Origin of the sequence: Ligilactobacillus murinus, assembly GCF_003288115.1 — a bacterium.
Lineage (GTDB): Bacteria > Bacillota > Bacilli > Lactobacillales > Lactobacillaceae > Ligilactobacillus > Ligilactobacillus murinus.
In genome coordinates this window covers 291,350-349,020 of sequence record NZ_CP023565.1, presented here as the reverse complement: position 1 = coordinate 349,020, position 57,671 = coordinate 291,350, and the positions used below count along the sequence as shown (strand labels likewise).

Here is a 57,671-nt window from a genome sequence, read left to right as displayed (position 1 = left end):
CGTAAATTGTGATCGTCCCATTTCCGTCGGTGTTCCGCCTCCCCAATACCACGAGTCATTATAACGATCTACCCTTAAATACTCATCATCAAAGTTCAGTTTGATATAATACTTTCTCTCTTTGACCACATAATTACCTAAGACGTAAGCCCGCATAATTCTTTTTGTAAAAGCCCATCGGTCAATCTCTGGATATTTTGTAGCCTGTTCAGCCAACCTGCTAAAAAACTCTAGGTTAATATTGTGGTCCAGAGACGGTAATCTTCTATTTTTATCAAACCATTCAGCTTCTTCGGGAGTTAGCACCACCCGTTTAATGATCTCTTCATTGCTGGCCAGCTTGTACCAGCCTCTTTTGTTCATCATCTCTTGCTTCACTTTATATGCCGTTCCTTCAGCATTACTTAAGGCATATACTTCAGCTTTGTTGATCCAAAAATCTTTTTCTTCTGTCATTTTGTTAACTCTCCAAATTTGTATTATTCAAAAAAGCGCTTTTTTTGATTATTCGGTGCTAAAACCTACCGCCTATTGTTAAAAATAGCCACTTTTTTCATTTTTCATCATTCGCAAATGCGATAACGCTCATAAATAGCATGAACGCTATCAGCATCAGCCACTTAATCACGAGCATTGGCCTGCACGCTCCATTCTTCTAACTCGTGTTTATGCCATTCCCGTTTAAAAGTCTGTGCTAAATCTTCCCATGATCCATCAAGCATATACGACTCACGTAAAGCTTTTAAAAACGATCGTTCTCTCTCATTCCACCGCTTCTGGTTTTGAATATCAGTTGTAGACTGCTCTTCGATACCTTGCAGATAACCGACCGATACACCGAAATAATCAGCTAGCTTTATCCATGTTTCAAGTTTAGGATCCCTATCACCTTTTTCAAATAATGAAATAGCTTGTCTAGTAACGCCAATTTCATCAGCTAATTTTTGCTGACTGATACCTTTTTCAAGTCTTATCTCTCTAATTCTGTTTCTCAACTTGTGCACGCTCCTTCGCTCGTTCTAATTTCTTCTGACGTCGTTTGCGCTTGTCACGCTTGCGACTGCGTTTCTTTCCTGTCATTTGTCACCCTCCGTTGCATTCATAAAATACAAGTACGTTTCAACTGCAGTTACAGCCTGTATCATTGCCATTGTTGCTCCTTCGATATTATCGCCAAAAATCTTGTGTGCAATTTTTCTGTCGTGCAACTTACAACCATATTTAAGAACGATTTCACTTATCGTTTCTTCGTTCCATCGCTCCTCAACACCGTTAAGGCCAGCGTTAACATACGTATAGCCATCATCGGACAACATTTTGTCATCAATCACCACAAATGTTATATTATCCCACAGTACATCTGATGCGCCTGTGATTATCTCGTCGCCTTCTCGTTCATATATCATCAGTCATCATCTCCTGTCCAATATTTGACTATCACACCAAAGAAATCTCAAATGTCTTAAGCATGCACTCATTTGCTTTTTTACACATATCTCGCTCAACTTCAAAACCATAAGCACTTCGATTGAGTTCCGCTGCAGCTCTTAGTGTGCTTCCACTTCCAGCAGTTGGATCGATAACAACATCGCCCGGATCAGTAAAGATCTCTATCAAACGTTTCAACACCGGAATAGGCTTTTGCGTTGGGTGGATTTTTGGATAACCATTGTCAATTTCCCAATTGAACCAATTCATGATCATTCGTCCATCATTGTTAAATTTAGGTAACTTATCACGATACAGAACTATCGCATATTCTGTAGCTCCCACTATCTTCATGTTTGCTTTTAATGCTTGCGAACTCGACTTTTTAATGAAAATCAATGGATAAGCATGAGTCAACTACCCCTCACTAAAGTGAGGGGCTTGTGAGGCTAAGCCTTACGGCTTTTAATCACAATTTGCGTAGATACAGCCCTGCTTATAATCCATCTGAGATAAATCATAAGTCTGACACGCTAATTACCAACGCCATTAGAGTCCGCAAGTTGCCAAACGGACTATTTTAATGAGTTATTTAGCCAACTTAGCTAAGCCTTTGTCTAAGATATTTAGACTAGCATTGTGGTCACGAATGTGGAAAGCTCCACATTGAGGGCATATCCACTGACGGTCCTTTAGGGTTAGTTTTTGAGTATCATCAGTTCCCATTACAAATTTGCACGTATGACACATTTGCGTTGTGTTCTTTGGGTTAACGGTAATAAAGATTCGTCCGTATAAATTAGCTTTGTATTCTAATTTTTGTAAAAAGCTTCGCCAACCGACATCAGAAATTGACATAGCTAAAGCGTGATTTTTCAACAAATTACTACTTCTTAGATTCTCTGCCACAATCAAATCGTGGTTATTGATAAGTACCATGGAGAGATAATTTAAGAAGTTTTTTCGTTGATTGCGAATTTTATCATGCAACTTAGCTACTAAGTGTCTTTGTTTTTGATAATTCTTACTATCACGTAAGGAACGGTTTTCTTTCTTAGCTCGCAATTCACGCCGTGATAAGGTTCGTTGAGCCTTAGCTAATTTATGCTTAATAGTTCGATAATAACGTGGGTTATCAACAATTACGCCGTCACTAGTCGTTAAGAAGTTCTCGGTATTAAGGTCAATGCCGATTTGAGAATTGGTTTTAGGTAAGATTTTAACGAATGGGGTATCAGACCCTAATTGCATGGAAACAAAATACCTATCAGCACTATCTTTTGAGATAGTTACTGTTCCGATTCTAATATCGCTTTTCTTATCTAAAATACGACGGTATGAGCCACTGACTCTCAATTTACCTAATTTGGGCATTTGGATATGCTTCTTATCAATAAATCTAACTGACCCACTAAACATATCCATGGATTTATTTTTACCGTACTGGCAATTGGTTTGATAACTTTGTCGATAACTTTTCTTATGATAGTTAGGTGTGCCAGCTTTATGAACCTTCCGATACAATTTCCAAGCCTTTTGATAGTTTTGGATTGCATTAGCTTTAGTCAAACTATCAATTCGTTTATCTTGCATATATTGGTAGTGATTAGACATGTTTCTAGCGTTTTTACGACTCTCCAAGTCAACAATCCGTGCTTGGATAGTATCAATTGGCAATTTAACTTGCTTTAAGTGGTATAATTCTTGGTCAATCGCCACCATCTTATTATACACCGTGCGACTAATATCAGAGTTGACTTGAATAATTTGCTTTTGCTTAGTCGAAGGATAAATTCGCATTTTTAACCCAAAGTGATAAGCTAGTTTACTCATTGATTTCATTTTACTTCACCACCTTTCAACTATTAATATATCATATTAATAGCTTACTGACGTAAGCTAGGGCTATCCAGCCCCTCACTAAAGTAAGGGGATTTCCGCCCAACTATTATTAAAGCCTTCTTTTTTCCCAGTTTCGACTAACATCGGAATTTGTTCCCAAGCACAAAACACGATCATAGCTGGCGCTTTTCCACGCTCTTTAGGCTCTTTAATAAGCATCTTCCTAGCAAACTTCATGAAGTTAACAACGTTAAAACGTTCATCACGGTTGAAAAAGTTTTGCTTGGCTTTTTCGCTTTCGCCTTTTTTGTTGTCACCATCTTTATACCAAGCTGGGTTACTTGCATAGGCATTATTCCCGATATTGTAAGGAATATCTGCAATCATCAGTTGCGCTTTTGGTATCTGATAGCGTTTAAAGTTTTCAAAATTATCGTTATACAATTCAATTTTCGTTTTTTTCTCTGTATCTAGTGGTATTAGGCTCTTGTTATTCAATATTTATTTACCTTCTTTCAACATTCTGTGATCTTTGATACCTGCAAAACTGATAAAGTTTCCACGAGCATGCTTTCTCAGCCGTGACATAGAACGATCACCGTAACGCTTGATCAGGTCCTCGCCCTCAAGATTCGTCGTGATGATGAGATGCTGATCTTCTCTGATCTCCATCAACTCATCGAAAGTTTGAAAATACCAGTCACTGTTGCCTTCTTTTCCCAAATCATCAACGATCGCAATATCTGCAGTCTGTAGCGCTGTGTTAATCAACGTGAATTGTCTAGATTTTTCATCATCTCTGATAGACTCTTGTTTTAACGTCATGAACCTACTCCAGTTAACGAACGTCACAGCAAGCGGCACTTGCACGATCTGATATTCTTCACCAACCTTTTTTCTGATATTTTTGACATATTTGGTTTGGTTCAACACTTCATACATCATCGCCATCGCAATATGTGTCTTGCCTCGACCGGTCCCACCTTGTAAGAAAATGTGCATCGGATCATCTTTTATTCCTTTGGCTAATCGTTCGGACATGCTCAGTGCTTTATTTCTGACATTTGCTTCTTTTTCATCGATCGGACGATAATTGCCAAAGTTGTAATTGAACACTTTACTTGATCCAAAGCATGACGTATTTCTCAGATAATTAAAGACCTCATCTTTCCGGTTTTGGATCTGTATATCTTTCAACCGTTCCTCTTGCGTTTTTGTAGCAATCGAACTATAGCCACACTCCATGCACGCCTGTACATTTGGATGTTCTTTTGGCGAAAACAGTGACGCACCACATTGCGGACATGTTCCACTTTGTACAAAGCTAAAACGTGTTACTAATCCACTCACATCCATTCATCACGCCTCCCCAAAGAACTCTGCTTCTAATTCTTCATCTGTGCCATAGTGTTTATTTGATAGATCGCGCTCGATTGCCGGCTTAGAATTTGTATAGCTGTTGTTTTGCCGTCGTCGCTGTTTCTTAGCTTTAAATTGTTTTTCTTCACCTTCGATAGCATTGATGGATAAAATATTGTTGTTAAACCAGTTATGCAAAATTCCTAGCGTGTATTTTCTCTTATCGTTAGCACCATAACTTATCGCTCCAGACAAAGCTTTTATAAAGATTTCAATAACTTCATCATGATCAACGCCTCTATCTATCCAATCCCAGTACTCATACGCGAAATCTTCTAGTATAAACGGTGCAACCATCCCCAAATTCTTTTCCCAAAATTCTTTAAACTTTGTGATCTTTGAGATGCCAGCTATCTGTCTATCTATCTTATTCTTACTTGTATTATTAACACTTGTATTATTCTCTTTGCGTTTTCTGAGGGGAGGGGTATTGGCGCCACTGCCTACACCCTCTTGTTCTTTCTGAGGGGGGGTATTGCGTTTTCTGCCTATAGGGGTACTTATTGGATATAGTCGACGTTCCTTGACTTGCTTAGTACCTTCGTGGTAAATGATTTCACGCTCCAAGTAGCCACACTCCTCTAACGTACTGATCCAGCGTGAAATAGTTCCGTTATCAACCTCATATAGTTTGGCAAAATAACCGTTGCTAGCATGACAGTAGCCATCTTTGTTGCTTAATGCCGTGATCTCACTGTATAACTCTCTTGCATTAGGTTTGCCCAATCTTCGATCATATCTAACATCCGCTGTTAAAATTGAGAAATAACTTGGCTTTTCCATACTTACGGCCTCCTTAAATTTATCGGGCCTCTCACCCGTTTGGCATTAACGTTTACTGACGCTCGTTGTTAGATCTTGCTCTTGATCATCAAGTGATAGTGCTGTTCTTCGATCTCTTTCAAGATCGCTTTTAGCTCTTCGTGACTCAAGCCAGACTCAACTGCAGCACCTAAAACAAAGTCGATCAATACATCTTTTACTGTTGGTTTCATCTGATCTCCTTAGTAAATTTCAATATCACTTGCATGGATCGGTAATTCGATCTTTTTAGTAAGTCTGCAATATTCGCAATGCTCACACCTTGTTGGCTCTTCTTCGCCACTCATCACTCTTTGAATATGCTCTTGGTTTTCTTCGATCATTCGCATCGCATCTTCCATGTAGATCGCATCTTGATCGCCATTGAAGTCGATCGCTTCTTTATCTGGCGGTGTCTGCTTGCTGACTGCAAAGATAAATGGTTGACAGCCTACTCCAAAAGTCTGTTTGATCAGTTCGATGTATACAGCCATCTGCATGTAATAACCACGATCAGCGATAAAGTTGTCGTACTTGTTATAAGTGCTTGACCAATGCTTTTTATGAATATCATCTACTGTCTTAAGATCACAGAAATACAATTGATCCAAGTTCAAACTATCGATCTTGCCTTTCCATTTGTAACCGTAAATATCACCTGTGACGATCACTTCTTTTTGTCCTGGTTCATATAGTGCCTTAAATACTGTTTCATCTTTCAAAGCATTTATCATCGCATCAGCTGTCTTAAAGTCTGATTTAAGATGTCCGTATGGTTCTTTTTTATTAGGCTTGGTCATTAATGCACTACCTTTGTCAGCAATAAATTTCTGATGTGCTTCTTTACTTTCAAAATAGCTATGCACATAATTACCCACTGAAAGCGCTGTAGTCTCTTCTCGTTGCCACTCGCCTTTCATAGTAGCTAGCGCAGCCGCTTCACACTGCATAAAGTCTTTAAACAGTGATACACTCATATAATGCTGGCTTGCTTCTGAACTGTAGTAGTTTTCTTCTGTTAGTTCAAACTTATTCATTTACCGGCTCACCCCAATGGTTAAGTAACTCCGTTTGTTCTTCGCCTGAAGTCTCATTTGCCACTGCCTTGATGATCTCTTTTACATCTTCTGGCTTTTCATCTGTAGTCGGCTGTTCTTTATCTTTTTCTACCGCTTTAATTGGTGTTGGCTTTTTTGCCTTTTTAGAGGCTGTTTTAGCCGTTGTTTTCTTTTCCTGGGTATTTTCCTTAGTAACTTCTTCAACAGGCTCCTGTGGCGATTCCAGTGCTTGATTAAACAAATCTTCAGCCTGTTTGCTTTTAGTAGTTTCTTCAGCTTCAATATTTACAGGTTCTGGATCGATTTCATCTTTTGCAGCCGCTTCTGCTAACTGCGTTGACATTGGCCCCCACTTCGTAAGTAGGTCTTTAAGCACCGTTTTCTTAGCCATAGCGTCAAAATCAGTAGCCCAAGGTGAATTACCTCCAGCTTTTGAAAAACGCTGTCTATGAGCTTCTATTTGCTCTCTAGTCCAGTACACTGTTTTCTCAAATCCATTTAACAGTTTGAAATACCCAATATATCCAATGACCGTATCAGATACTCGTTTTGTCGGATCAAATCCTACTTCTTCAGTAAGCGGGTTCCAACTCGTGAGCTCACCTTCGTGGACTGTAACAGCATTCATCGCTCTGTATTGACCACTTCGTTGCGCTAACTGGATATAACCCTTATATCCGATCTGGGCTTGCGCTTTGCCCTTGTATGGTACAAGCCACACATAGCCCAAGTTTTGATCAATAGGCAGGTCTAATGTCGCAGCTACCATCGCTGATTGAATAACTGACATTTGATCTACATTTGCTAGTGATCGATTGCTGTTTACAATACTTACGATCGATGTTGCAAATTGTGGGGCACGTTCGTGTAATACGTTTGCGATCATACCTTTTACTTTGTCGTTTTGTACCAGCTGCTTAACTGGTACCTTAGCTAATTGGTTATTCATCTATTCTTCCTCCTGTAATGCTGAAAAATGGCCTAAATATTCTTTGGCTACTTCAAACGCTTCTTCGTCATCATCTTCCATCTGCGCTTTATTAATCTTAAATAGCACAGTTGTAAGCTCATCACGTACATAGCCGATAACATCAGCTTTTGTCTGACGCGACAGTTCTGTACCGTCCCATTCTGTGATCATGTATAACTGTTCATCATCTGGACGATAGCAACTGTTTGGATCTTTTTGCGTATTGATTGCGTCGATTTTATCTGTTCTCATTGCTTGCCACCCACTTTGCCAAAGTGTAAAAAGACATGTTCCAGCGTTCCTAGTGGCGCACGTTCTAAAGCAGCTAGGATCAAATGGGCTGCTACAATATGATTTTCTGGCATTGAAAGTCCGAAACCTTCGTCGTCTTCTGCAACTATCAATGTATTTTTAAAGCCGTAATACTCTAATGCACCATCAGCAAGTTGCAATGTAAGTTCACGATCTTTAGCCTTTGTGGGTTTATCTTCGGTAAGTTTTTCTTGTAGTGTCTCTGCATCTAACCCAAAAAGCCCTTGTGCTAATTCTTCAAAATCTTTGTCATTCATGTTGTTTTCTCCTTCGATATGTTAAAATGTAACCGTAAATATTTTTTGTTTGGGTCGCACTGCCATGCGATCCTTTTTTCATGGCTTGAAAAACCAATCAAGCCCTTTGGTCCACGCTTCATCTCGCATACCAGCGACCACTAACGTGATCAGCGCTAGCAAACCAGCCCAGCCAGTGATCCACTCTTCATGTGGTAAGAACCCCGCTAGCATGATGCCTGCTAATACTGCTAAGATGTAGCTACTGTTGATCTTCATATTTCATCGCTTCCTTTTCATCAATTACTCCACATTCGTACAACGATAATACAAGGCAGTCTTTACAACAAAATGCGCCATGATCAAACTCAATCATATATTCATCAAAAAATTCACAATTGATTTGCAAGTAACCCCCTTTGATTTCTTCACCACAATGTTCACAATGTTTCATTCCTATGACCTCCATTTCTTTTTAACTAATTCGCAGCACCCATCAACAATGATCAGAATCACAATTAACACTAATAACTTAATTTTCATCACTTCCTTATGTTGGCAATTTAGCATCCCAATCAATTCGATTACGATTTTCTTGCATCCATTTCTTAGCTTCAACTGCATAAATACCATAAGCACTGCCACGCCCTTTAGATGGTTTCAGCCAACCACCTTTGTTACCGATCAAGATCTCTTTCTTGAACTGCGCAAAGATAAATAACTTTATCCATTCGCGATCCTTGCCAAAGCAACATTTCTTGCGAAACTCGTCTAACGTCCAAGTTTCTCCAAGATCTTGATCAACATCACTCTGCAAATTTTTAGACACTTCATCTTTCACGAGCTTCTTGATATAGCTATCCAAGAAGTTTTGTGCACTCGTTTCATCCATCGCTTGCATAACGATCCCCTCCTAAAATAGCCTTTCTTGTCCTTTAGCTTCATTGTCCAATTGTTCGATGATCATCAACGTCGCTGCACTAGGTGTCCAATTCATCAAGTAGCGATCAACGACATCAAAATCTTTCTTGCGCAATTGTGATCTTGTCTTGACACCAGTCACTTCTTTAACGCCACGATTAACATCTTTATAAAGTTGTGATCGTTGCTTTTGATTCAAGATCATGTGATGTGACACAACATAGTTCTGAACTTCTGAGCTGATCCGCTTGCTCAAATAGTTGTATTCGCCAGGATCAATTGGAGCGTTTTGTTCAAATTCATCCATTCGAATGTTTAGTGCTTCTACTTTATCCGCTGTCTCTAAATTTGACTCAATAGCCAAACGCAACATCTCTGTTGGGGATGTCGGAAGCTGATTTTGCTGTTTGATGTATTCTTCCATCTTATTGAATGCTTGGATGTACTTAAGCTTGAACTCGTCAGCCTTACGACCTGTAAATCCCATTGCAATAAATGTGAAACCATCTCGATTCATGTAGTACATTTTGTTTTGCTTACCGCTAGCATCTTGATAAAAACTTGGCGTAAACATATTTTTGTACTGGGCGCAATTTTGCGCTGAGCCCAATTTATTACTAATTGCCCGCATGACATCTTTATGATTTTTCTTAAATGCTTCTGCAACTACTAAGCTAGTAGTCACAGCTTGTTGATTCTTCATTACTACTAATTCATTCATTTTCTACACCTCTATATTTCCAAAATCGAAATGTTTTATTTAAAAATTTTTGTCATTGGGATTTCAAGTACTCTGCATAACACAGGAATTTCAACAGCCTTAAAATTATATTCACCTTTTTCACGTCTAAAATACTTTTCAGGAGCGCTTAAACTCAACATTTTAGCCATATCAGCATTTGAAAAACCTTTTTCCCTTCTAATTTCACTAATTAACTCAAGATTAATTTGTGGCATTTATATTCTCCTCTCTTATTGCTGTTATCGCAACCCTATGCTTATATAATACATTGCGATTTTATCAATGTCAACAAAAAATATATCTTTTTTAGAAATATACCTTTCTTTTTTAGAAATTAATGTTATTATTATTGCGTAAAGCGCAACAGAAAGGAGAATGATAATTATGATTACTGCGGAAGAAATACTAAGAAAAAATATTATTACGCTTAGAGAGAATAGAAACTGGTCTCAGGCGGAATTAGCACGCCGTCTGAAAATGAATAATACTATTCTTAATAAGATAGAAACTGGCAATAGAAAAGTTTCCAGTTTTGAATTAGATCAAATTGCAGAAATTTTTGGAGTGTCTACGGATTTTTTGTTAGGGCGAAAGGAAAAAAAGAAAGATGAAATAGATTCAATATTAGATACAGCAATGGCCAAAGATGGTAAACCATTATCTGAAAATGATCGCGAAGTTATTCGTAGCATGGTAGAAGCGTATCTAAAAAATAAGGAGTAAAAGGTGGAGAGTTAATGTATAGACGCGTTCAAGATTTGATAGATAATTTACATGTGATCATCAAATATTCAAGCGAACTTGAAGCAGATGGCGCTTATCTTCCAAAATTAAATTGGATCATCATTAATAGCAAACTAGATGAGCATGCTCAGTTTGAAACTTTGTTGCATGAATTGGGACATGCTTGCCAACATCATGATTGTATTGAGCTATATAACGCCACTATTGCTTCGCATTCAAAATTTGAATACGAAGCTGATAAATTTATGATATCTGAATTAGTAGAAGCCTACATATCAGCGAATGATATAGATATTACACAGATAAATTATGTTAATTTCATCTTGGATAACGATCTAGATAGCTCGTACATCCCTGTTTTACAAAAAGTGTTATACACCAAATCAAGAAATATGAATTATTGATTGTTTGTCCAAATACTGACGACATTAAAAGCTGAATTTAAAATTGGGAGTGATGTATATGGACTACTATACTGCTAATGTTTTTAAAATTATTTCGATAGTTGCACTGATTTTTTTCGTGTTATGTCTAGTAATTTTAGTTGCAAAGAAATGCAATAAAAAATTCATCGGTCTTGCCACCCTACTTTCAGTTGCTAGTGCTGCCAGTGTCTTTTATTTTCAACATGTGGAAAATAATCCAAAGCTAAGTACCGCTACAGACCACAAAGAAAGATACGATTTCCCTGAATCATCTTCAAGTGAAAAATCCGTCTCTGAAACTTCCTCAGAAATTTCAAGCTCAGCTAGTTCTGATAATGCTTCAAACGCTAAAACTGAAACATCATCATCTGAAACTTCAAATAGCACTAAAGTCAAAAGTTCACAAGAAGAACTTGCAGATAAACTTCCGAAAAACGTGGAGTATGGCTACATAGATAAAAGTGACTTCACAAAAGAGACTATGTATCATAGCAAAGAATTTGATTATGCCTATGTAAGCACAGGAGAACACAACATCATTAAAACCGTTAAACTTGATTTTAGAGATTTACCATTAGCATCCCTAGATGATGCTTTAGAATACATTCAAGATTGGACAAGTCGTGATACGCAATTACAGAGTAAAGTGGACGATCGGACATATATCTACCACTCGGCTAGTCTCAATTTAAATTATGAAATCAAATTGGTAATTAACAGTCAAGGGAAAATCACCAGAGTTTCAATCTTTCCAGACGATTCATTAATCTAGCCTAGATCAGGCCCTCTATAGTTGACAGGTTAACAAAATTATATCTTGTCCAAACACTGATGACGTTAAAAGCTGATATAGCAACATTCCCCGTCTTAATGGCGGGTTTTATAAGACGAATAAAAGAACATACATTCGAAAGGAGCGATAATATGGCAAGTTATCGTAAATTAAAGACGGGCTGGAAAGTTACTATTTCCAAACGAGATAGTAACGGAAAATTGAAACAAGTATCTAAAAATGGTTTCGCCACAAAAAACGAGGCTAAAATGTATGCAGCTAAAATTGAAGCTCAACAATTTGGTGTTATACAACAAAAAAAGAGCGTCCCTTTCGCTAATTATTTTTATGATTGGTTTTTGCTATACAAAAAAAGTAAGCTGGCTAAAATAAGCCAACAACGCTACCTAATCATTCACCGTGCCATACAAATTTTTTTTGGCGCAGTTCACATTAAAAATATCACTCGCCAAGAATATCAAAAATTTATTAACTGGTACGGATCTGACCATGCTAAAGATACAGTTCTAAAGACACATCGAATTATTCGATCCTGCGTTAAATCTGCTATCTTTGATGATATTATCTCCAAAGACTTTACCTATAACGTAGAAGTTACGTTTGATAAATCAAGAAATGTGACAGTAGAATATCTATCAGTCAGTGAAATACGTCTGTTAGCCAAGAATCTCAAACAAAAATTGAATCCGAGATATCCATCGAGATACATGATATTATTCGCTCTCTACACGGGTGCTCGACTTGGTGAGATTCAAGCTCTGACTTGGGATGATATTGATTTTGAGCATAACACTGTAATCATCAACAAGTCGTGGAATTACCACGAGGGTGGCGGCTTCAAAGATACAAAAACAGAATCATCTAATCGTGTTATTCGACTTAGTGATAATCTACTAGACCTACTATCTCAACTTAAGCAAAATGATCCTAAAATGGTTTTTATGTCTGATTTTGGTTCTATTCCGACATCTAATGCGGTTAATAAAACACTACGCTCTGTCATGAAAGATTGTTCTATCTCCAAAAATAATTTTCACTTTCACAGTCTTAGACATAGTCATGTAGCATATCTACTTTATCAAGGGATAGATTTATACGCTATCAGCAAAAGATTAGGTCATTCAGATATGACAACAACTGCAAAAAAATACGCTTATCTAATAGATGAGCATAGAGCACAATCAGATGATCTTATAGAGTCTGCTATCAATAACATTTAAAACTTGTTGTCCTAATGTTGTCCAATGCAAGCTAAACCCCTTTAAAATCAATATGGTTACATGCCCAGGTGATGCATATTTAAACAGTAAACACTGTTAAATCAACGTTTTAGCACTAAAAAAGGGCAAAAAAACGATAGTTACTGCAAGGTTGTTGTCCTTAATCTTTAGTATGCTGAACTATTTTGCCTCCTGTTTTTTGTCAGAAGGTATTTTTTTACGACAAAAAATAACCCCAACCAGCGAACCGATTGAGGCACGTTCATCTAGTGACGGTCTTTCAACCAGTCATAGATGATACTTGATACAAGATTGACTAAGATAGCCAAGATCAAGCTTAGAATTGAAACGAGCATGAAGTTTCACCTCCTGCTGTACTAATTGAAATTGGTTAGATTTCACGCACTAGTCAAGTATACAAAATTTCTTGACAAAAATAAATAACTAGCATAGTATAATAGTGAAGCGAGCATGGAGACATCTCCTGCTTAGCGAGCTGGTAACTCGCGACCGTCTTACCTTCCAATCAAAAGTTGGAGGGTAATTTTTTTGCACTAAAAAAGCCCCACGTACGGTTCCTGTACAATGTAACAGGTCCAATGTGGGGCGATTAATCTTCTACCAGTATAACACAAAAAAAGCCCCACACCCGATATTTTTCGGCTCTTTGTCAACCACTGTGTAAAGATTAAATATTTTTAGAGAAGCTCTGTGAGAATAGCTTAGGCTGTTTTCACAGAGCTTCTTGTGTCTTTACCAAGATATGTTTGGAGATAGATACGAGCTTTGAGATGTTCAAAATTACGATAACTATAGGCTGTTCTTTGGATCTGTTTTATTTTACGATTTATCCCCTCTAAAGGCCCATTAGTATAGTGACAATATTGGGGGTTCTAAAGCTGTAATGACGGGAATCAAATTATCATAAAGTGTTAAAAGTGCTTTGTCAGCCTTAGATGCTTTAGAACGGGAGCCAGAGTATTTTTGATTTACTTCAGTAAGGCACTGTTTGAATATTTTTATTTTAGAAGGTGTTGGGTCATCAATAACCTCTAAGAGCCGTTGATAGTCCCAATATGCTTTGCGGAAGTCTTGATCAGCTAATTGAAGTCCTTGATCGACTAACTGTTCCGCAGTGACCCATTCACGTTGAGATCTTTCATAAAACTGATCGTAGACATGATTAAATGCGATCCGATCTGCAGTATAACGTTTTAGCTCGGTTTCCATTTTTCCTCCCCCATTTAGTACGATTCCGTACTAAATAGCAACAGATATTTTTAGCAAATGCAAGTTTATTTGATTTGACCATTTTTGACCAATAGGTTACAATAGCAATACACAGTCAGTCACTGACTTTAAATTTATTAATATTGCGGAGGTTCCCACTATGAATTTAGTTCCTACAGTTATTGAACAATCATCTCAGGGAGAACGTGCCTATGATATCTATTCTCGTCTCTTAAAAGACCGGATCATCATGGTCTCAGGTGAAGTTAACGATGATATGGCAAATGCGATCATCGCCCAATTACTTTTCTTAGATGCCCAAGATCCTGAAAAAGATATCTATATGTATATCAACTCTCCCGGTGGTTCCGTATCAGCTGGATTAGCAATTTATGATACTATGAATTTTGTTAATGCAGACGTGCAAACGATCGTTATGGGAATGGCAGCTTCAATGGCGTCTGTTTTAGCTACAGCTGGTGCTAAAGGCAAGCGCTTTGCATTACCTAACTCAGAGATCATGATCCACCAACCACTAGGCGGGGCACAAGGTCAATCGACTGAGATCCAGATCGCAGCCGAACATATCTTGAAGACACGCAAGTTGATCAACGAGATCTTAGCTGAACATTCTGGACAAGATATCGAAACGATCGATCGTGACACTGAACGGGATAACTTCATGACCGCACAACAAGCAGTTGACTACGGTTTGATCGATGGGATCATGAAAAATAAAAAGAAAAAATAAATATTAAAAAATAAGAGTGTGAGACGTGCGGTCAATGCCGGATATCTCACACTCTTATTTTTTAATCTGTTTTCAATAATAGATCTGTCGCCGAAATGAGCTTTCTCTTATCAATAAAAATGTATTTCATTAAATAACCTAAGAGGACAGGTAGCACTACAAACAAACAACTCAAACTTAAAATACTCAACCAACCTGGTGCCATAAAACCATATGCTGTCAGCGGTCCGACCAAGCCACTAAAGCCAAAGCCGGCACTCATCGGTGTTCCTTGAATATTGAACACTGCACCTAAACCACCCATGATCGCCGAACTAATGACTACTGGTAGATAAAGAATAGGTTTTTCCAACATATTGCCCATTTGGATCTTAGGCGTACCAAAAAAGTGTGCAATCACGGTCCCCAAGCTATTGACTGAACTTCCCATGATCGCCAAAGTAAATGCCCCAGCGGTAATGCCTAAATTAGCAGATCCCGAGGCGATCCCTGTGATCCCAATCGCAGCTGCGATCCCGACTGAACTGATCGGCGAACAGATCAACACAGCAAACGCGTTCCCCATTAAGACCCCCATCAAAATAGGTTGTAAGAGCGTAAATGTTTTGATCCCAGCTCCGATCAAACCGGTCATTGCTTTAACATATGGCAAGACCAATAAACCTAAACTACCACCGATAACGATCACAATGATCGGTAGCAATAAGATCGTATAGTTTTTAAACTTATTACCGACCAACCAAGCTAAGAGAACAGAAAAGACGATCGTTACCCCAACGTTGATCACATCGCCAGTCCCAGCTAGACCAAAACCTTGTTGCGTCTTTACGATCACACCAGAACCGACCATTGCCGCCCCAGCGATCGAACTCATTTGGACCATGTTCATCTTAAAAAGATAGCCAACACTAAAACCTGCCATCGCTGGCAGTAAGCTCATATTAAATGTAGTGATATCCAAAACAGCATGCGCAAATGTCGGCCAGATCTTTGCTAAAGCTTGCATCAATTGTCCCAATAAAGCCCCTGGGATCAGCGAGACCACCACTCCCATGCTGATACCATTCAATACATTTAAGGTAAATTCACGTCCCGTTATTTTCTTTACACTCATAAAAATTCCCCCTCTGATCTTTTGGCTCGGTTTGATAATTGTTAATCTACCTGAAAATAATTATAAAGTCAATCCAAAAATTATAATTAACTCATCAAAAACTTACCTTACATATAAATAAAGCCGATAATTCAGCAAAAAGCTAAATTATCAACTTTATCCATTTGAAATATTCTCATTTTCTTCCGCGCGCAATTGTTGTACATACTCATTTAATTTACGCAAGCGATGATTGATCCCTGATTTTGAGATCGGTCCTCCCGCAACTAATTCACCGAGTTCTTTTAAACTGACCTCTGGATGAGCGATCCGCGCTTGAGCTACTTCTTGTAACTTTTGCGGTAAACTCTTAAGACCGACCCGTTGATCTAAATATTCGATATTTTCGATCTGCCGTTTAGCAGCATCAGCGACCTTGTTCATGTTGGCATTCTCACAATTGACGATCCGGTTGACTGAATTTCGCATATCGCGAACGATCCGGATATCTTCAAACTTCAACATTGAAGCTGTAGCCCCGATCAAAGATAGAAAATCAGCGATCTTTTCGGCTTCTTTCAGATAGGTGATATAACCACTTCGCCGCTCAGTTGTGCGCGCATTTAAACCATAACGATTGATCATCTTACAGATCGTTTCATTGTGATCTTCATACAACGAATAGATCTCTAAATGATACCGACTCGTTTCTGGATTATTGACCGAACCAGTTGCTAAAAAAGCCCCTCGTAAGTAAGATCTTACTTTAGCATCATCATCTAGAAAGTCTAACGGAACTGTTTCTTTGATCTGGAAACCATCTAAAATATCTAGATCTTTTAAAACATGATCGCTTCCCGTTTTTAAGCGCACGATATATAAGTTATTCTTCTTTAACTTCATCTTGCGACGCACCAACAATTCACTTTCAACATCGTAGAATTGTTTTAATAAAACATAGATGCGCCGAGCGATCGCAGGATTTTCAGTTTGAACACTCAAAACAAATTGATGATCAACAATGCTAAGCGAACCATTCATCCGGATCAAAGCCATCAATTCCGCCTTTGCATTGCCAAAATGTACCTCAAGTGTTGTCAATTCTTTTTTTACGTCACTGGCGTATGACATTTAGCCACCCCTCTAATTTAATTCATTGGCATACCATGACTTAGGGCGTCCGAGCAATCGCATCAATTCTTTCACGACCTGTTCTCCATCATGAAAAACGCCACGGTCGCGTAATTTCAAAAAGTTGTCTGAGATCACACGACACCCTTGTTCTCTCAAACCATTAAAGTCATAAGCCACTTGATATAAATATTCATCATATTTTTGACGATCCATATAATCTTTTGGCACTGGCTCAGTATTTACCAGTACAGTATCAATAAAGCGTTGCCCTAAATGCCGATTCAAGACCCGAACATGTTCAGCATCGGTAAAGTGTTCAGTCTCACCCTTTTGAGTCATAATATTACAGATATAAACGACTTCGGCTTTAGTCTCACAAACAGCCCGCCCAACATTATCGATCATCAGGTTAGGCAAAATACTGGTAAATAAACTACCCGGTCCTAAAACGATCTGATCAGCTTCCATGATCGCCTGAACGACCTCGGCTTTAGCCTCAGGTTTTTCATCATCGATCGAAGTCACCCAAACTTTTTCGATCGTTTTGCCAGCCGCCGAAATATGTGATTCTCCCGCCAAAGTCGTTCCATCAGTAAAACGAGCATTTAACGTCAAAGGTATATCAGATGCAGGATAAACGTGTCCCTGGATCTTCATCAATTCAGAAAGTTCTTGGACCGCATCAAAGATCCCACGGTCATCCATTTCAGACAAAGCCGCGATCACTAAATTGCCGATCGCATGCCCTGAAAAAAATTGATCGTTGGACTTAAAACGGTATTGAAAGATCTGTTTGTAGATCTCTGGCATATCTGACAGTGCTACTAACACATTACGGATGTCACCCGGGGGAACGACATTGATATAGTCCCGAATGACCCCAGAGGAACCGCCATCATCAGCAACCGTCACGACAGCAGTGATATCGACATTATGTTGGCGCAGGCCATTTAAAATAACGGGTAAGCCCGTCCCCCCGCCGATCACCACGATCTTCGGACGATGCCGATTTACTTTTGACTTCATCATGAACGATTCACAGTCTCCTTTCGTTTCGCCATATCACGGTGGGTGATGTTCACCGGATACTTCTCTTGTAGAGCTTTTCCAATACGATTAGCCAGTGCCACTGAACGATGTTGCCCACCAGTACACCCGATCGCGATCGTAACACTTGACTTACCTTCTTTTTGATAGCCAGGCATTACAAAACGCAACATCTTGATAAATTGTTGATAAAATTCTTCAGTCATCTCGGAATTCATGACATAATCATAGACTGCCTGATCATTGCCTGTTTTTTCACGTAAGTCTTTAACATAATACGGATTAGGTAAGAAACGAACATCCATCACGATGTCAGCATCGATCGGGACCCCATATTTAAACCCAAACGACATTACATTAACATGAAATGCCGTACTTTGATCGCTTTCAAAGTTCAAAAAGAGCTCTTCCCGTAACTGACGTGGTGAGATCTTGCTAGTATCGATCACAAGTTGGGCTTTAGATTTGATCTCGGATAATAATTCACGTTCACGTTGGATACCATCTAAAACACGCCCATCCATTGCTAAAGGATGCGCTCTTCTTGTCTCCTTATAGCGAGCTACTAATTCTTCATCCGATGCATCTAAAAACAAGATCTTCGGCCGTAAATTATCGTTGCCATCATCTAACTCTTGGAGCATTCCAAAGATCTCATCGTAAAAAGCCCGCGAACGCAGATCGATCACTAAAGCGACCTTACTGATCTTGCCAGATTCCTTGACTAACTCCCAGAATTTCCCTAATAAAGCTGGTGGCATATTATCCACACAAAAATACCCAAGATCTTCAAAACTTTGCATCGCAACGGTCTTTCCGGCACCACTCATTCCGGTCACTACGACTAATTGTATTGTTTCTGCCATTATTAACGCCCCCAATTAAAATCCATCGACTAATTATAACACATCCGGGTGTATCATTCATTAAACAGCGATCTTGACCTATTAAAAAAGCAGCTCGTCTGAACTGCTTTTAGTCTAGATCTAGTTCTTGCCCAAAGATCTTCAATTTCATCTTGATCCCTGTTGGTGTCGCCGCCAAGCCCCCTAGCCCGGTTTCACGTAATTGGGCTGGTAGCCGCTTACCGATCCGTTTCATTGCTAAAATCACTTCATCCGCGGGGATCTTATTTTCCAAACCTGCTAAAGCCATGTCGGCTGCAGCCAGTGCATTGACCGAACCAACAACATTCCGTTTAACACAGGGGATCTCAACTAAACCAGCGACTGGATCACAGACCAGCCCCAACAGATTGCTCAATGCCATTGCAAAAGCTTCAGCTGCTTGCGTTGGACTACCACCACAGATCTCAACTGCCGCAGCTGCAGCCATGCCTGAAGCACTACCGACTTCGGCTTGGCAACCACCAGTAGCACCTGCGATCATCGCATTGTTGGCTGTCACCATTCCAAATGCACTGGCACAAAAAAGAAAGGCTACCATCTGGTCAGTCGTCAATCCTCGCTTTTTTTGCAATGCAAACAATACACCTGGGATCGTTCCTGAAGAGCCTGCTGTTGGGGTTGCACAGATCAACCCCATGGCCGCATTGACTTCATTTGTGGCTATTGAATTTTCGATCGCATAAAGGACCGTTTCATCCGTCAAACCTTGCCCTGATTCACGATATTTTCGCATCTTAGCCGCCTCGCCCCCAGTCAGCCCAGTTGGTGAGTGGACACCATCACCTGTAGTCCCACGTTTAGCTGCTGCTAACATCACTTCCAATTGACGTTGCATCTTAGCCCAAACTTCAGCTCGACTAACGCGTGAATAAGCTATCTCTTGTTCTAACATCAATTCCCAGATAGGTTTATCTTGCTTGATTGCTGTCTTTACTATTTCTGCTACACTGTTATACATATAAGTTCCTCGATCATAGACAGACCAAACTGCGACTTTGTGCTTTGATCTGCTCTAAAATATTTTTTGGTGGCAAGCGGTCAAGATCAAACTCATGGATCAAGTTACCTTCTCCAAAAATATTAGTCATCTCATGTCTGATCTTGATATTATCTTGATTTAAACTCTCTTTGATGCGAGCTGTAAAATCCGTCTCGGCCCAGCAAAGCATGATCGGCAAGGGCCCTAGAGGTGCAAAACGACAGCCATCTAATTCAAGTTCTCGGATCTCGATCGTACCGCCACCGATCGAACAACCACCAACTTTGATCATTTTATCGGCATTTTTTAACGTAATGATCGCTGTATTTGGATGCCCGATCGGACTTTTTTCTTCATGTTCATTAAAAACGACCTCGATCCCTTGAGCCCGTGCGATATCGACTGCTTCAGGGACGCACAGATCGTCGGCTTGCATTCCTAACACACCTGCGATCACAGCATAGTCAGTTCCATGCCCTTGATGTGTTTTAGCAAAGGATTCATAGTAATCGACTATCACTTGTTCGATCGGTTCGCCAAATATTTTATGGGCTGCTTGACCGATCGCCACCGCTCCAGCAGTATGTGAACTTGAAGGACCTACCATAACAGGTCCGATAATATCAAAAACACTCTTGTAATTCCCGCTCACCATTTTCACCTCAACTTAAGTCATTTTTTATTAATGTATCACTAAAGTTCGCCTTTTGACACTACATGTGAAAAATTTAATTTATTTTTTTTCAATCTAGCACAGCTTACTAACCTAGTCCCCAAAAAGGGCTAGCCCAAAACTTGAGCTAGCCCTAAGTTGTCTATTATTCTACTACTTTACGTTCAAATGGATCGGATGAGATACCTTCATCCAAGATCTTTTGACACCATTCTTTGGCTGAGAACAATGAGTGATCACGGTAATTACCACAACTCTTGATATCAGTTCCTTGAACATCGTCCCAAGAAGCATTCAAAATATCATTTAAGGATGCTTTTAAGGCTTTAGCAACTTCAACCGTATCATGTTTTCCCCACATGATCAGATGAAAACCTGTCCGGCAACCAAATGGCGAGCAATCGATCACGCCATCCATATGGTCGCGTAAATAACCAGCTAACATGTGCTCGATCGTATGCAAGCCTGCTGTTGGGATCGCATTTTCATTTGGTTGGACCAATCTAAGATCAAAATTTGAGATCTGGTCTCCCTTTGGACCTTCTTCTACCGTGATCAAACGCACATAAGGTGCCTTGACTGCGGTATGATCCAATGTAAAGCTTTCAACTTCTGCCATTCTAGCAACACCTCTATTATTAATTATACACCTTAACTTTAACAGTTTGAGGTTAAAAAGCAAGTCTTAATCTTGCCGTGGTTCATAATGCCCCTTTTCCAAGAGCGGTTTTAAATATTTACCCGTGTAACTTTGTTTGATCTGACATAATTTTTCAGGTGTCCCGACTCCGACGATCTGTCCACCACGTTGGCCACCTTCTGGTCCTAGATCGATCAAATGGTCCGCCGATTTGATAACATCTAAATTGTGCTCGATCACTAATACCGTATTGCCCTTATCCACCAATCGTTGTAAAACATTCAATAAACGCTTGATATCATCTGTATGCAAACCGGTCGTCGGTTCATCTAAAATATAAAAGGTCTTCCCCGCTGATTTACGATGCAATTCAGAAGCTAATTTCATTCGTTGAGCTTCACCACCAGATAAAGTCGTTGCCGGTTGACCTAATGATACATAACCTAACCCAACATCAACGATCGTCTGCAATTTACGCTTGATCTTAGGGATCGCACTAAAGAATTCTAATGCTTCTAAGACATTCATTTCTAAGATCTGCGCGATATTTTTGCTTTTATATTCAACTTCTAGTGTTTCAGAATTATAACGCGCTCCATGACAAACTTCACATGGCACATATACATCAGGTAAGAAATTCATCTCGATCTTGATGATCCCATCCCCTTTGCAGGCTTCACAACGACCACCTTTAACGTTAAAACTAAAACGCCCTTTGCCATAACCACGTAACTTAGCTTGGTTAGTTTGGGCAAATAATCCTCGTATATCATCAAAGACTCCCGTATATGTCGCCGGATTACTTCGCGGAGTACGCCCGATCGGACTTTGATCGATATTGATAACTTTTTCAAGATGTTCAGTACCCGTGATCTGCTTGAATTTACCTGGTTTTTCAGAATTATGGTGTAGTTTTTGAGCTAAAGCTCGTTTTAAGATCATATTGACCAATGTGGACTTACCAGAACCCGAGACACCTGTGACCGCAATAAATTCACCCAACGGGAATTTCACATCGATATCCTTAAGATTATTCTCTGTTGCACCAATGATCTCTACAAAATTTCCATTCCCTTGACGCCTAGTAGCTGGGATCGGAATATATTTTTTCCCAGCTAGATATTGTCCAGTCAACGATTTCTTCGAACGTGCAACTTGCTTAGGCGTACCTGCAGCCATGACCTGACCGCCTTCTATTCCAGCACCTGGACCGATATCGATCAAATAATCAGCCGCCCGCATCGTGTCTTCATCATGTTCCACTACGACCAAAGTATTTCCTAACTCACACATGGCGCGTAAAGAAGCGATCAAACGGTCATTATCACGTTGATGTAGACCGATCGAAGGTTCATCTAAAATATATAAGACTCCTGAAAGGTTAGAACCGATCTGGGTCGCTAAGCGGATCCGTTGAGCTTCGCCCCCAGAAAGTGTACGAGCTGAACGGCTTAAATTCAGATAATCCAAACCGACATTCACCAAAAATGTTAAGCGGTCTTTGATCTCCTTTAAGATCGGGCGTGCGATCTGAGTCGCTTGCTCACTAAATTCCAAGCCCGCAAAAAAGGCCAATTCATCAGCGATCGGTAAATCAGAAACTTCACCGATATGCTTACCGGCGATCTTGACTGCTAGAGCTTGGCGATTCAAGCGATAACCATGGCAAGTTTGACACTGCAAGCTCGTCATATATTTACGCATCACATCACGGGTAAAATCGCTATTAGTCTCATGATAACGCCGATCAATGTTTGGGATGACCCCTTCAAAGGTCGTATCAATGTCACGGATCCCGCCAAAATCATTTTCATACCGGAAATGGAAGGTCTTATCTTTAGCACCATACAAAACGATATCTTGTTGTTCTTGAGGTAGATCTTCAAATGGGGTATTCATATCGATCCCGAAAGCTTCACATGCTTGCTTTAACAAAGTTGGATAATATTTGGAACTGATCGGATTCCATGGTTCCATTGCTCCTTCGTTAAGGGTCTTTTTTCGATCAGGTACGACTAGATCGATATCGACTTCAAGCTTCATGCCTAAGCCATCACAATCTGGACAAGCTCCAAAAGGCGCATTAAAAGAAAATAGTCGTGGTTCAAGTTCTCCGATCGTAAAGCCACAATAAGGACAAGCAAAGTTTTCCGAAAACTGTAACATCTTGTCGCCGATCACATCAACGAACACCCGGCCTTCAGCCAAGCGTAACGCTGCTTCAAATGAATCAAATAAGCGTGAGCGGATCCCTTTTTTAACAACGATCCGATCGACCACCACAAAGATATCATGTTTGAGATTCTTGTCTAGTTCGATATCTTCAGCAATATCGCGTAAGTTTCCATCGATCATGACTCGGACAAAACCTTCACGTTTGATCTTCTCTAAAACTTTTTTATGTTGTCCTTTCTTACCTACCACGATCGGTGCTAAGATCTGGAGTTTAGTCCTTTCGGGGAGCTGCAAAACTCGATCGACCATCTGCTCTGGCGATTGGCTCGTGATCTCACTACCATCATTTGGACAGATCGGCGTCCCTACTCGTGCCCATAACAAACGCAAGTAGTCATTGATCTCTGTTACAGTCCCAACCGTTGAGCGGGGATTCTTTGAAGTCGTCTTTTGATCGATCGAGATCGCTGGTGAAAGTCCATCGATCGAATCGACATCGGGTTTATCCATCTGACCTAAAAATTGCCTAGCATACGCTGACAAACTCTCAACATAGCGACGTTGGCCTTCAGCATATAAAGTATCAAAGGCGAGCGAACTTTTACCTGAACCGGAGAGACCCGTGATCACAACAAGCTTTTCTTTGGGGATCTCAACATTGATATCTTTTAAATTATGCTCTCTGGCACCACGGATCGTAATCTTATTTTTTCCCACAACTTTCATCCTTTCTGCTTAATCAAGCTGTGCTTTTAATTCCATCACAGTATCACGTAAAGCGGCAGCATCCTCAAAGTCGAGGTTCTTAGCGGCAGTTTTCATTTGCTCCTCTAAACGTGCGATCATTTCTCGTTGTTCTGGTTTACTCAATTCATCAAAATCGAGTTTATCATTTAAAGCTTTAGTACTTTCTTTTGGTTTAGTCGTCATTGTGATCACATCGCGGATCGCTTTTTTAACAGTTTTTGGCACGATCCCATGTTCAGCATTATATTGCATTTGGATCGCCCGCCGCCTTGCTGTTTCATCCATCGCTGCTTGCATCGAATCTGTTATTGTGTCAGCATACATGATCACATGTCCCTTTTCATTTCGCGCAGCACGACCGATCGTTTGGATCAAGGAACGTTCATTGCGCAAAAAGCCTTCTTTATCGGCATCTAAGATCGCAACTAAGGAGACCTCTGGTACATCGATCCCTTCACGTAATAAATTGATCCCAACGAGCACATCAAATTTTCCTAAACGAAGATCCCGTACGATCTGGGTCCGTTCAAGCGTCTTGATATCAGAATGCAAATACTTGACTTTAATGCTCATCTCTTTGAAATAATCCGTCAGATCTTCTGCCATTTTCTTAGTCAAAGTCGTTACAAAGACGCGCTCATCTCGTTTAGTCCGTTTATTGATCTCAGCTACTAGATCGTCCATTTGCCCCATGATCGGGCGAACTTCAACTTCTGGATCCAATAATCCAGTCGGCCGAATGATCTGTTGTACGACTGTATCGGTACGTTCTTGTTCATAAACACCTGGGGTCGCCGACATATAAATGATCTGATCTACTCGCTCTTCAAATTCAGCTAGCTTTAACGGCCGATTATCCAAGGCACTTGGCAACCGAAAGCCGTAATCGACTAACATCTGCTTACGTGAGCGGTCACCATTGTACATTCCACGCACTTGGGGCATCGTAACATGGGATTCATCGACCACGATCAAAAAATCATCTGGGAAGAAGTCCAACAATGTATACGGTGCTTCACCTGGTTTTCTTCCATCCATATGCCGTGAATAATTTTCGATCCCCGAACAATATCCCATTTCACGCAACATTTCAATATCGTAGGTCGTTCGTTGTTCTAAGCGTTGGGCCTCTAATAGATTACCATCAGCGCGCAAAACTTCTAACCTTTGAGCTAATTCAGCCTCGATGCTCTTGATAGCTCCTTCTAAACGTTCGCCACTTGTCAAAAAGTGCGTTGCTGGGAAGATAACAACGTGATTGCGCTCACCTAAGATCTCGCCAGTCAAAGGGTCAACTTCTCGGATCCGATCGATCTCATCACCAAAAAATTCGACCCTAAGCGCTTGTTCATCTCGTGAAGCGGGAAAGATCTCGACTACATCCCCCCGGACACGAAAACGCCCCCGTTGAAAGTCGATATCGTTACGTTCAAATTGAACATCGATCAATTGGTTCAACAACTTGTCCCGTTCAAGCTCTTGCCCAACTCGCAATGAAAGAGCTTGATCACGGTATTCTTTGGGGTCACCTAACCCAAAGATCGATGAAACTGAGGCCACTACGATCACATCATTGCGCTCTAATAGCGAACTAGTCGCAGAGTGACGTAATTTATCGATTTCATCGTTGATGCTTGAATCCTTTTCGATATAAGTATCACTTGAAGGAACATAAGCTTCAGGTTGATAGTAATCGTAGTAGGATACAAAATACTCAACAGCATTGTCTGGGAAAAATTCTTTAAACTCGCCATAGAGCTGGCCTGCCAGGGTCTTATTATGAGCTAAGACCAAAGTTGGCTTATTGACTTTGGCGATCACATTTGAGATCGTAAAAGTTTTCCCTGTCCCAGTAGCCCCTAATAAGATCTGTTCTTTTTTACCCGCTTTGATCCCTGCTGCAAGCTCACTGATCGCTTGCGGTTGGTCTCCAGTTGGTTGATATTTTGAAACTAATTTGAACTCTTTATCGGCTTGACGTTCGATCAAATGATTACCCCCTCATTAAAAACTATTGCTTACAAGATTATACCACAACGAACGTATTTTCGCATCAGCAGAACCAAAAAAGACACGGCTGATCACCGTGTCTTCAACAGCTAATAGCTAAACTTTAGCCCTTGATGAAATCATTGATCGCTTTTTCAAATTTTTCACATTTAGCTTGTGCATCAGCTTCGGAAGTACCTTGTGTTCCAATGTAAAATTTGATCTTTGGTTCTGTACCTGAAGGACGAACTGCGATCCAAGTTCCATCTTCAAGGAAGTATTTCAAAACATTTGACTTAGGCAAGTTGATCGTTGTCACATTACCTTCTGCATCTTGACGACTGGAAGCTTGATAGTCCTCAGCTGCGATCACTTTATACCCAGCAAAATCAGTTGGCAATTCTTGCCGGAACTTAGCCATCAAGTCTTTGATCTCTTGTGCACCTTCGATCCCATCAAAGGTCAAAGCGATCGTCTTTTCAGCAAAATAGCCGTATTTTTCAAATAACTCTTGTAGACCATCATATAAATTCTTACCTTGTTTCTTGTAAAAAGCAGCTACTTCAGCTAATAGTACTAAAGATTGGATCGCATCTTTATCGCGCACAAACGGACGGATCAAATAACCATAACTTTCTTCAAAACCTAACATGAAGCTGTGTTCATTTGTTTCTTCAAAGTGTTGGATCTGTTCAGCGATAAACTTGAACCCAGTCAAGACATTGATCGTTTCGATCCCAAAGTCAGCCGCAACTTTAGCAGCAAATTCACTAGAAACGATCGATTTTACTAAAGCCCCATTTGCTGGTAAGTTACCTGCTTTTTTACGAGCTGTTAAAATATAATTCAACATCAAAGCTGCGATCTGGTTACCCGTCAACAATTCATATTCACCATCTGGTTGTCGAACGGCTGCTCCTAAACGATCAGCGTCAGGGTCGACAGCCACTAAAAGATCAGCTTTTTGGCTCTTGCCTAATTTGATCGCTAAATCAAAAGCTTCTGTAAACTCTGGATTTGGATGTTCAACGGTTGGAAACTCTGGGTCTGGCATAGCTTGTTCTGGGACCATTGTAAAGTCTTCAAAACCTGCTTGACGTAAAGCCTTTTCACCTAACATCCCACCAGTACCGTGAAGTGGCGTAAAGACCAACTTCATCGTTTTGCCTTCTTCAGCAACTAACTCACGGTCGATCGTTACTTCTTTAGCATTTTCTAAATAAACTTCGTCAACTTCTGAACCGATGACTTGCAATGTGTTGTCATTGATCAAAGCGTCTTTATCAGCAACTTCGACTGCAAAAAGATCATCAACTTCACGAATATAATTTGTGATCATATCTGATTCTTTTGGTGGCATTTGAGCCCCATCTTCACCATAGATCTTATAACCGTTATATTGTTTTGGATTATGGCTTGCTGTGATCATGATCCCGGCATAAGCATGTAAATGCCGCACAGTAAAGGATAGTTCTGGTGTTGGACGCAAGCTTTCAAAGACAAAGCTTGGAATTCCATGAGCCCCTAAAACGCGGGCTGCTTCAAATGCAAATTCTTGTGACATGTGACGTGAATCATAACTGATCGCTACACCACGTAATTTTGTTTCTTCATCCAATGTATCCATAAAACGTGCCAAACCTTCAGTTGCTTGGCGCACAGTATAAATATTCATGCGGTTGATCCCAGCACCGATCAAACCACGCATCCCAGCTGTCCCAAATTCCATTGGGGTATAAAAGGCATCTTCTAATGCTTCGTTATCATTTGCGATCTTATCAAGATCTTCCCGAACTTCAGGTGCTAGATCAGGTCGTTTGTTCCAAATAGTATAAGTTTCTTCCCAACTCATATAATCACCTCATTTATCTATTCAAATCTAGTATACTATCAATCGGCAAAACTTGCTATAACAAGCCCTTTTACGCTTACAAAAAATTTAAGGGTCTCTTTTAGGGTCTCTACCCCAGATATTTAACAAGTTTATTGATCGTTGCCTTTTGATCTTGCTTAGTCAAGTGAGTGTAAACATCAAGCGTTGTTTGTACTTTTTCATGACCTAAACGAGTTTGAACTTCTTTGACGCTAGCACCCGCAGATAACAGCAATGTAGCGTGTGTGTGTCTGAAGCCGTGGGGTGTGATCTTAGGCAAACTGGTATCGATCGCACAGATCTTTTTTACCCAAGCATAGACCGTACAGCGTGCTAAAAATTCGTTTTTAGTATTACTAAATACTAGTTGTTTGCTAGACATCGCATTGATCCCACACTTTAACAAGTAACTAGCTTGCTTGACTTGCCAACGTCTCAGGACTTGCATCGTTTCGTTATCCATGACCAACAAGTGTTTACTAGCTGGAGTTTTGGGAGATTGTACAATAGCCTTATTACCACCCCCCCTAGCTACTGTTTTACTGATGCTGATCGTGCTATTTACAAAATCGACATCATCCCACGTCAGAGCTATAAGCTCCCCTATTCGCATACCGCTATAAGCTAATATTCTAAGTACAGCATAGTTTTTAAGTCCCATTTTTTTCGCAATGGTCAAGAAACGTTTTAATTCTATTGGTTCAAAGTAATTGCGTTCACTGCGTATTATCTTTTGACGTGGTCTGATGACATCTTTAAACGGGTTGCGATCGGTCAACTCTAATCTTTTAGCAAAATCTATCACATTAGAAGCATACCCAAGCAACTGCTTAAATGATGCAGGCGAACTACTAGCCCAAACATTGACCGCTTTTTGACAGCTAGCAAGGTTTAGCTTATCCACCCGATACAGCCCCATTTGTGGCAATATCTGATTTTTAAAAAGTGACAGCACCTTATTGAGCGTTGACTCTTTGACCGTTGTTTTATACTGATCTAACCACATCAAATAAACATCTTTAAAAAGTTTGCTATCTAGTGGCTTGAAGTAATTGCCATTTGAAACATCATATTCTAACTTGACCAGTTCTTTTTTAGCTTCTGCCTTAGTCTTGAAACCTGCACGCTTGATATATTTCTTTTTTCCAGTCATCTCATCGATCCCAGCATATACACGGAAGCGGTAAAACTTCCCTTTGCTCGTTTGATACTCTGTAATTTTAGCCATGTTTATCAGTCCTTTATCTTTATTGCACGGGCTAGGTGGCTTAAAGTAATGCACGATAGGACGGCTTTATCACTGGTATCTATTCGATTGTATATGTATTGGATCTATGACATCCCTAGAAGTGGGATAATCAGGGATGCACTGGCTAAGTGGCTCAAAACCACTTAGAAGCTTAGTGCAGATTGCTCATGCTGTAAAAATGTTGGAATATATTGGAATTTTTTCAAGGGGTATTACAAACCTGGTCCGCCTTGATTGCTTGGAAGTGATTAGGCAAAATGCTAGAAAATGCAAGAATAAAAACCTATATTGACGCCAAATACAGGATATTGGGTGTTTATTGATGAAGTATTGACGATAATTGACCAAGAAACCTATAATACTGGCGTTTTTATTGATTATTTATTGGTGAAAATTAGCATTTTTCTAGTAAAAACAGTTGCTTTATACATACTAAATGTGTATAATGTAAGTATAATAACGAAAGGAGCTAAGGTTATGACAATGAAACCGGCTAAAATGATACGAAAGCTTAAAAAAGCCGGGTTTATCGAAGTCCCCAAGAGTGGCTGTCATAGAAAATTCGTTCATCCAGACGGAAGAATGACAGAAGTCCCAGCACACGCCAAAGAATTAGCCAAAGGAACGCAAGAAGCTATCCTAAAGCAAGCGGGACTTAAATAATCACCAACAAGGCAAGCACACGCCTTGTCTTGTCATACCTTAAAAAATATCATGGATCAAAGAATTGTTTACCCAGTGATAATCAAAGAATACAACGACGAAGACGGGCATTACTTCGTTGCCACCTCGCCAAATATAAAAGGCATGGTCACACAAGGAAGCACTTTAAACGAAGCTGCTTATTTTTCAGAAGACGCAATCGCAACTATGATCAGTGACGAAAAGAATTATCCCGAGCCAATGGATCCGACAGAGTGGGAACTTACAGAAAATGAGAAGGTCGTGTTTGTTTCAGTAAATATGACCCAATGGCTCAAGAAACACGGGAAGACAGTACGCAAAAATATAACCATCCCTGAAGATTTAAATAATTGGGCAAAAGAAAATAATATCAATGTATCACGAGTTACAACTGACGCGCTGAGAGCTTTGCAAAGATAGACATAACAATAAAATATTAAACATTGGGATGCTCAAGGCGTCCCGTTTTTTGTATGACATCCCCCAAGATCGTTTTAAATCTCAAGAGCATAAGAGATACACGAGAAAAACAGACATCAAATACCGCTCGAGTATAATTACACTAGACAGCATTTAAAAACTCACAGAGTGGCTTGTGTAAGCGTCTCACGAGTAAATAAATAGATCCACATTGTGACAGTTGCATGATCTGCAATAGCCCCCCGTTTTTAGTCCGCAGTCGTTCAAAATGATAGCGAAACGGCAAATTATCCGTGGTCGTTTCAAACGACCTCAAGAAGTGAGTCAATCATATTGACCGAGTTTGTAAAACCTGAACTAAAAGTCTGTATTTATCCGAGGTCAATCATATTGACCACAAAACAGGTTATTCAAAATCACCTGTTTTTTTACTGTAAGATCCACAATAACCACATATCTAACAGACTAAAAGCATTATATGCTTGTTTGATGCTTCTATAATTCCGCTTACAAACTTCTATAGTCCAAAACGTGGTATTTACTAAAATAGCGTTAAACGCCTTAGAACGCTTTTTATAGCGTGATAGAGTAATACCCCAAATTATAGAGCTTGATACAGTTAGGAGCGTTGGACATGATGAGACTTGACCCACCAGATAACAGAGAAGTAGACTACAGCAAAACACGCAATAACGTTACTAACTGGTTTGATACAGAGTATAGCAAGTATCAGAGATTGGCAAACATCCCGGAGATTTCCAGCGTTAGAATGAGCCTAGCCCCAAAGAGTAACGTACACGCTAACGGGATCGAAGATTTAACAGTTACCCGAGCCAACGCCAAGCAAGTTTTAGAGTTCGTGGAAGCCGTGATTAACAGTCTAGGCGATTATAAACCTTTTTTAGAAGCACGATACATCAAGAAGTTACAAGCGTGGCATATTGAAGAACGCTTAGTTTTTGGACATTCTCAAACGCAAAATAGGATTAGAAAAGCCTGTGCCCTATTTGCTCAAACCATGGACATGACAGCAGGCACACGGCTCACAGCCTACAAAGATTAGGAGTGATCCCACTTGTTAAAATTTATTATCATTCTTGCGATCGTTACAGCGATCAACGTTTATTTAAAACGCCGTCATTGGTATTCTAGGTTTTACATCAAGCATCTATCCAGCAGGCACGACTTGCAACGCCTTAGCTTGATGATCGATAAAAGACTTGAGGAGTTAGACGATGAAAGATAAGTCACCAGTTGAACAGTTAGTTTTAGAGCTATGTTTTTGTATAACCCAAAAAAGGGATGCACTAGCTTAGTTGCTGGTACATCCCTCTTTACTGATATATTCAACTGGCAATAATCAAAAAAACGGCTTTTTTCGCATTATTCTATTACTTGGTTCGATGGCTATTTTTTGCGATCGTTCAAAAATCACTTTATAGATCGCTTGCCGTCTTAATCGTTATCGCATAGAATAATAGCAGGTCATCAGATAAAGGCTAGCTACCTTTTGAAGTGATCTAGTGGAAGTAGCGGAGAAGTTACAGCCCCTCTTTTTCAAGTACCCTAGAAACGCAGAAGGAGGCTAGTAGCATGAAACTATCAAGAAAGGTTAAGGACGTTGGCACTTGCCTTGGTTATCCTAGCTATCGGAAAATGCTCCATTGATTTGATGATAGCTTATCGGACATACAAAAAGACTAACCACGATTTTGACGATCGTAATTAGTCTTTAACGAAATTAACTTTCCTATCCACGCAAGGGCTAAGTAGTCGCAACCTACTTAGCTCTTTTTTCATATCCAAGTATATTATTTTTAGCGATCAAATGCAAGCGAGCAAAAAGCCCCCTGCACAATCGCAAGGGACTTCTTAGCAAGTTCCACCTTTGGAACTCATGTTAAACGTATTATATCACGTTTCAGGGAGGCACGTTGTCCAATTGTGGGCGATCACATCCCAACGACGCAAATAAAAACGCCTTACACGATCGCAAGACGTTAAAGAACTGTTTTATAAACATTGGTAAATAGATCGACTGAGAAACCCTAACAGCATTATAGCATATATCAGAAAATAAAAAAGCTTCCTAGTGCCCGTAGACGATCTAGGAAGTGGCTAGCCTTGTTTGATTGTTTTCAGTATGTCATACCCAAGTAAAAATAAAAAAGCGCTGGAACTTCCAACTTGAGATCATACACTATTCTAAACCACCTAGCCCGACTCTTCCGGGGTCTCTCTCAGGGTCTCCCCTAGGTCTCTTTTTATCCAATTTTTAGCTATTTATTTTTTGAAATCTGTAAAAAACACCCTTTAAAAAGCGCATAACGGCGGGAAAAACACCTCTGCTTAATTCAAATCTAGTATACTATCAATCGGCAAAACTTGCTATAACAAGCCCTTTTACGCTTACAAAAAATTTATTCGATATCAAAAAAGCACTAGCAGTAAAACTACCACTAGTGCTACTGATTTAATCCTTTAAACTCTCTAAATAGTTAAATGCCTGTTGACCAGCAATACTTCCATCGCCAACAGCGGTCGTGATCTGGCGTAATTCTTTAGCCCGTACATCACCGATCGCATAAACACCAGGTAAACTAGTTTGCATCAACTCATCAGTCTTGATCCAGCCTTGTTCATCAGTGATCCCAAGTTCTTTGAACGGCTCACTTAAAGGAATGACCCCTACATAGATAAAGACACCATTGACCTTTAATTCACCGTCTTCACCCGTCTTTTTGTTATGTGTCGATACGCTCGTGACTTTTTGTCCATCACCATTGATCTTTGTGACAACAGTATCCCAAGTAAAGTCGATCTTATCGTTAGCGAAAGCACGCTCTTGCAAGATCTTTTGAGCTCGTAATTGGTCTCTACGGTGGATGATATTGACATTTGAAGCTAATTTAGCCAGATAGACCCCCTCTTCAACAGCAGAATCACCGCCACCGATCACAGCTAAAGGCTGATCTTTAAAGAAAGCACCATCACAAACTGCACAATAAGAAACACCCCGACCAGCATATTCTGCTTCACCTTTAACACCTAATTTCCGATATTGTGAACCTGTAGCAATGATCACAACTGGTGCTTCATAAGTTTCACTATCGGTAATGACTTGTTTTAAATCACCGTTGACTTCAACTTTTTCAACGCTACCGTATGCATATTCCGCTCCAAATTGGGTCGCACCTTGATACATTTTTTCGGCTAAGTCTGGTCCTAAGATCGACTTAAATCCGGGATAATTTTCAACTTCAGCGGTATTATTCATTTGACCACCGTAGATCCCACGATCTAAGATCAAAACCGACAGATTAGCCCGTGAAGCATATAATCCAGCCGTCAAACCTCCCGGACCGGCACCGATCACGATCACATCATATTTTTTAGCCATAATATCTTCACCTTCCCATTATTTGATGATACTCTTCTAAAATTGCTGAAACAACTTCAAATATTAAGCTCAATTATTTAAGCTCTCCTTCGTATTCAACATTTCCGGCTAAATACCAAGGTTCATTTGGACGATAGTAACGCCGATATGCAAGCAAGATGATCGCCCCAATAAACAAGATGACTGACAACCATTGCGAAACGCGCAAAGCACCTAACATCAAGCTATCTGTCCGCATTCCTTCAATGAAAAATCTGCCAAAGGAATACCAAGCAACATAAGTCAAAAAGATCTCGCCTCGTTTAAAGAGGTGCTTACGATGTCGTAGCAACATCAAGATCACAAAGCCTAAGATATCCCACACTGACTCATACAAAAAGGTCGGTTGATAATAGATCCCGTTGATATTCATCTGCTCAATAATAAATCCCGGCAAATGTAAGCTTGTCAAAAACGCATGTGATACTACTTCACCATGGGCTTCTTGATTGATAAAATTGCCCCACCGTCCGATACCTTGAGCCAAGATCACAGTCGGCGAAATGATATCTAAAAACAGCCAAGCCGACAACTGTTTTTTACGACAGAAGATCACTAAAACAAGCAATGCGCCCAATAAGCCACCGTAGATCGCGATCCCGCCATCCCAGATCCGATAGATCTCACTAAGATCGTTTTGATAATATTGCCATTGGAAAATAACATAATATGCTCGCGCACTGATCAAAGCGAGCGGTAGCGCCCATAAGATATAATCATAAAAATCATCGGCGGGAACTTGCCTTTTCTTGCCCTCGCTAACTGCAAGGTACAACGCTAATAAAACTGCACATCCAATGATCACTCCATACCAGTGGACCTGTAGCCCCCCTAAACTAAAAGCGATCGGATCGATGACACCTAAACTAAAATTCAATTCTTAACACCTATTTCTCTTCTGCTGAATTTTCACTGATCAACTCATTTAAATTACGTTCAAAGGCCTTTGTCGCATCATAGCCCATTGTCTTAGCTCGGTAATTCATTGCAGCAGCTTCAATGATGATCGCTAAGTTTCGCCCAACTTTCACGGGGATCGAGATCTTAGGTATCTCAACATCAAAGATCGTTACCCGTTGCTCACCGTTACCTAAACGATCGAATTGTTTATCTTTTTCCCAGTTTTCCAAATGAATGATCAAGGAGATATCCGTCTTAGCTCTGACAGCCCCTGCCCCAAAGAGATTCATAACATCAATGATCCCTACACCTCTGATCTCTAACAAATGTCGTAAGATCCGTGGAGCTTCACCGATCAATGTCTGTTCATCTTGTTGGTGAACTTCAACGCGATCATCAGCGATCAAGCGATGCCCACGTTTGATAAGATCAAGCGCAGTTTCAGATTTACCAACACCTGAATCTCCAGTGATCAATACCCCAAGGCCATAAATATCGACCAAGACCCCATGTAATGATTTACGTTGCGCTAAACGACCACTCAAATAATCGGTCAACTTAGCTGAAACACGTGTCGTTGGCAATTTAGTCCGTAAGATCGGGATATGATGTTCTTCGGCTGCAGCCTTCATTTCAGCTGGCACAGCTAAATAGCGTGAGACCACAAAACATGGCGTATTAGGACCACAAAGTTCATCCATGATCTTTTTACGTGCTTTTGAACTCATTTTATTGCCATATGAGACCTCGGTCATTCCAAAAAGCTGGATCCGTTCTTCTGGATAATAATCAAAGTATCCCGTCAATTCTAACCCGGGACGTGAAATATCTTCTGTCGTGATCTGGCGTTCTTCTAAGTATTGTTCTCCAGAATAGACTTCTAAATTACTGATATCGGCTACTAATTTTTTTACACTAACAGTATTCGCCATTTGTCTTCTGCTATATAAACGTGAATTAGCAATGATAACTATGCTTATAGAAAGAAATATAGCTTTTCCCTTCTTGATTTTATTTACTATCAGCCTGTCAACTGATCTGATAGCTTAACATCTCTTCTTGATCCACTCCACATTTCATCTTTCTAAAAGGATCTAACTACAGATAATTCTAACCGTAAAAAACGTTTTCAGCAATTAATAATTACTATTTTGTGTAGTGTAGTTGGTGATCACTAAATTGACGATGCTTAAAATGATCGCCACCATCATCGCAGACCAAAAGCTTGAAAATTCAAATGAATTTCCGACCAAAAATGAGGTCAGCTCCAACATAAAGGCGTTGATGAACAGATAAAAGATCCCTAAAGTCATCACTGTGATCGGTAAAGATAAAATGACCAATAACGGTTTGACAAACATGTTCAACAAGCCTAAGATGATCGCGGCTAAACAAGCGATCCATACACTTGAAACATGGAAATAAGTCGGGAAAAAGCCCGCTGTTGCTAAAAAGACCAAGACAGTGATCAAAGTACGTTGCCAAAAATTCATTTTATTTACCTCCCTTTTTATTTTGCTTAACATCTCTTTCTTTAGCATCTGTCACCGGACGACGCTTTTCTTCTTGTTGGCCCAAACGGCTGAGCAAGGTAAAAACGTCATTATATTTTTCATGGGGATGCTTCGGTAGATAAAAAGCCAAGCCTAAATATAATAATATCGGAACATAAACTAATAGTGGTACTAACTTGCAAGCGATCGCGACCACTAAAAAGATGGTCCGAACGACCCAGGGGGAAATATTAAAATACTCGGCGATCCCGGCACACACACCACAGACCACTGAATCATTGGAGCGATAAAGTTTCTTTTTCATTCTCATTTTTCCTCTCTTTTCATTTTCATGTTAAAAATAACGGTAAGGTCACCGTAAATTTAGTTCCATTTTTGTACGGACTCGTGACTACGATCTGCCCTGATAAAGCCTCGACTGCCTCTTTAACGATCGCTAAGCCCAAGCCACTTCCTTCAGCTGAGCGCGCTTTATCTGCACGATAAAAGCGCTCATAGATCCGCTCTTTATCAGCATTAGCAAGTGTTTGCCCTGTGTTATAGACAACTAAACACCACTCATTAGCTGAGCTAGTAGCTGTGATCTTTAACTTACCATCTACTACATTATATCTGATCGCATTTTGGATCAAATTGCTGACTATATGTTGCAGGTACTTGATATCACAATTTATCTCAAAGTCATCAGGTATCTGCACCTCGAGCGTTAGGTTTTTAGCCTTACTTTGGGCTAAATAGCTAGTCAAGATCTGCTCGCAAAACGCTTTGAGCTTGATCTGCTCTAATTTGAGTTCTTGCGTCTTTTTGTTATGCGCAAGCGCTGAGATGTCCTCGATCAACTCGGTCAATTGCTGGCTTTGTTCAAAGATGATCTGCACAAAGTCACGCGCCGTTTTTTTATCATCCAAAGCTCCAGCTAAAAGCGTCTCACTAAAGCCTTGGATCGCAGTTAGCGGGGTCTTTAATTCATGACTCGCATTTGCCATGAATTCACGCTGTTTGACCTCTAATTGCTTGATCTCAGTCACATCATTAAAGATACACATAACTGAATAATGGTGCCGGCTCAAAGGAACATAGACCACCTGCACCTCAAACCACTCATTACCTTGAGCAACTTTTTTTTGCCACAAGAGACGTTGATCTTCTTTGGTCTGGTAGACTTTTTGGGTCACAGCGATCAACTCGACTGCCGTAAACACTTGATAAAACGGTTGTCCCTTGAGCTCAGTCGTATTTAATATGCTAGCTAACACGTGATTACATAGAACAGTTTCTTTCCGCTGATCAAAGACGATCACACCGCTCGTCAACGACTGTAGTAGCGTTAAATAGTCACGATTTTGTTGCTGATACCTTCGCAAAAGGCTGCGTTGCTTAGATTGCAGGCGATTTACCAAACGCGAAAGTTGATAATACTCGTCATCTTTGGGTAACAGAACATGTCGACTTGGCTGATCTTCAACTAGCTCACTTAGCTTTTTGAGCAACAATGCTTGACTGGTTAAGCGACGTTTGGCTTGACGTTTAAAAAAGAGATAGTTGCCTAACGCTACTAAGATCACTGCTAAAAAGATCCAAGCTACACCTTCTTCTTGCCAGACAGTCAAAAAATGCTCATGAAAGATCACGCCATAAACCAATACGACTGCTAAAACTTCGCCTAACGAGAGTAATAAATACCGCCATAGTTCACGCATCTCAGTCATCTGGCTCACCATTGAAGCGATAGCCAAAGCCCCGCAAAGTTTCTATATACTTGGGCTTTTTAGGGTCAGGCTCTAATTTTTCACGTAGATGGCTAACGTGCATATCGATCATGCGCGTTTGACCCACATAATCATATCCCCAGACACCATTCAATAATTTTTCACGACTCAAGACTCTTCCTGGGCGTTTGATAAAATAGGCTAACAACTCGAACTCTTTTGGGGTCAAGGCTACGGTCTGATCTTTGACCATAACTTTGACTCGTTCTAGATCCACTGTGAAGTCTGGATATTTAAAAAGAGTTTGCTTATCTGCTTTTGGTGTAGGTGTTACTTCCTTAGGCGTGATCCGCCGACTGATCGCCTTTAATCGGGCGATGACTTCGCGAGGCGAAAACGGCTTAGTCAAATAATCATCAGCCCCTAATTCTAACCCGATGATCTTATCAAGTTCTTGATCACGTGCTGTGATGATCAAGATCGGGGTTATCACTTTTTCTTGACGCAAGCGTTTAGTTATCTCTAAACCGTCTAAATTAGGTAACATCACATCTAACAAAATAAAATCATATTCATTATTCAAAGCTAGTTCATAGCCAACTTGACCGTCACTGCTAGTTGTCGCTTGGTAACCAGCCTGTTCCAAATTATACTTGAGCAGGGTCTTTATTGCAGTGTCATCTTCAACTACTAATACTTTTTTCACATTCATCTACGACCTTGTTTTTCCAAAGTCGTCCCCCTTTGCATCTTATTCAAATAGTACCAGTCCGATCTCATGTGGTGAATCTGCATAGATCGCACTTTCAGCTAATTTTAGTTCGCCTTCAAAATTTTTGACTTTTAAACGACAATAAGCTGGACTTTTTTGTAATGCTTCATAAAGTTCATCGCCTGTCGCCACTTTTATCCCATTACATTCAAGGATAATATCACCAACTTCAAGTTTCATCTTAGCTGCTGGTGTCTCTGGTTTGACCGCTACGATCCGCACGCCTTCCGAAGTTTCTACATACCAGCGTTTAGCATCATGATCGGCTTTCAAACGGCTAAATGCTTGCGCCACCAAAACTAATAACAAACCAGCGATTCCATAAAAACCTACCACTGGCACAAAATACGCTACTACTGCTAAAAGTCCTGCTAAAAACGCAGTCAGATAACTTTGGCGTTGGCGTAAGTGTAAGGCCTCTTTTGGTTGTTGCTTATAGATCTTGCAAAAAGCCCCCACAAATAGTGGCACTACCATAAAATGCGTTAAATATTGACTCGGATCAAGCCACTGTTGCCACGAATCAAAATTCATGCCGGGTATAAACATTATCAGTGGAAAGACCGTAAATTCACGCCAAGTATAACCCGCGATCCGGCGCCCACGTTTACCAGCAAAGATCTTGGGACTAAACCAGTCAGTCTTATTTTCACGTGCTAAAAAAGCTTGGAAAAGGGCTAAGATCGCAGTTAAAAGTAAAATAGCACTACCAAATCGTGGTCCCAGGTCATGAGGCAAAATATAGCTTCCCCAACTAGCCTCACTTCCAACCGGTGTCTCACTCAAGACAAATGTCACTATCCCAGTGACCAAAAGCGCTGCTAGACTAAGATCTCCTACGTTAATGAACAAAAGTGCCACTACTGCTAAGATCTGGTATAAAACCAATGTCTGAGTCGGTAAACTCAACCCTAAAATAAGCGCAAACAATGACCCTAGTACTAAAAATAATAAGCCATGTTTGACAAAGTGCCGTGCTTCATAAAAATCTCGATCGATCGCGATCCTAAAATTACGGCGTTCATTTTTTAATCGTAATTGATAAGATATCAAGGTCATCAAGATCCCCGCCCAAAATAACGGCTGGATAAAAAAGAGACCCACACTTTTTAAAAGTTGCAAAGATTCCAGTCCTTTCTAAGTGTTTGGTTACATTATAACAATTTTTGCAGATGAAACATACTTATAGCTTTAAAAACCACCATAGTAAAGAAAAGACTGTCCCATAAATCCTTCAAAATACAGCTACCGACATCTGAGCTATAGTCAGACAATACACGAAAGGCCCACCACGATACCAAGCATCATGGTGGGCCCTTCGTTTGGTTGACTGGATTGGCTCACTATTTAATTACTAAATTTTTAAGAAACGGCTCATTGAAAGCCCGGAACCTAGAGCACCAATAATGATCCCGATCGCTGCCAACAAGAGATCGATCTGCCATAAAAATGTTCCTGGCGTTAACAACTGATAACTTGTACTTGCCATTGAACTTGACATGACCCCGTATAACCATAAGTACGCAACATCGACCAAAACGATCGGCAAAATAGCACCTAAAAAGCCCGTCCAAGCACCTTCTAAGATAAATGGCCAACGGATATAACTATTAGTTGCTCCCACTAGACGCATGATCGCAATTTCATTGCTTCGTGATAAGATGGTGATCCGGATCGTGTTGGAGATCAAGAAAACTGCCACAAAAAGCAAGAGCAAGCTGATCACTAAGCCCCAACGCTGGATCGCTGCCATTGCCCTAAATAACTTCTTAGCTGAAGCCCCACCATAGCGTGTATCATATACATATTGTAACTTTTTAGCTTTTTTAGCTACACTGATAGTTTCAGTTGGGGAATTCGTATCAACGATAAAAATATCATGAAGGGGGTTATCATCACCCTTGAATAATTGGAATTCCTTTCCATAAGTTCCGACCACATTGTTCAACTCGTTTTTCTTACTTGAAAAACTAATTTTTTTAACACCATCGATCTTTTGTAACTTTGCTTTCAGCTGTGCTTGCTGTTCTTTAGTTGTATCTCGAGCGATATCGACCCGAACTTGCACATCATTTTCAACATCATGAGCAATTTTATTGATATTTAGCAAGATCGACAATAAGACCCCGACTAAGATCAAAGTCACAGTTACCGCACTAACAGCAGCAACTGACATCCACCCATTACGTTTTAAGCTCTTTAAACTTTCTTTTAAATGGCGCTTAAGCGTGACTGTTTTCATCAGTATAATCCCCCTCTTCTTGATCTCGAACGATCTTGCCATCCGAAACTTCGATCACGCGATGCCGGTATTCATTTACAATAAAACTATTGTGGGTCGCCATAACGATCGTTGTTCCTTCTTGATTGATCTTTTCTAAGATATCCATGATCCCACGTGCAGTGTCTGGATCAAGGTTTCCTGTTGGTTCATCAGCGATCAAGATCGTTGGCTTATTTGCGATCGCACGCGCAATTGCGACCCGTTGCTGTTCCCCACCAGACAATGCATCTGGGAAGCTGTCTTTTTTATCAGCTAGACCAACCAGATCTAAGACATGAGCGACCCGTTTTTCTACTTCTTTTGGTTCTTTTTCGATAACATGGAGCGCATAAGCTATATTTTCAAAAACAGTCAAGCGCGGTAACAATTTAAAATCTTGGAACACGATCCCTAATTCACGCCGTAAAAGAGGGACCTCATTATTTTTCATACTCTCCAAGTTATGATCATTTACCTTGATATGACCCGAAGTTGGTACTTCTTCATGATACATCATTTTGATAAAAGTCGATTTCCCGGCTCCACTAGGACCAACGACATAAACAAAGTCGCCTTGCTCGATCTTTAAGGAAATATGATCATTTGCCAACGTATCGCCGTCATATTTTTTGACAACATCTTTATATTCTATCAAGCTGTTTCTTCCTTTCTTTTTTAGCTTGGATTTGTTTTTTGTAATTTCCATTGGAGATAAGCATTGATAAATCCGTCTAACTCTCCATCCATTACTGCCTGCGTATTACCCGTTTCAAAATTAGTCCGATGATCTTTGACCATTGAATAAGGGTGGAAGACATAGGAACGGATCTGTGAGCCCCAACCGATATCTAGTTGCTCACCCTGGATCTCAGCCCGTTTTTTCTCTTGTTCTTCTAACTCGATCTGATACAATTTCGACCGTAACATTTTTTCAGCGGTTGCCCGGTTTTGAAATTGCGAACGCTGAGCTTGACTAGACACAACGATCCCCGTTGGTTCGTGGATCAAGCGCACAGCTGAGGAGGTCTTATTGATATGTTGTCCCCCAGCACCACTAGCTCTAAAGACTTCCATCTTGATATCTTCTGGACGTAATTCTACTTCCACGTCATCATCCAATTCAGGCATAACATTGACTGAAGCAAATGACGTGTGTCGACGCCCAGCTGAATCAAAAGGTGAGATCCGAACTAAGCGGTGGACACCTTTTTCACCACGTAAATACCCATAAGCATTATGCCCTGAGATCGTCAATGTTACTGACTTGATCCCAGCTTCATCACCGGGTTGATAGTCTTGTGTCGTGACTGTAAAATTATGCTGCTCAGCCCAACGAGTATACATCCGCAACAACATTGAACCCCAATCTTGTGACTCAGTTCCCCCAGCACCTGGGTGGATCTCCAAGATCGCATCATCTTTATCGTAGGGCTCATTTAGCAATAATGTCAGCTGGTAACTTTCTAACTTTTGTTTAGTCGTAGCATAGTTTTCAGCTAATTCAGTCAACATTTCAGCTTCAGGTGCTTCTTGGACCAATTCATATAAAACTTCTAATTCTTCGACCGCCGTAGCTAATTGATGAAAGTTATCATATTTAGCTTTGAGCTCGTTATTTTCGTTGATGACCGTTTGGGCTTTAGTTTGATCATCCCAAAAACCCGGTTCAGCCATCTTCATTTCATTTTCTGAAATGAGTTCTTCCAGACCTTCTAAGTCAAAGAGACCCCCTAAAGTCCGAAATTTTAGCTTTCATCGCTTCGATTTCTTTCTTATATTCATTAATTTCCATATTATTCCCTCAATTACAAATTATTCGTATGCAAGTTAAAAGAAGATCAGTCAAAACTGGTCTTCTTCTAACTATTAGCGACTAATATTTTGACGGATCTCAGCTTTCAAGAAGAGACGGGTCACATCATACTCAATGTCACCGACCATTTGTTCAAACATTCTGAAACCGTCTGATTGATATTCAACTAACGGATTTAGCTGGCCGTAACCACGCAAACCGATCGATTGACGTAACTGATCCATCTCATCGATATGATCAGTCCAACGTGCATCGACCACACGCAAAATAACAACTTTTTCAAATTCTAGCATTTGAGCTTTATCATTTAATTGGGCTTCTTTAGCAGCATAGTTTTCTTCGGCCTTTTGCATCAAGTAGGAAACGATCTCTTCTTGGCTCTTACCAGCGAAATCATCTTTACTGATACTATCTTCATTGACCATCGCTCCGATCGCAAAATCAACGATCCCATCTAAATTCCAGTCTTTTTTATCACCGACTGTATTCATTTGAACGTTATGTTCGACCGTCCGTTTGATCATCGGCATAATGACTGGTTTCAAGGAGTCAGTTTCCATAATGACTTGTTGACGTTGCGAGTAGATGACCTCACGTTGGGCCCGCATCACGTCATCATATTGTAAAACTTGTTTACGTGTATCGTAGTTATTACCTTCGACTCGTTTTTGCGCGGATTCTACTTGACGCGTGATCATCTTAGATTGGATCACAGTATCATCTGCAATATTCATCGTTTCATAGAAATGTTTGATCCGTTCAGAACCAAAACGCAACATCAGATCATCTTCAAGTGAAAGATAAAACTGTGTCACACCAGGATCACCTTGACGTCCCGAACGACCACGTAACTGATTATCGATACGGCGCGATTCATGGCGCTCTGTCCCGATAACAGCCAAACCACCGATCTCACGCACACCAGGTCCTAACTTGATGTCAGTCCCACGACCAGCCATGTTTGTCGCGATCGTTACCGCACCACGTTGCCCGGCATTTACCACGATCTCAGCTTCTTTAGCGTGATTTTTAGCATTCAATACCGCATGGGGGATCCCCGCTTGCTCTAACATTTGAGATAATAACTCAGACGTTTCGACTGCTACTGTACCGACCAAAACTGGTTGCCCAGTCGCATGGCGTTCTTTGATATCTTCAACAACAGCTTTAAATTTACTTTCTAAAGTCGAATATAACAGATCTGGACGGTCCTCACGTAAGATCGGACGGTTCGTTGGGATCGTTACGACTTCCATGTTGTAAATTTCACGAAATTCTTCTTTTTCCGTTTTAGCTGTCCCAGTCATCCCAGAGAGCTTTTTATACATTCTAAAGAAGTTTTGGTAAGTGATGTTAGCCATCGTCTTAGTTTCTTCTTCGATCTTAACATGCTCTTTAGCTTCGATCGCTTGGTGCAAGCCATCTGAATAGCGACGACCATCCATGATACGTCCAGTAAATTGGTCAACGATCATGACCTCATCATTTTGGACCACATAATCTTTATCGCGTAACATGATGTAGTTAGCACGTAAAGCATTATCTAAGTGGTGATTCAAAGCTGTATTGTCAGGGTCAAATAAGTTAGTCAAGCCAAAATATTTTTCACCTTTTTGGATACCTTCTTCGGTCAAAGAAACTGTCTTTGATTCTAGATCCACTTTAAAATCTTCGTCTTTTTTCAAAGTCTTAGCAAAGCGATCAGCCCGAGTATATAACTGAGTAGCTGCAGTTGCTTGTCCAGAAATGATCAACGGTGTTCTTGCTTCATCGATCAAGATCGAATCGACCTCATCGACGATAACAAAGTTCAATGGACGTTGGACCATATCTTCGCGGTAAACTACCATGTTATCACGTAAGTAATCAAAACCAAGCTCACTGTTAGTTGAGTATGTGATATCACAAGCATAAGCTTCGCGTTTTTCTTCTGGAGTCTTATCTGCAACGTTCAAACCGACCGTTAGACCGAGCCAATTGTATAATTCACCCATCTCAGTAGCATCACGACTTGAAAGATATTCGTTAACGGTAACAACGTGGACCCCTTCACCTGATAAGGCATTGAGGTAGACCGGCATTGTCGCAGTCAAGGTTTTACCTTCACCAGTCCGCATTTCGGCAATATTACCTTCATGTAATACTGTACCCCCGATGATTTGGACCCGGTAAGGGTATAGCCCCAACACACGTTTAGCCCCTTCGCGTGCGACCGCAAAGGCTTCCGGCAAGAGATCATCTAAAGTTTCACCATTTTGATAGCGTTGTTTAAATTCAGGGGTCTTTGCTTTTAATTCTTCATCGGACAAAGCTTCCATGTCATTGGCATAAGCTTCGACTTGATCAGCGATCTTTCCAAGGCGTTTTAATTCGCGTTTATCACTTTCGACCCATTTTTTTAGGACATTTGCCATTTACTTTATAAATCCTTTCTGCAACGATTACATTATTTTTTTCAAATAAAAATATACTTCTTCTTATTTTAGCATTTTATTGTTGCTCAAACAATTACAATTAGACTACAAAAAGCGCCTGAAATATATCAGGCGCTTAAAGCATCACAAGGATAGCTTAGTTATTAGCTTCGATCAAGCCGTAACGACCATCTCGACGACGATAGACAATGTTTGTGCCTTCAGTTTCTGCATCTTCATAGATAAAGAAATCATGACCTAACATGTCCATCTGCAAGATAGCTTCTTCCACGTCCATTGGTTTCAATGAAACGCTCTTTGTACGGACAACTTCGAATTTTTTATCTTCTTTTTCAGCTTGTTTTGGATCTTCGGTCGGAACGAATTCCATATGCTTGAAGCCCTTTTCGCGTGATTTGCGGTTAAGTTTTGTCTTATATTTTCTGATTTGACGTTCAAGCTTATCCGTTACCAGATCAATGCTTGCATACATATCTGGTGAAGTCTCTTCGGCACGCAATACCAAGTATGGAAGCGGGATCGTAACTTCTACCTTGCTGTTCTTGTCAGAATACACTTTAAGATTTACGTGAGCGGTAGAATTAGATGTATCCTCAAAATACTTTTCAAGCTTGGAAAGTTTCTTTTCCACATATTCACGGATCGCACCCGTAACCTCAATATTTTCACCACGAACATTAATCTTTAACATGATAACCTCTCCTTTCACAACTAAGCATTTTATATGCTTAAAAGACTAGGTATATACTTTATTAGTCTTACCTTATCTCTATTTTCATTATAATAGAAAGCGGTTAAATTAACAATTAATAACTACTCAACATTTATAAAATTTTATATATCACCGGGCTAGTGTCACTGAGCGCACACAGCCACAATTATGGGCCAACAACAATTCACGCGCATGATACAAAGTACTACCTGTCGTATAGATATCATCTACCAACAAAATGTTTTTACGTTCTAGATCAGCTGGCCCGCAATAACCAAAAGGTTGAGGCGTTGCCAGTCTTTCTTGCCGTGATTTATGCGACTGTGGACAACGGTCAAATTTTTTTAAATGATATAGGTACATCTTCTTAGGTATATCTGGTAAAAAACCAACAACTTGATCAAAACCTCGGGTAGCTAAGGTTTGTTCATCGACAGGGATCACGACTACTAACCAGCCTCGATGCAAATACTTTTTACAGTGATCTTGCAAGGTCTTGACAAATATTTGGCGTAAGCGGTAATCACCTTGAAATTTATAAGCTTCAAAGTACGCACGCATATTAGGTTCGGCATAAACGTAAAAGGCCTTGTTATACAATAGCTCGGTTTGCAACTTCCGCCAGCGAAGACAATCTTGACACAATTTACGCTGCTTTTGTTTACGGCCACAGCCCGGACAACTCGTTTTTTCAGCGATCGCAACAAACTTTTGGTGGCACTTTTCACAAAGTGGTACAATTTCAAAAGCTCGGAAACTAAAAAACCAGCGCCAGGAAAAATCAAATGCTAATGTGGTATTACAAAGTAGACATTTCATCATTTTTTAACAACTGCTCAGCTTTTTGATTTAACAGCTTGATCTGTTTTTTAGCCGCGCGTAAAGCACAGGTCATCTCCTGATAAGTAAAGACTACCTCGCCTGATGGATAGTCTTTATCTCTGCCAACACGCCCAGCGATCTGAACTAAGACCGTCTCAGAAAAAAGCGGTGCATCCGCTTGTAATACCATGACATTTAAACGTGTGATCGTGATCCCTCGTTCAAGGATAGTCGTCGTTACCAAATATTGATCGATCCCAGCTCGCAAGTTTTTGACTTTTTGTAGGCGGTCAGGATCAAGTGCCGAAACGCATTCCCCATTTAGCGTAGGCCATAAATGCTGTAATTCTTTTAAAATCGGCTTTAACATGGCGATCTGTGGAACAAATACTAGAAAAGGTATTTTATTTTTTACCCACTTGATGAGATATTTTTTTGTTCTTTCTTCAATTTTTTGCTTTGGAAAACGAAGCTTGACTAATGTTATTTCGGGTAATAAATGCCGATGATGGCGCAGTGGTAGACAGGTGACTGCTAACTTATTTTGGTGGATCTGCTGTTTTAAATAACGATCAGGGGTCGCCGTTAAATATAGCGTACTCGAATTTATTTTTTTAGCATGTGTGACGGCATAATGTAATTGACGGTCATTAACATAAGGAAAAGCATCAACTTCATCGATCACCAATAGATCGAAGGCGTGATAAAATCGCAATAGTTGATGCACCGTGCACACCACTAACTGGGTATAGGTATATTCTTGCCCACTATTTTGATACAGCAAACAGCTTTTGACTTTTGGAAAGGCCTGGCACAAACGCGGATATAATTCATTACACACATCGACCCGCGGTGTCGCCAAACAGACTCGCTGTTGATCTAACAAAGCAAAATTTAGTGCTTCAAATAGCATTTCAGTTTTCCCCGCTCCAGTTACAGCCCATAATAGCCGTTCTTGTTTGTGTTTGACTGTTTGCAATAATTCTTTAGCCGCCTTCTTTTGCCATAAAGATAATCTTGGTTTTTTCTCCAACAGATCTTGGGAATACTTTTTAAAATCGTTGGCTTCGGGTATACTATAAAGTGACATGGTCGTCGTCAAACGCCCCCATGCTAAGCAAGCTGGACAATAATAACTCTTATCTGGCAAAGCGTAATTTGCTCTTGGCGCCTGAAAACCACAGCGTTGACAAAATATGCGCCCCTTTTTTACGATCACAGCTGGACGTTGTTTGAGCTTAGTCGAGTCTAAAGCTACACCTAGGGCTTTGAGCTGCGGGCCACTTAATTGCCGACCCATCAATAAATTCAATGTTTTTTCCATTTTCTCACCTCACTTATAAAATACGCAAATTATGCGTAAAATTATTTGTGAGTTTCAAGAATAATAGTAGTAGGATCTGTGAAGCTACTAAAACAATAATTCTTTAAGGGGGAAGCTATATCCTTTTGATTTCACAATATAGCTATATTTTTCTTGGATAAACCATATCTTACCTTAAAACAAGATGGTGTGATCGAGATCGTGATCAAAAAATCGCAATTCATCTGTAATATCAAACGAACTGAGACCGAAGAAGAAGCGCGGGCCTTTATCGATGAGATCAAAACCAAACATCGCAAAGCTACTCATAACTGTTTTGCCTACACTTTAGGCCTAAATGACGAGATCCAACGGGAAAGTGACAATGGTGAGCCTTCTGGGACGGCTGGTGTACCAATGTTGGATGTCCTCAAGAAAAATCAGGTGCATAATGTTTGTGCCGTAGTGACACGTTACTTTGGTGGGATCAAACTAGGGACTGGAGGCTTGATCCGTGCTTACGGTGGTGCTGTTGCCCAAGCTCTAAAAGAATTAGGGATCGTTAAACGTGTCGTACAAACTGAACTTTCATTAAAAGTCAGCTACCCATTATTAGGCAAGTTGCAAAATTATTTGGAAAGTCAGCCAGTATTTACCTTAGCGACCAACTACACTGAAGAAGTCGAGGTCGTGATCGCAGTCGATATGGATCTTGCTGATGAACTGATGACTAAGATCACGGATCTGTTGAATGGGCGCGTAACGATCACAGTCGGAGAAAATCGCTACCACGAGATCGATTTTGATCCCCATCAAGCCTAAAAAATACGCCATCCTTGAACTGAGATGGCGTATTTTTTATGTAATTCATTTATGTTCAAATAAGTGGCTGACTTTCAAAACTAAATATTTGATCCCATTCAATAAAGGTTGGCGTGTATCGCCGACTAAGCCGATCGCTTCAACAAATAGTTCTAGACCAAATAATGTTGCAACTGTCAGTAAGATCGAACCCCATAAATTAGACAAGGGATACAGCAATGAAATAAACGAAAAGATCAATGCGATCCCATAGATCACCAACACAGTCTGGCGATGGGTCAATCCCATCTGCATCAAGCGATGGTGCAAGTGATGCTTATCAGCTTGTGAGATCGGCTTCTTATTCAAAAGTCGACGTAAGATCGCATATAAAGTATCTGTGATCGGAACTCCCAAAATAATCACAGGGATGATCAACGTGATAAAAGTTGCATTCTTCAAACCATAAAGCGAGAAAACAGAGATCATAAAACCAATAAACAGCGAACCAGTATCACCTAAATAGATCTTAGCAGGATGAAAATTATACGGTAAAAAGCCCAATAAAGCAGCTACCAAAGTCGCCATCATGATCGAAATAAAGGTCGACGTCACATTCAAGAAGAAATATCCCGTCAAGGCACTAGTTGAAAGCGCAATGATCGCGACCCCTGTAGCTAAGCCATCCAACCCATCGATCAAATTGACTGCGTTAGTGATCCCTAAGATCCAGATCAACGTTATCGGCAAACTAAACCAGCCTAGAGAAACGACTCCAAGAAATGGTACAGTCAAAGTCGTCATTTTGATATTAGCAATAAAATAAACTACCAATGCAGCCAGTGTGATCCCTAAAACTTTTTGGCGCGGTTTCAATTCAAAAATATCATCGATCATTCCCGTCATAATGATCAAGCTTTGAGCCAACAATAAAGCGACTAGTTGGCTTAAGGGATATTGATCGCGTAATAAAAAGAAATTTGTCGTATTAAACGCAACAAAGATGGCTAACCCCCCCATAGTCGGCATCGGTATCCGATTAACTCGCCGAGCATTGGGATTATCAACTGCTCCGATCCGAAAAGATAAACGCCGGACCAACGGAGTCAGCACTAAAGCTAGGACAAATGTTGCTAATAACGACGCAAGGATTTTGTACATATAGCGTCCTCTTTCCATCAAATCCTCAAAGACTGAGAATTCATTATCAGCTAAAAAGCCTATAATCCAAGTATCATTTTACCATAAACCAACGAATGGGTCATTTTTTGCATAAAAAAAATTAAAAAAGGACGTGAAATAAACCTTCCACGTCCCTAATAGCTTATTTTTTCAAGTGGTAGCTATAGGTCGACACGATAATATTTTCGTGGGCCCCTAAAGCTGACCGTAAGCGTAAACTCGTCTGATTATGCAAGATATTTTGCCAAGGTTTTTTCGGTACAAATTGCGGTACCAAAACCGTCAACGAGTAATTGCGTTGCTTAGCATCCTTAGCGATCACATCGCAAAAACGCAAAACTGGTGGCACGACTGACCGATATGAAGAATGCAGATCAACAAAGCGTACATCAGGAAATGCCATTTTGAATTCCTGCGCTGTTTCGTGTTCTTTTTTAGGATTAGTATCAAACGAAACATGCATTGCGATCACATTATCACTGATCGAACGTGCATAGTTGATCGCTCCGGTCGTTACGTGTGTGACCGAGCTAACTAGCACGATGACCGTTGAACCGGAATAATCATGCAATTGTTGTTCTTCACTTAAGCGCAATTGAGCCGCTACAGTAATATAATGACTATGGACCTTATAAAACCCAAAGAGTAGTACCGGCATAATGATCAAATATGGCCAAACATTATCAAAGTGTAACCAAAATAAAAAGACCACTAAAGCAAAGGAGATCACTGCTCCTAATAGATTAAAACAAGAATTTAAGATCCAATGTTTGCACTTGTGACGCTTCCAATGGATCAACATTCCTGATTGCGAGAGGGTAAATGGTACAAAAACACCGACTGCATACAATGGGATCAACAAATTAGTCTGACCGTTAAAGATAAAGATCAACACGATCGCCCCGATCGCTAATGCAATGATCCCATTGGAATAGCCTAAGCGATCACCTTTATCCATAAACATATGGGGCATAAATTTATCTTTGGCCAAGTTATAAGCTAAGATCGGGAAGGCCGAAAAACCGGTATTAGCTGCCACTGCCAAGATCATAGCCGTCGATAATTGCAATAAATAGTAGAAAATACCGTGACCAAAAACAGCACCGGCGATCTGAGAAAGCACTGTTTGTTTAGGATCTGGCAAAACACCTAGATAATAACTCAAAAAGGTGATCCCACTAAAGAAGACCGCTAAGATCAACGACATGATCGCTAACGTATTCGCCGCATTACGCTTTTTAGGCTCTTTAAAATTAGGCACTGCATTACTGATGGCTTCTACCCCAGTCAATGAAGATGAACCAGCTGAAAAAGCTTTTAAAAACAGCAACAATGACATCCCTGGTACTGCATCACCAATATGAGCTGCGGCTGAATATTGGATCTTACCTGTTGCAATATTAAATAAGCCCAAGGCGACCATCGAAACGATCATGATCACAAAAAAGTACACTGGGACCGTCAAAAACGAAGCTGATTCGCGCATCCCGCGTAAATTCAATGTCATGATAAATAAAACGATCACAACAGAGATCAAAACACTGTGTGCTTGTAAGCTCGGGATCGCTGATGTAATAGCTTCTGTTCCTGATGTGACTGAAACAGCCACGGTCAGCATATAATCAACTAAAAGTGATCCACCGGCAACTAAGCCTGCGCTTGTCCCCCAATTTTTGGTCGCAACTACATAAGCTCCGCCTCCAGAAGGATAAGCATTAATGATCTGACGATACGACATCGTGATCGCAAATAACAAGAGTAACACGATCCCAGCAGCTGGTAATGCATACCAGGTCGCAGCAGCCGATAAAATAAATAGTGCTGTTGTGATCTGTTCTGTCCCGTATGCCACTGATGACAACGCATCTGAGGAAAGCAAGGCCAAAGCTTTGAATTTAGTCAAAGACTGCCCACTTTCTTCAGCGGTTTTTAATGGTTGTCCGATCAATAATCTCTTTAAATATCGATACATAAACAGAAAAACCCCTTTTAGCTAGTTAGCCATTTTGATAGCTACTGGCTGATTAGATTTTAAATTCAAAATTTCTAGGTCACTTCAAAAAGTAACAGTTGAATTTTACACCAATCTCACAAAAAAAGCACCCTAAATTTTTAGGATGCTTCAAAAAATTTTGATTTAACTTGCTTACATCATTGGCCCTTGTGGCATTTGAGCTGCAACATCATTGTTTTCTTCTGGCTTATCAGCCACAACTGCTTCAGTTGTTAACAATAGAGCTGAGACAGAAGCCGCATTTTGTAGCGCTGAACGAGTTACTTTAGTTGGATCAACGATCCCAGCTTCGATCATATCGACCCATTCATCAGTAGCAGCATTATAACCGATGCCAGCTTTTTGTTCCTTGAGCTTTTCAACGATCACAGAGCCTTCTTTACCAGCGTTGATCGCAATTTGACGAACTGGTTCTTCAAGGGCACGTTTAACAATATTGATACCTGTTTGTACATCACCAGCTTCACTCAAAGTAGCTACATCATCGATCACATCGATCAAAGCTGTCCCACCACCAGGAACAAAACCTTCTTCAACAGCTGCGCGTGTAGCATTCAAAGCGTCTTCGATCCGGTATTTGCGTTCTTTTAATTCAGTCTCAGTAGCAGCCCCGACTTTGATAACCGCTACCCCACCAGCTAATTTAGCTAAACGTTCTTGGAGTTTTTCTTTATCAAATTCAGAGGTCGTTTCAGCGATCTGCTTTTTGAGTTGTTCAACACGTTCAGCGATCTGTGCTTTATCTCCAGCACCTTCGACGATCGTTGTATTTTCTTTTGTAACTGTTACACGACCAGCTGTCCCTAATTGATCTAAAGTCGTGTCCTTTAATTGAAGACCGAGATCATCTGTGATCACAGTTGCACCAGTTAAAACAGCGATATCTTGTAACATTTCTTTACGACGATCACCAAAACCTGGAGCTTTAACTGCTACCACATTGAATGTCCCACGGATCTTGTTTAAAACAAGCGTTGGCAAGGCTTCACCATCAACATCGTCAGCGATGATCAACAATGGACGACCTTGTTCAACGATGGATTGTAACAATGGTAAAACTTCTTGGATGTTAGAGATCTTCTTGTCAGTTACCAAGATATATGGATTTTCAAGATCTGCTTCCATCTTGTCATTATCAGTTACCATGTATTGAGAAAGGTAACCGCGATCAAATTGCATACCTTCGACAACATCTAATGAAGTATCGATTCCTTTAGATTCTTCGATCGTGATCACACCGTCATTACCGACCTTTTCCATGGCATCAGCGATCAATTTACCAACTTCTTCATTAGCTGAAGAAATCGATGCGATCTGAGCAATATCACTCTTAGATTCAACTTTATGTGACATCTTGTGCAAAGCATCTACCGCAGCTTTAGTAGCCAACTCGATCCCGCGCCGGATACCTACTGGGTTAGCACCAGCCGTCACATTTTTCATTCCTTCGTTAACGATCGATTGTGTCAAAACAGTAGCTGTTGTAGTCCCATCACCAGCAATATCATTAGTTTTTGAAGCTACTTCGGCTACAAGCTTAGCACCCATATTTTCAAAATGATCTTCTAATTCGATCGCCTTAGCGATCGTTACACCATCATTTGTGATCGTTGGTGTACCGTATGATTGTTCCAAAACAACATTGCGCCCCTTAGGACCGATCGTTGATTTTACAGTATCAGCTAACTTATCTACACCAGCAAGCATTTTTGCGCGTGCATCTTCTGAAAACTTGATTTCTTTTGCCATTTCCAATTCACCTCATACGAATTAAGTTCAATGTTTACTTACTATATTTATTCCACAACAGCAAGAATATCTTTTTCGTGCATTACTAAATATTCTTGGCCTTCAAATTCAACTTGAGCACCAGCGTACTTGTCAAAAACGACAACATCACCGACTTTAAGTGTCATTTCTAATTTTTTGCCATCATCAAGGATACGTCCCGTACCAACAGCAACAACTTTAGCTGTTTGTGGTTTTTCTTTAGCACCGCCGGCTAAGACGATCCCTCCCACAGTTTTTTCTCCTTCTTTTTCGACCTCTAAAATCACGCGATCTCCTAATGGTTTAAGCACGTTATATCCCTCCAAATTCTTTTTAGCACTCTAACAACTTGAGTGCTAATCGATTACAACTATTACTATACTAACTTTACTTTTAAATTGCAAGCATTTTATCACTCGTACCCCCAGAGTGCTAAAATATTTTTGAATTTAGTTTGAATAAATAGCGGTAAAAACATATAATCTAACTATGAAACTTTATAGTTAGGATCTTTATTGATGAAAAAAAAGTTACAATTAAATTCACTTATCATTTTAAGTGTCTATTGTGGCACAATGACTTTGACCCCTTTATTGTGGATGATCTTCAAAAATGCCTGGTATTACCCAGTCGTGACCGTTTTAGAGCTCATTGGTTGTGGGACGATGCTCTACTTGGCGCATAAATTTTCTTTTAAGGATCGTTTTTTGCGCACTTCAAAAAAACTTGCACTTCGCCAAGAAATTTATTACATTATCTTTGGTACACTAGCGCTTATTTTGTGGCAATGGCTCAGTTCATATATAGAGAGCGCTCTTCTCGGACAGCCCAGTTATTCGGCTAATACTGGTTATCTTTTGACGGTCCTTACCAAATATCCATACTATCTGGTAAATATTGTCATCTTGGCTCCGATCATGGAAGAATTTGTCTTTCGCAAGGCCTTATTTGCTAATCTTAGCTCCGTGATCGATCCAATCGGAGCTGCCCTTGCCTCTAGTTTGCTTTTTAGTTTTGCTCATCAAGACGGACATTATCTGACTTATGCTGGCATTGGACTAGTGCTTTGTTTTCTATATGCTAAGACGGGCCGCTTACGCATCACGATCTTAGCCCATAGTTTAATGAACTTGCTTATTATTATAAGTGCTTGGTAACAAAAAGGATGTGTGCACCACACATCCTTTTTCATAGTTATTCAAAGTGTTGCAAAAAATAGATCAAAGTCTGCAATTCATTAGTTAGATCGACATTTTGGACGCGAACATCATTAGGGACCGTGATCCGCAAAGGAGTGAAGTTCAAGATCCCCTTGATACCGGCTGCAACTAATTCATCCGTCACGCTCTGAGCTTTATCAGCTGGAACAGTCAAGATCGCGATCTCTATTTGCTGTAGTTGAAGTTGCTCTTGCATATCTTCCATCGGATAGACTGGGATCCCGCTTTGGATCAAACCGGTGATCTTTGGGTCAATATCAAAAGCCGCACTGATCCGTGCGTTATTGCTCTTGTGAAAGTTATAATTCAACAACGCATGGCCTAGATTGCCCACTCCGATCAAAGCTACATTATTTAATTTATCTTGTCGTAGCGTCTTTTTGAAAAATGCTTGCAAGCTTGCGATATCATAACCGTAACCACGCTTGCCTAAAGCACCAAAATATGAGAGATCACGTCGGATCGTTGCTGGATCGATCTTAACAGCTTCCGCTAATTCAGTCGAAGAGACATGCTTCTTACCAGCATCCGCTAAAATGTTGAGATAACGGTAATAGATCGGCAAACGTTTAGCCGTTGCCTTAGGAATATTTGGGGTCACCATCTAGTTTCTCCTCTCAGATTGATCAATATGATAAATTTTAGCATAACAACTGTACTAAAGAAATTAAAAAATTGTAAATTAATTCACAATATAGCCAATAAATGCTGTTTTGGCGCGGTTTTATTTTTTTAACTTTGTGAATCGACTAATTATTCAAGTAGGTGAAAAAATGATTTTATTACAAGCACAACAAGTCGCTCGCCATTTTGGGGCGGATGTCTTGTTTGAAAATATCGATCTTGATATTCAGGAACATTCTCGGATCGCTTTGGTCGGAAAAAACGGTGCCGGTAAATCGACACTTTTAAAAATGATCATCGGACAACAGGCGCCTGATGAAGGCCAGATCGTAACAAAAAAAGGCTTAACAATAGGCTATCTTGCCCAAAATACGGGACTTGAATCTGATAAAACGATCTATGAAGAAATGCTCAGCGTCTTTGATAGTTTACGCCAAATGGAACAAGATCTCCACAGATTAGAGGCTAAGATCGCTGATCCAAATGCTGAGCATGCCTCTAAAGCTTATCAACAACTACTAAATCGCTATGATCAACTATTGCATGATTTTAAAGAACAAAACGGTTATGGTTATGAAAATGAGATCCGTTCTGTTTTACACGGTTTTCATTTTTATCCAGCAGATCTTGACCGCCCGATCGCCTCGCTTTCTGGAGGCCAAAAGACCCGCCTAGCCTTGGCTAAACTCCTTTTGGAAAAACGTGATCTTTTGATCTTAGACGAACCGACTAACCACTTAGACATCGAAACTTTAACTTGGTTAGAAGGTTATATCCAAAATTATCAAGGCGCACTCTTGATCGTTTCTCATGACCGCTATTTTCTAGATAAGATCGTCAATGAGGTTTATGAGATCACACATGGTAAAGCCCACTATTACAAAGGAAATTATTCTAACTATATCACTGAACGCGAAAAAAGAGCTCAGTTAGCGTGGAAGAACTATGAAAAACAACAGGCCGAGATCCATAAACTTGAAGATTTCGTCAATAAAAATCTCGTGCGGGCTTCTACAACTAAACGCGCTCAAAGTAAACGTAAACAGCTTGAAAAAATGGATCGCCTCGCTCGTCCTGAAGGCCCCGAAAAAAATATGCATTTTCGCTTCAAAGCCGAGCAAGAAAGTGGCAATGTCGTTTTAACAGTCAGTGACGGTGCGATCGGCTATGACGATCAGATCATTTCTGAACCGATCAACTTTGAGCTGCGCAAGCGCCAAATCTTTGCAGTTGTAGGGCCAAACGGGATCGGTAAATCGACCTTATTAAAAAGTATTCTTGGTAAACGCCCTTTCATCAAAGGAAAAGCTACATTTGGTACCAATGTTCATCCCGGTTACTACGATCAAGAGCAACACGATCTTCACCCACAAAAAACCGTCTTAAATGAACTTTGGGATGATCATCCAACGACACCCGAAAAAGATATCCGTTCGCTCTTAGGGAGTTTTCTTTTCAGTGGCGACGATGTCAAAAAGATAGTCCACAGTCTATCTGGGGGCGAAAAAGCACGTTTGTTACTGACAAAACTTGCGATGAAACACGATAATTTCCTAATTCTAGACGAACCGACCAACCATTTAGATATTGACAGTAAAGAGGTCTTAGAGCAAGCTATCAAAGAATTTGATGGCACGATCCTCTTAGTCTCACACGACCGTTATTTCATCAACAAAGTAGCTACCAGCGTCTTAGAGATCGCTCCAACGGGTAGCACACTTTATCTAGGTGATTATGACTATTATGTAGCTAAAAAAGAAGAACAAGCTGAGTTGGCTCAAGCAAGAGCCAAGGAAACTCAGGCTACAGTCGTAACTAAAAAAGAGCTCTCTGCAGGAAAACAAAGCTATGCTCAAAGTAAAGAGCAGCAAAAAA

At 40.3% G+C, this 57,671-nt stretch carries 60 protein-coding genes and 3 pseudogenes (2 of these 63 running past the window's edge); 12 read left to right on the top strand and 51 right to left on the bottom strand.

The window, feature by feature from the left end; genetic code table 11:
* From CPS94_RS01730 to CPS94_RS01650, 18 genes and pseudogenes are all read right to left on the bottom strand, one after another.
* Positions 1–456: the 5' portion of a DUF1642 domain-containing protein gene (locus CPS94_RS01730; RefSeq protein ID WP_112286339.1), read on the bottom strand. 99 nt of this gene lie to the left of the window's left edge; 456 of the gene's 555 nt are visible here — the first part of the coding sequence; the start codon lies at positions 454–456; its stop codon lies off the left edge, out of view.
* 164 nt (positions 457–620) lie between these two features.
* Positions 621–995: a helix-turn-helix transcriptional regulator gene (locus CPS94_RS01725; RefSeq protein WP_238145368.1), complete on the bottom strand. Its 375-nt coding sequence runs from the start codon at positions 993–995 to the stop codon at positions 621–623.
* 81 nt (positions 996–1,076) lie between these two features.
* Positions 1,077–1,406, bottom strand: a complete 330-nt coding sequence (locus CPS94_RS01720) for a DUF1828 domain-containing protein (protein ID WP_112286337.1) — start codon at positions 1,404–1,406, stop codon at positions 1,077–1,079.
* A gap of 31 nt (positions 1,407–1,437) precedes the next feature.
* A pseudogene (locus CPS94_RS01715) lies at positions 1,438–1,839 on the bottom strand (DNA methyltransferase); the annotation flags it as partial.
* Between the two features lie 177 nt (positions 1,840–2,016).
* Positions 2,017–3,270, bottom strand: coding sequence for an RNA-guided endonuclease InsQ/TnpB family protein (locus tag CPS94_RS01710; RefSeq protein WP_112193438.1), 1,254 nt, complete (start codon positions 3,268–3,270; stop codon positions 2,017–2,019).
* A gap of 99 nt (positions 3,271–3,369) precedes the next feature.
* A pseudogene (locus CPS94_RS01705) lies at positions 3,370–3,768 on the bottom strand (site-specific DNA-methyltransferase); the annotation flags it as partial.
* Between the two features lie 3 nt (positions 3,769–3,771).
* On the bottom strand, positions 3,772–4,626 hold the full coding sequence (locus CPS94_RS01700; protein WP_112195527.1) for a DnaA ATPase domain-containing protein: 855 nt from the start codon (positions 4,624–4,626) through the stop codon (positions 3,772–3,774).
* Positions 4,627–4,629: 3 nt separating this feature from the next.
* Positions 4,630–5,472, bottom strand: coding sequence for a helix-turn-helix domain-containing protein (locus tag CPS94_RS01695; RefSeq protein WP_112195529.1), 843 nt, complete (start codon positions 5,470–5,472; stop codon positions 4,630–4,632).
* A gap of 68 nt (positions 5,473–5,540) precedes the next feature.
* Positions 5,541–5,684: a hypothetical protein gene (locus CPS94_RS11275; RefSeq protein WP_162626390.1), complete on the bottom strand. Its 144-nt coding sequence runs from the start codon at positions 5,682–5,684 to the stop codon at positions 5,541–5,543.
* Positions 5,685–5,693: 9 nt separating this feature from the next.
* Positions 5,694–6,527, bottom strand: a complete 834-nt coding sequence (locus CPS94_RS01690) for a PD-(D/E)XK nuclease-like domain-containing protein (protein WP_112195531.1) — start codon at positions 6,525–6,527, stop codon at positions 5,694–5,696.
* Entirely contained in the window at positions 6,520–7,497 is a 978-nt protein-coding gene (locus CPS94_RS01685) for a recombinase RecT (RefSeq protein WP_112195533.1), read from the bottom strand. Before CPS94_RS01685 ends, CPS94_RS01690 begins: the two co-directional genes overlap by 8 nt.
* Positions 7,498–7,770: a hypothetical protein gene (locus tag CPS94_RS01680; RefSeq protein ID WP_112195535.1), complete on the bottom strand. Its 273-nt coding sequence runs from the start codon at positions 7,768–7,770 to the stop codon at positions 7,498–7,500. It abuts the gene before it with no gap.
* Entirely contained in the window at positions 7,767–8,087 is a 321-nt protein-coding gene (locus tag CPS94_RS01675) for a hypothetical protein (protein WP_112195537.1), read from the bottom strand. Before CPS94_RS01675 ends, CPS94_RS01680 begins: the two co-directional genes overlap by 4 nt.
* A 78-nt stretch (positions 8,088–8,165) precedes the next feature.
* Positions 8,166–8,345 carry a hypothetical protein gene (locus CPS94_RS01670; RefSeq protein WP_112195539.1) on the bottom strand — a complete coding sequence of 60 codons (180 nt, stop codon included), beginning with the start codon at positions 8,343–8,345 and terminating at the stop codon, positions 8,166–8,168.
* Complete coding sequence (locus tag CPS94_RS01665; RefSeq protein ID WP_112195541.1) at positions 8,329–8,520, bottom strand: hypothetical protein; 192 nt, start codon at positions 8,518–8,520, stop codon at positions 8,329–8,331. The genes CPS94_RS01670 and CPS94_RS01665 overlap by 17 nt, the downstream gene beginning before the upstream one ends.
* A 96-nt stretch (positions 8,521–8,616) precedes the next feature.
* Entirely contained in the window at positions 8,617–8,967 is a 351-nt protein-coding gene (locus CPS94_RS01660; RefSeq protein WP_225428147.1) for a DUF771 domain-containing protein, read from the bottom strand.
* A 12-nt stretch (positions 8,968–8,979) separates the two neighbouring features.
* Positions 8,980–9,708: a Rha family transcriptional regulator gene (locus tag CPS94_RS01655; RefSeq protein WP_112195543.1), complete on the bottom strand. Its 729-nt coding sequence runs from the start codon at positions 9,706–9,708 to the stop codon at positions 8,980–8,982.
* A 35-nt stretch (positions 9,709–9,743) separates the two neighbouring features.
* Complete coding sequence (locus tag CPS94_RS01650; RefSeq protein WP_112195545.1) at positions 9,744–9,944, bottom strand: helix-turn-helix domain-containing protein; 201 nt, start codon at positions 9,942–9,944, stop codon at positions 9,744–9,746.
* A gap of 169 nt (positions 9,945–10,113) precedes the next feature.
* Between CPS94_RS01650 and CPS94_RS01645 the strand changes: the two genes are divergently transcribed.
* The 4 genes from CPS94_RS01645 to CPS94_RS01630 all read left to right on the top strand — a co-directional run bounded on the left by CPS94_RS01645 (position 10,114) and on the right by CPS94_RS01630 (position 12,911).
* On the top strand, positions 10,114–10,452 hold the full coding sequence (locus tag CPS94_RS01645) for a helix-turn-helix domain-containing protein (protein WP_174238768.1): 339 nt from the start codon (positions 10,114–10,116) through the stop codon (positions 10,450–10,452).
* A gap of 14 nt (positions 10,453–10,466) precedes the next feature.
* Positions 10,467–10,877, top strand: a complete 411-nt coding sequence (locus CPS94_RS01640; protein WP_112195549.1) for an ImmA/IrrE family metallo-endopeptidase — start codon at positions 10,467–10,469, stop codon at positions 10,875–10,877.
* A 58-nt stretch (positions 10,878–10,935) separates the two neighbouring features.
* A complete protein-coding gene (locus CPS94_RS01635; protein ID WP_112195551.1) occupies positions 10,936–11,670 on the top strand; it encodes a hypothetical protein in 735 nt (244 codons plus the stop codon).
* A gap of 152 nt (positions 11,671–11,822) precedes the next feature.
* Positions 11,823–12,911, top strand: a complete 1,089-nt coding sequence (locus CPS94_RS01630) for a site-specific integrase (RefSeq protein WP_112195553.1) — start codon at positions 11,823–11,825, stop codon at positions 12,909–12,911.
* 722 nt (positions 12,912–13,633) lie between these two features.
* Here CPS94_RS01630 and CPS94_RS01625 read toward each other — a convergent pair.
* Together CPS94_RS01625 and CPS94_RS11450 are read right to left on the bottom strand one after the other, a co-directional pair.
* Positions 13,634–13,786 (bottom strand): annotated as a pseudogene (locus tag CPS94_RS01625) (transposase); the annotation flags it as partial.
* Positions 13,779–14,141, bottom strand: coding sequence for a hypothetical protein (locus CPS94_RS11450; RefSeq protein WP_191981796.1), 363 nt, complete (start codon positions 14,139–14,141; stop codon positions 13,779–13,781). The gene CPS94_RS11450 and the pseudogene CPS94_RS01625, both read right to left, overlap by 8 nt.
* A 160-nt stretch (positions 14,142–14,301) precedes the next feature.
* Here CPS94_RS11450 and clpP point away from each other — a divergent pair, with 160 nt between their 5' ends.
* A complete protein-coding gene (gene clpP, locus CPS94_RS01615; RefSeq protein ID WP_004048260.1) occupies positions 14,302–14,892 on the top strand; it encodes an ATP-dependent Clp endopeptidase proteolytic subunit ClpP in 591 nt (196 codons plus the stop codon).
* Between the two features lie 61 nt (positions 14,893–14,953).
* Here clpP and CPS94_RS01610 read toward each other — a convergent pair whose 3' ends face one another.
* The 11 genes from CPS94_RS01610 to CPS94_RS01560 form a co-directional block, all read right to left on the bottom strand.
* Positions 14,954–16,006, bottom strand: coding sequence for a PTS transporter subunit IIC (locus tag CPS94_RS01610; RefSeq protein WP_112195555.1), 1,053 nt, complete (start codon positions 16,004–16,006; stop codon positions 14,954–14,956).
* 156 nt (positions 16,007–16,162) lie between these two features.
* Positions 16,163–17,116 carry a DNA-binding protein WhiA gene (gene whiA, locus CPS94_RS01605; protein WP_004048264.1) on the bottom strand — a complete coding sequence of 318 codons (954 nt, stop codon included), beginning with the start codon at positions 17,114–17,116 and terminating at the stop codon, positions 16,163–16,165.
* 12 nt (positions 17,117–17,128) lie between these two features.
* Positions 17,129–18,148, bottom strand: a complete 1,020-nt coding sequence (locus CPS94_RS01600) for a gluconeogenesis factor YvcK family protein (protein ID WP_369946574.1) — start codon at positions 18,146–18,148, stop codon at positions 17,129–17,131.
* Positions 18,145–19,032 (bottom strand): RNase adapter RapZ, encoded by an 888-nt coding sequence (rapZ, locus tag CPS94_RS01595; RefSeq protein WP_112195557.1) that lies wholly within the window; start codon positions 19,030–19,032, stop codon positions 18,145–18,147. The genes CPS94_RS01600 and rapZ overlap by 4 nt, the downstream gene beginning before the upstream one ends.
* A 109-nt stretch (positions 19,033–19,141) precedes the next feature.
* Positions 19,142–20,032, bottom strand: a complete 891-nt coding sequence (sdaAA, locus tag CPS94_RS01590; protein ID WP_112195559.1) for an L-serine ammonia-lyase, iron-sulfur-dependent, subunit alpha — start codon at positions 20,030–20,032, stop codon at positions 19,142–19,144.
* 13 nt (positions 20,033–20,045) lie between these two features.
* Positions 20,046–20,705 carry a serine dehydratase beta chain gene (locus CPS94_RS01585; RefSeq protein ID WP_112195969.1) on the bottom strand — a complete coding sequence of 220 codons (660 nt, stop codon included), beginning with the start codon at positions 20,703–20,705 and terminating at the stop codon, positions 20,046–20,048.
* 166 nt (positions 20,706–20,871) lie between these two features.
* Positions 20,872–21,345 (bottom strand): S-ribosylhomocysteine lyase, encoded by a 474-nt coding sequence (locus CPS94_RS01580; RefSeq protein ID WP_004048276.1) that lies wholly within the window; start codon positions 21,343–21,345, stop codon positions 20,872–20,874.
* 66 nt (positions 21,346–21,411) lie between these two features.
* Entirely contained in the window at positions 21,412–24,258 is a 2,847-nt protein-coding gene (gene uvrA, locus CPS94_RS01575) for an excinuclease ABC subunit UvrA (RefSeq protein ID WP_112195561.1), read from the bottom strand.
* 18 nt (positions 24,259–24,276) lie between these two features.
* On the bottom strand, positions 24,277–26,277 hold the full coding sequence (gene uvrB / locus CPS94_RS01570; protein ID WP_112195563.1) for an excinuclease ABC subunit UvrB: 2,001 nt from the start codon (positions 26,275–26,277) through the stop codon (positions 24,277–24,279).
* A gap of 124 nt (positions 26,278–26,401) precedes the next feature.
* Positions 26,402–28,129, bottom strand: coding sequence for a phospho-sugar mutase (locus CPS94_RS01565; protein WP_112195565.1), 1,728 nt, complete (start codon positions 28,127–28,129; stop codon positions 26,402–26,404).
* Positions 28,130–28,238: 109 nt separating this feature from the next.
* Positions 28,239–29,378, bottom strand: a complete 1,140-nt coding sequence (locus tag CPS94_RS01560; protein WP_112195567.1) for a site-specific integrase — start codon at positions 29,376–29,378, stop codon at positions 28,239–28,241.
* A gap of 498 nt (positions 29,379–29,876) precedes the next feature.
* Here CPS94_RS01560 and CPS94_RS01555 point away from each other — a divergent pair, with 498 nt between their 5' ends.
* The 4 genes from CPS94_RS01555 to CPS94_RS11270 all read left to right on the top strand — a co-directional run bounded on the left by CPS94_RS01555 (position 29,877) and on the right by CPS94_RS11270 (position 31,749).
* Positions 29,877–30,062 (top strand): type II toxin-antitoxin system HicA family toxin, encoded by a 186-nt coding sequence (locus tag CPS94_RS01555; protein ID WP_112195971.1) that lies wholly within the window; start codon positions 29,877–29,879, stop codon positions 30,060–30,062.
* A 51-nt stretch (positions 30,063–30,113) separates the two neighbouring features.
* Positions 30,114–30,503 (top strand): type II toxin-antitoxin system HicB family antitoxin, encoded by a 390-nt coding sequence (locus CPS94_RS01550; RefSeq protein ID WP_039936094.1) that lies wholly within the window; start codon positions 30,114–30,116, stop codon positions 30,501–30,503.
* Positions 30,504–31,137: 634 nt separating this feature from the next.
* Positions 31,138–31,566, top strand: coding sequence for an ArpU family phage packaging/lysis transcriptional regulator (locus CPS94_RS01545; RefSeq protein ID WP_238145366.1), 429 nt, complete (start codon positions 31,138–31,140; stop codon positions 31,564–31,566).
* 12 nt (positions 31,567–31,578) lie between these two features.
* Positions 31,579–31,749 carry a hypothetical protein gene (locus CPS94_RS11270; RefSeq protein ID WP_162626389.1) on the top strand — a complete coding sequence of 57 codons (171 nt, stop codon included), beginning with the start codon at positions 31,579–31,581 and terminating at the stop codon, positions 31,747–31,749.
* Between the two features lie 1,227 nt (positions 31,750–32,976).
* Here CPS94_RS11270 and trxB read toward each other — a convergent pair.
* The 15 genes from trxB to CPS94_RS01470 form a co-directional block, all read right to left on the bottom strand.
* Entirely contained in the window at positions 32,977–33,903 is a 927-nt protein-coding gene (trxB, locus tag CPS94_RS01540) for a thioredoxin-disulfide reductase (RefSeq protein WP_112286336.1), read from the bottom strand.
* Between the two features lie 73 nt (positions 33,904–33,976).
* Positions 33,977–34,819, bottom strand: coding sequence for a prolipoprotein diacylglyceryl transferase (gene lgt, locus CPS94_RS01535; protein WP_112195573.1), 843 nt, complete (start codon positions 34,817–34,819; stop codon positions 33,977–33,979).
* A gap of 10 nt (positions 34,820–34,829) precedes the next feature.
* Complete coding sequence (gene hprK / locus CPS94_RS01530; RefSeq protein WP_112195574.1) at positions 34,830–35,774, bottom strand: HPr(Ser) kinase/phosphatase; 945 nt, start codon at positions 35,772–35,774, stop codon at positions 34,830–34,832.
* A gap of 204 nt (positions 35,775–35,978) precedes the next feature.
* Complete coding sequence (locus CPS94_RS01525) at positions 35,979–36,335, bottom strand: phage holin family protein (protein ID WP_004048289.1); 357 nt, start codon at positions 36,333–36,335, stop codon at positions 35,979–35,981.
* Position 36,336: 1 nt separating this feature from the next.
* Entirely contained in the window at positions 36,337–36,660 is a 324-nt protein-coding gene (locus tag CPS94_RS01520; protein ID WP_004048292.1) for a PspC domain-containing protein, read from the bottom strand.
* Between the two features lie 25 nt (positions 36,661–36,685).
* On the bottom strand, positions 36,686–38,065 hold the full coding sequence (locus CPS94_RS01515) for a sensor histidine kinase (RefSeq protein ID WP_112286335.1): 1,380 nt from the start codon (positions 38,063–38,065) through the stop codon (positions 36,686–36,688).
* On the bottom strand, positions 38,058–38,771 hold the full coding sequence (locus CPS94_RS01510) for a response regulator transcription factor (protein WP_112286518.1): 714 nt from the start codon (positions 38,769–38,771) through the stop codon (positions 38,058–38,060). Before CPS94_RS01510 ends, CPS94_RS01515 begins: the two co-directional genes overlap by 8 nt.
* A gap of 45 nt (positions 38,772–38,816) precedes the next feature.
* The gene (locus tag CPS94_RS01505; protein WP_112286334.1) at positions 38,817–39,959 is read right to left on the bottom strand and encodes a PDZ domain-containing protein; all 1,143 of its coding nucleotides are present in this window, start codon (positions 39,957–39,959) and stop codon (positions 38,817–38,819) included.
* Positions 39,960–40,191: 232 nt separating this feature from the next.
* Complete coding sequence (gene ftsX, locus CPS94_RS01500; protein WP_112286333.1) at positions 40,192–41,079, bottom strand: permease-like cell division protein FtsX; 888 nt, start codon at positions 41,077–41,079, stop codon at positions 40,192–40,194.
* Positions 41,060–41,755 (bottom strand): cell division ATP-binding protein FtsE, encoded by a 696-nt coding sequence (ftsE, locus tag CPS94_RS01495; protein WP_112286517.1) that lies wholly within the window; start codon positions 41,753–41,755, stop codon positions 41,060–41,062. The genes ftsX and ftsE overlap by 20 nt, the downstream gene beginning before the upstream one ends.
* Positions 41,756–41,775: 20 nt before the next feature.
* Positions 41,776–42,892, bottom strand: a protein-coding gene (gene prfB, locus CPS94_RS01490) for a peptide chain release factor 2 (protein WP_191983786.1) whose coding sequence is annotated in 2 segments (ribosomal slippage) — positions 41,776–42,819 and positions 42,821–42,892 — 1,116 coding nt in all. Because the reading frame shifts where the segments join, the coding sequence is not laid out codon by codon here.
* A gap of 74 nt (positions 42,893–42,966) precedes the next feature.
* A complete protein-coding gene (gene secA, locus CPS94_RS01485; RefSeq protein WP_004048315.1) occupies positions 42,967–45,327 on the bottom strand; it encodes a preprotein translocase subunit SecA in 2,361 nt (786 codons plus the stop codon).
* Between the two features lie 157 nt (positions 45,328–45,484).
* Positions 45,485–46,039 carry a ribosome hibernation-promoting factor, HPF/YfiA family gene (gene hpf, locus CPS94_RS01480; RefSeq protein WP_004048318.1) on the bottom strand — a complete coding sequence of 185 codons (555 nt, stop codon included), beginning with the start codon at positions 46,037–46,039 and terminating at the stop codon, positions 45,485–45,487.
* A 150-nt stretch (positions 46,040–46,189) separates the two neighbouring features.
* A complete protein-coding gene (locus CPS94_RS01475) occupies positions 46,190–46,882 on the bottom strand; it encodes a ComF family protein (protein ID WP_112286331.1) in 693 nt (230 codons plus the stop codon).
* Positions 46,860–48,206, bottom strand: a complete 1,347-nt coding sequence (locus CPS94_RS01470; RefSeq protein ID WP_112286330.1) for a DEAD/DEAH box helicase — start codon at positions 48,204–48,206, stop codon at positions 46,860–46,862. Before CPS94_RS01470 ends, CPS94_RS01475 begins: the two co-directional genes overlap by 23 nt.
* Before the next feature lie 153 nt (positions 48,207–48,359).
* Here CPS94_RS01470 and CPS94_RS01465 point away from each other — a divergent pair, with 153 nt between their 5' ends.
* Positions 48,360–49,007: a YigZ family protein gene (locus CPS94_RS01465; RefSeq protein WP_112195596.1), complete on the top strand. Its 648-nt coding sequence runs from the start codon at positions 48,360–48,362 to the stop codon at positions 49,005–49,007.
* A gap of 45 nt (positions 49,008–49,052) precedes the next feature.
* On the opposite strand, the gene CPS94_RS01460 is transcribed toward CPS94_RS01465, so the two are convergent.
* From CPS94_RS01460 to groES, 4 genes are all read right to left on the bottom strand, one after another.
* The gene (locus tag CPS94_RS01460; RefSeq protein WP_112195598.1) at positions 49,053–50,147 is read right to left on the bottom strand and encodes a glycosyltransferase family 4 protein; all 1,095 of its coding nucleotides are present in this window, start codon (positions 50,145–50,147) and stop codon (positions 49,053–49,055) included.
* A 163-nt stretch (positions 50,148–50,310) separates the two neighbouring features.
* Positions 50,311–52,140 (bottom strand): APC family permease, encoded by a 1,830-nt coding sequence (locus CPS94_RS01455; RefSeq protein ID WP_112195600.1) that lies wholly within the window; start codon positions 52,138–52,140, stop codon positions 50,311–50,313.
* A gap of 174 nt (positions 52,141–52,314) precedes the next feature.
* Positions 52,315–53,931, bottom strand: a complete 1,617-nt coding sequence (gene groL, locus CPS94_RS01450; RefSeq protein WP_004048330.1) for a chaperonin GroEL — start codon at positions 53,929–53,931, stop codon at positions 52,315–52,317.
* A 47-nt stretch (positions 53,932–53,978) separates the two neighbouring features.
* Positions 53,979–54,263 (bottom strand): co-chaperone GroES, encoded by a 285-nt coding sequence (groES, locus tag CPS94_RS01445; protein WP_112286329.1) that lies wholly within the window; start codon positions 54,261–54,263, stop codon positions 53,979–53,981.
* A gap of 207 nt (positions 54,264–54,470) precedes the next feature.
* Between groES and CPS94_RS01440 the strand changes: the two genes are divergently transcribed.
* Positions 54,471–55,109 (top strand): CPBP family intramembrane glutamic endopeptidase, encoded by a 639-nt coding sequence (locus CPS94_RS01440; protein ID WP_112195602.1) that lies wholly within the window; start codon positions 54,471–54,473, stop codon positions 55,107–55,109.
* Positions 55,110–55,146: 37 nt separating this feature from the next.
* On the opposite strand, the gene CPS94_RS01435 is transcribed toward CPS94_RS01440, so the two are convergent.
* The gene (locus tag CPS94_RS01435) at positions 55,147–55,776 is read right to left on the bottom strand and encodes a redox-sensing transcriptional repressor Rex (RefSeq protein WP_076150038.1); all 630 of its coding nucleotides are present in this window, start codon (positions 55,774–55,776) and stop codon (positions 55,147–55,149) included.
* Positions 55,777–55,945: 169 nt separating this feature from the next.
* Between CPS94_RS01435 and abc-f the strand changes: the two genes are divergently transcribed.
* Positions 55,946–57,671 carry the 5' portion of a ribosomal protection-like ABC-F family protein gene (gene abc-f, locus CPS94_RS01430; protein ID WP_112195604.1) on the top strand. Its footprint extends 233 nt past the window's final position, so only the first 1,726 of its 1,959 coding nucleotides appear in the window; its start codon is at positions 55,946–55,948; the stop codon falls past the right edge of the window.

Coding starts and splice junctions, on each gene's coding strand:
- CPS94_RS01720 (WP_112286337.1), bottom strand. CDS start 1,406: ATGATATATGAACGAGAAGGCGACGAGATAATCACAGGCGCATCAGAT.
- CPS94_RS01710 (WP_112193438.1), bottom strand. CDS start 3,270: ATGAAATCAATGAGTAAACTAGCTTATCACTTTGGGTTAAAAATGCGA.
- CPS94_RS01700 (WP_112195527.1), bottom strand. CDS start 4,626: ATGGATGTGAGTGGATTAGTAACACGTTTTAGCTTTGTACAAAGTGGA.
- CPS94_RS01695 (WP_112195529.1), bottom strand. CDS start 5,472: ATGGAAAAGCCAAGTTATTTCTCAATTTTAACAGCGGATGTTAGATAT.
- CPS94_RS11275 (WP_162626390.1), bottom strand. CDS start 5,684: ATGAAACCAACAGTAAAAGATGTATTGATCGACTTTGTTTTAGGTGCT.
- CPS94_RS01690 (WP_112195531.1), bottom strand. CDS start 6,527: ATGAATAAGTTTGAACTAACAGAAGAAAACTACTACAGTTCAGAAGCA.
- CPS94_RS01685 (WP_112195533.1), bottom strand. CDS start 7,497: ATGAATAACCAATTAGCTAAGGTACCAGTTAAGCAGCTGGTACAAAAC.
- CPS94_RS01680 (WP_112195535.1), bottom strand. CDS start 7,770: ATGAGAACAGATAAAATCGACGCAATCAATACGCAAAAAGATCCAAAC.
- CPS94_RS01675 (WP_112195537.1), bottom strand. CDS start 8,087: ATGAATGACAAAGATTTTGAAGAATTAGCACAAGGGCTTTTTGGGTTA.
- CPS94_RS01670 (WP_112195539.1), bottom strand. CDS start 8,345: ATGAAGATCAACAGTAGCTACATCTTAGCAGTATTAGCAGGCATCATG.
- CPS94_RS01665 (WP_112195541.1), bottom strand. CDS start 8,520: ATGAAACATTGTGAACATTGTGGTGAAGAAATCAAAGGGGGTTACTTG.
- CPS94_RS01660 (WP_225428147.1), bottom strand. CDS start 8,967: ATGCAAGCGATGGATGAAACGAGTGCACAAAACTTCTTGGATAGCTAT.
- CPS94_RS01655 (WP_112195543.1), bottom strand. CDS start 9,708: ATGAATGAATTAGTAGTAATGAAGAATCAACAAGCTGTGACTACTAGC.
- CPS94_RS01650 (WP_112195545.1), bottom strand. CDS start 9,944: ATGCCACAAATTAATCTTGAGTTAATTAGTGAAATTAGAAGGGAAAAA.
- CPS94_RS01645 (WP_174238768.1), top strand. CDS start 10,114: ATGATTACTGCGGAAGAAATACTAAGAAAAAATATTATTACGCTTAGA.
- CPS94_RS01640 (WP_112195549.1), top strand. CDS start 10,467: ATGTATAGACGCGTTCAAGATTTGATAGATAATTTACATGTGATCATC.
- CPS94_RS01635 (WP_112195551.1), top strand. CDS start 10,936: ATGGACTACTATACTGCTAATGTTTTTAAAATTATTTCGATAGTTGCA.
- CPS94_RS01630 (WP_112195553.1), top strand. CDS start 11,823: ATGGCAAGTTATCGTAAATTAAAGACGGGCTGGAAAGTTACTATTTCC.
- CPS94_RS11450 (WP_191981796.1), bottom strand. CDS start 14,141: ATGGAAACCGAGCTAAAACGTTATACTGCAGATCGGATCGCATTTAAT.
- clpP (WP_004048260.1), top strand. CDS start 14,302: ATGAATTTAGTTCCTACAGTTATTGAACAATCATCTCAGGGAGAACGT.
- CPS94_RS01610 (WP_112195555.1), bottom strand. CDS start 16,006: ATGAGTGTAAAGAAAATAACGGGACGTGAATTTACCTTAAATGTATTG.
- whiA (WP_004048264.1), bottom strand. CDS start 17,116: ATGTCATACGCCAGTGACGTAAAAAAAGAATTGACAACACTTGAGGTA.
- CPS94_RS01600 (WP_369946574.1), bottom strand. CDS start 18,148: ATGATGAAGTCAAAAGTAAATCGGCATCGTCCGAAGATCGTGGTGATC.
- rapZ (WP_112195557.1), bottom strand. CDS start 19,032: ATGGCAGAAACAATACAATTAGTCGTAGTGACCGGAATGAGTGGTGCC.
- sdaAA (WP_112195559.1), bottom strand. CDS start 20,032: ATGTATAACAGTGTAGCAGAAATAGTAAAGACAGCAATCAAGCAAGAT.
- CPS94_RS01580 (WP_004048276.1), bottom strand. CDS start 21,345: ATGGCAGAAGTTGAAAGCTTTACATTGGATCATACCGCAGTCAAGGCA.
- CPS94_RS01565 (WP_112195565.1), bottom strand. CDS start 28,129: ATGAGTTGGGAAGAAACTTATACTATTTGGAACAAACGACCTGATCTA.
- CPS94_RS01560 (WP_112195567.1), bottom strand. CDS start 29,378: ATGGCTAAAATTACAGAGTATCAAACGAGCAAAGGGAAGTTTTACCGC.
- CPS94_RS01555 (WP_112195971.1), top strand. CDS start 29,877: ATGACAATGAAACCGGCTAAAATGATACGAAAGCTTAAAAAAGCCGGG.
- CPS94_RS01550 (WP_039936094.1), top strand. CDS start 30,114: ATGGATCAAAGAATTGTTTACCCAGTGATAATCAAAGAATACAACGAC.
- CPS94_RS01545 (WP_238145366.1), top strand. CDS start 31,138: ATGATGAGACTTGACCCACCAGATAACAGAGAAGTAGACTACAGCAAA.
- trxB (WP_112286336.1), bottom strand. CDS start 33,903: ATGGCTAAAAAATATGATGTGATCGTGATCGGTGCCGGTCCGGGAGGT.
- hprK (WP_112195574.1), bottom strand. CDS start 35,774: ATGGCGAATACTGTTAGTGTAAAAAAATTAGTAGCCGATATCAGTAAT.
- CPS94_RS01525 (WP_004048289.1), bottom strand. CDS start 36,335: ATGAATTTTTGGCAACGTACTTTGATCACTGTCTTGGTCTTTTTAGCA.
- CPS94_RS01520 (WP_004048292.1), bottom strand. CDS start 36,660: ATGAAAAAGAAACTTTATCGCTCCAATGATTCAGTGGTCTGTGGTGTG.
- CPS94_RS01515 (WP_112286335.1), bottom strand. CDS start 38,065: ATGACTGAGATGCGTGAACTATGGCGGTATTTATTACTCTCGTTAGGC.
- ftsX (WP_112286333.1), bottom strand. CDS start 41,079: ATGAAAACAGTCACGCTTAAGCGCCATTTAAAAGAAAGTTTAAAGAGC.
- secA (WP_004048315.1), bottom strand. CDS start 45,327: ATGGCAAATGTCCTAAAAAAATGGGTCGAAAGTGATAAACGCGAATTA.
- hpf (WP_004048318.1), bottom strand. CDS start 46,039: ATGTTAAAGATTAATGTTCGTGGTGAAAATATTGAGGTTACGGGTGCG.
- CPS94_RS01475 (WP_112286331.1), bottom strand. CDS start 46,882: ATGATGAAATGTCTACTTTGTAATACCACATTAGCATTTGATTTTTCC.
- CPS94_RS01470 (WP_112286330.1), bottom strand. CDS start 48,206: ATGGAAAAAACATTGAATTTATTGATGGGTCGGCAATTAAGTGGCCCG.
- CPS94_RS01460 (WP_112195598.1), bottom strand. CDS start 50,147: ATGTACAAAATCCTTGCGTCGTTATTAGCAACATTTGTCCTAGCTTTA.
- CPS94_RS01455 (WP_112195600.1), bottom strand. CDS start 52,140: ATGTATCGATATTTAAAGAGATTATTGATCGGACAACCATTAAAAACC.
- groL (WP_004048330.1), bottom strand. CDS start 53,931: ATGGCAAAAGAAATCAAGTTTTCAGAAGATGCACGCGCAAAAATGCTT.
- CPS94_RS01440 (WP_112195602.1), top strand. CDS start 54,471: ATGAAAAAAAAGTTACAATTAAATTCACTTATCATTTTAAGTGTCTAT.
- CPS94_RS01435 (WP_076150038.1), bottom strand. CDS start 55,776: ATGGTGACCCCAAATATTCCTAAGGCAACGGCTAAACGTTTGCCGATC.